50 protein-coding genes and 1 pseudogene (2 of these 51 running past the window's edge) are annotated in these 57671 nt (G+C 71.0%); 12 read left to right on the top strand and 39 right to left on the bottom strand.

Translation table 11 applies throughout. The features are described from left to right. From ACGH48_RS08430 to hrcA, 11 genes are all read right to left on the bottom strand, one after another. Positions 1-354 carry the start of an ABC transporter ATP-binding protein gene (locus ACGH48_RS08430; protein ID WP_123312894.1) on the bottom strand. 399 nt of this gene lie to the left of the window's left edge, so only the first 354 of its 753 coding nucleotides appear in the window; its start codon is at positions 352-354; its stop codon lies off the left edge, out of view. 111 nt (positions 355-465) lie between these two features. Next, positions 466-1155, bottom strand: a complete 690-nt coding sequence (locus ACGH48_RS08425; RefSeq protein WP_396290996.1) for a response regulator — start codon at positions 1153-1155, stop codon at positions 466-468. After that, complete coding sequence (locus ACGH48_RS08420; protein WP_396290995.1) at positions 1152-2414, bottom strand: sensor histidine kinase; 1263 nt, start codon at positions 2412-2414, stop codon at positions 1152-1154. Before ACGH48_RS08420 ends, ACGH48_RS08425 begins: the two co-directional genes overlap by 4 nt. Positions 2415-2481: 67 nt before the next feature. After that, positions 2482-3426 (bottom strand): GTPase Era, encoded by a 945-nt coding sequence (era, locus tag ACGH48_RS08415; RefSeq protein ID WP_396290994.1) that lies wholly within the window; start codon positions 3424-3426, stop codon positions 2482-2484. Then, entirely contained in the window at positions 3423-4742 is a 1320-nt protein-coding gene (locus ACGH48_RS08410; RefSeq protein WP_340196977.1) for a hemolysin family protein, read from the bottom strand. The genes era and ACGH48_RS08410 overlap by 4 nt, the downstream gene beginning before the upstream one ends. A gap of 3 nt (positions 4743-4745) precedes the next feature. Continuing rightward, entirely contained in the window at positions 4746-5207 is a 462-nt protein-coding gene (ybeY, locus tag ACGH48_RS08405; RefSeq protein WP_123312898.1) for an rRNA maturation RNase YbeY, read from the bottom strand. Next, positions 5204-6265, bottom strand: a complete 1062-nt coding sequence (locus tag ACGH48_RS08400; protein WP_228510585.1) for a PhoH family protein — start codon at positions 6263-6265, stop codon at positions 5204-5206. Before ACGH48_RS08400 ends, ybeY begins: the two co-directional genes overlap by 4 nt. Positions 6266-6335: 70 nt before the next feature. Next, positions 6336-6689, bottom strand: coding sequence for a histidine triad nucleotide-binding protein (locus ACGH48_RS08395; protein WP_396290993.1), 354 nt, complete (start codon positions 6687-6689; stop codon positions 6336-6338). Positions 6690-6729: 40 nt separating this feature from the next. After that, a complete protein-coding gene (locus ACGH48_RS08390; protein WP_396290992.1) occupies positions 6730-7467 on the bottom strand; it encodes a 16S rRNA (uracil(1498)-N(3))-methyltransferase in 738 nt (245 codons plus the stop codon). Then, positions 7467-8579, bottom strand: coding sequence for a molecular chaperone DnaJ (gene dnaJ, locus ACGH48_RS08385; protein WP_123312902.1), 1113 nt, complete (start codon positions 8577-8579; stop codon positions 7467-7469). The genes ACGH48_RS08390 and dnaJ overlap by 1 nt, the downstream gene beginning before the upstream one ends. A 49-nt stretch (positions 8580-8628) precedes the next feature. Then, positions 8629-9651, bottom strand: coding sequence for a heat-inducible transcriptional repressor HrcA (hrcA, locus tag ACGH48_RS08380; protein WP_123312903.1), 1023 nt, complete (start codon positions 9649-9651; stop codon positions 8629-8631). A gap of 88 nt (positions 9652-9739) precedes the next feature. Between hrcA and ACGH48_RS08375 the strand changes: the two genes are divergently transcribed. Then, positions 9740-10147, top strand: a complete 408-nt coding sequence (locus tag ACGH48_RS08375; protein ID WP_396290991.1) for a DUF4870 domain-containing protein — start codon at positions 9740-9742, stop codon at positions 10145-10147. 27 nt (positions 10148-10174) lie between these two features. On the opposite strand, the gene hemW is transcribed toward ACGH48_RS08375, so the two are convergent. Continuing rightward, on the bottom strand, positions 10175-11416 hold the full coding sequence (gene hemW / locus ACGH48_RS08370; protein ID WP_340196981.1) for a radical SAM family heme chaperone HemW: 1242 nt from the start codon (positions 11414-11416) through the stop codon (positions 10175-10177). Between the two features lie 29 nt (positions 11417-11445). On the opposite strand from hemW, the gene ACGH48_RS08365 reads away from it, so the two are divergent. Continuing rightward, the gene (locus ACGH48_RS08365) at positions 11446-12138 is read left to right on the top strand and encodes an HAD family hydrolase (protein WP_396290990.1); all 693 of its coding nucleotides are present in this window, start codon (positions 11446-11448) and stop codon (positions 12136-12138) included. 92 nt (positions 12139-12230) lie between these two features. Here ACGH48_RS08365 and ACGH48_RS08360 read toward each other — a convergent pair whose 3' ends face one another. After that, positions 12231-12878, bottom strand: coding sequence for a DUF1990 family protein (locus tag ACGH48_RS08360; RefSeq protein WP_123312906.1), 648 nt, complete (start codon positions 12876-12878; stop codon positions 12231-12233). Between the two features lie 113 nt (positions 12879-12991). Here ACGH48_RS08360 and ACGH48_RS08355 point away from each other — a divergent pair, with 113 nt between their 5' ends. Continuing rightward, entirely contained in the window at positions 12992-13483 is a 492-nt protein-coding gene (locus ACGH48_RS08355; protein WP_396290989.1) for a hypothetical protein, read from the top strand. Between the two features lie 26 nt (positions 13484-13509). On the opposite strand, the gene lepA is transcribed toward ACGH48_RS08355, so the two are convergent. Further along, complete coding sequence (gene lepA, locus ACGH48_RS08350) at positions 13510-15357, bottom strand: translation elongation factor 4 (protein WP_396290988.1); 1848 nt, start codon at positions 15355-15357, stop codon at positions 13510-13512. Positions 15358-15647: 290 nt separating this feature from the next. Continuing rightward, positions 15648-16814, bottom strand: a complete 1167-nt coding sequence (locus ACGH48_RS08345; protein WP_396290987.1) for a pyridoxal phosphate-dependent aminotransferase — start codon at positions 16812-16814, stop codon at positions 15648-15650. A 200-nt stretch (positions 16815-17014) separates the two neighbouring features. On the opposite strand from ACGH48_RS08345, the gene rpsT reads away from it, so the two are divergent. Next, positions 17015-17275, top strand: coding sequence for a 30S ribosomal protein S20 (rpsT, locus tag ACGH48_RS08340; RefSeq protein ID WP_123312910.1), 261 nt, complete (start codon positions 17015-17017; stop codon positions 17273-17275). Positions 17276-17488: 213 nt separating this feature from the next. Here rpsT and holA read toward each other — a convergent pair whose 3' ends face one another. The 13 genes and pseudogenes from holA to ACGH48_RS08275 all read right to left on the bottom strand — a co-directional run bounded on the left by holA (position 17489) and on the right by ACGH48_RS08275 (position 34592). Continuing rightward, complete coding sequence (gene holA, locus ACGH48_RS08335) at positions 17489-18508, bottom strand: DNA polymerase III subunit delta (protein WP_123312911.1); 1020 nt, start codon at positions 18506-18508, stop codon at positions 17489-17491. 346 nt (positions 18509-18854) lie between these two features. Then, positions 18855-20204, bottom strand: a pseudogene (locus ACGH48_RS08330) (ComEC/Rec2 family competence protein); the annotation flags it as partial. Between the two features lie 720 nt (positions 20205-20924). Then, complete coding sequence (locus tag ACGH48_RS08325) at positions 20925-21719, bottom strand: helix-hairpin-helix domain-containing protein (protein ID WP_396290986.1); 795 nt, start codon at positions 21717-21719, stop codon at positions 20925-20927. Positions 21720-21848: 129 nt separating this feature from the next. Next, on the bottom strand, positions 21849-24389 hold the full coding sequence (gene leuS / locus ACGH48_RS08320) for a leucine--tRNA ligase (protein WP_396290985.1): 2541 nt from the start codon (positions 24387-24389) through the stop codon (positions 21849-21851). A 50-nt stretch (positions 24390-24439) separates the two neighbouring features. Next, complete coding sequence (gene cydC / locus ACGH48_RS08315) at positions 24440-26182, bottom strand: thiol reductant ABC exporter subunit CydC (protein ID WP_396290984.1); 1743 nt, start codon at positions 26180-26182, stop codon at positions 24440-24442. Further along, positions 26179-27867 (bottom strand): thiol reductant ABC exporter subunit CydD, encoded by a 1689-nt coding sequence (gene cydD, locus ACGH48_RS08310; RefSeq protein WP_396290983.1) that lies wholly within the window; start codon positions 27865-27867, stop codon positions 26179-26181. Before cydD ends, cydC begins: the two co-directional genes overlap by 4 nt. A 10-nt stretch (positions 27868-27877) precedes the next feature. After that, entirely contained in the window at positions 27878-28882 is a 1005-nt protein-coding gene (gene cydB / locus ACGH48_RS08305; RefSeq protein ID WP_340196989.1) for a cytochrome d ubiquinol oxidase subunit II, read from the bottom strand. Between the two features lies 1 nt (position 28883). Then, the gene (locus ACGH48_RS08300) at positions 28884-30296 is read right to left on the bottom strand and encodes a cytochrome ubiquinol oxidase subunit I (protein WP_123312916.1); all 1413 of its coding nucleotides are present in this window, start codon (positions 30294-30296) and stop codon (positions 28884-28886) included. Between the two features lie 274 nt (positions 30297-30570). Continuing rightward, positions 30571-31491, bottom strand: a complete 921-nt coding sequence (locus ACGH48_RS08295) for an ABC transporter substrate-binding protein (RefSeq protein WP_340196991.1) — start codon at positions 31489-31491, stop codon at positions 30571-30573. After that, positions 31488-32216, bottom strand: a complete 729-nt coding sequence (locus ACGH48_RS08290) for an ABC transporter permease (RefSeq protein ID WP_123313146.1) — start codon at positions 32214-32216, stop codon at positions 31488-31490. The genes ACGH48_RS08295 and ACGH48_RS08290 overlap by 4 nt, the downstream gene beginning before the upstream one ends. Then, the gene (locus ACGH48_RS08285; RefSeq protein WP_396290982.1) at positions 32213-32929 is read right to left on the bottom strand and encodes an ABC transporter permease; all 717 of its coding nucleotides are present in this window, start codon (positions 32927-32929) and stop codon (positions 32213-32215) included. Before ACGH48_RS08285 ends, ACGH48_RS08290 begins: the two co-directional genes overlap by 4 nt. Beyond that, complete coding sequence (locus ACGH48_RS08280) at positions 32926-33849, bottom strand: ABC transporter ATP-binding protein (protein ID WP_396290981.1); 924 nt, start codon at positions 33847-33849, stop codon at positions 32926-32928. The genes ACGH48_RS08285 and ACGH48_RS08280 overlap by 4 nt, the downstream gene beginning before the upstream one ends. Before the next feature lie 212 nt (positions 33850-34061). Continuing rightward, positions 34062-34592: a TetR/AcrR family transcriptional regulator gene (locus ACGH48_RS08275; protein WP_396290980.1), complete on the bottom strand. Its 531-nt coding sequence runs from the start codon at positions 34590-34592 to the stop codon at positions 34062-34064. 256 nt (positions 34593-34848) lie between these two features. On the opposite strand from ACGH48_RS08275, the gene ACGH48_RS08270 reads away from it, so the two are divergent. Beyond that, the gene (locus tag ACGH48_RS08270; protein ID WP_111085765.1) at positions 34849-35913 is read left to right on the top strand and encodes an App1 family protein; all 1065 of its coding nucleotides are present in this window, start codon (positions 34849-34851) and stop codon (positions 35911-35913) included. 97 nt (positions 35914-36010) lie between these two features. Then, positions 36011-37948, top strand: a complete 1938-nt coding sequence (locus ACGH48_RS08265) for a glycoside hydrolase family 15 protein (protein ID WP_396290979.1) — start codon at positions 36011-36013, stop codon at positions 37946-37948. Between the two features lie 102 nt (positions 37949-38050). On the opposite strand, the gene ACGH48_RS08260 is transcribed toward ACGH48_RS08265, so the two are convergent. The 6 genes from ACGH48_RS08260 to ACGH48_RS08235 form a co-directional block, all read right to left on the bottom strand. Further along, positions 38051-39424 (bottom strand): glucose-6-phosphate dehydrogenase, encoded by a 1374-nt coding sequence (locus ACGH48_RS08260; RefSeq protein ID WP_123312921.1) that lies wholly within the window; start codon positions 39422-39424, stop codon positions 38051-38053. A 207-nt stretch (positions 39425-39631) separates the two neighbouring features. Next, on the bottom strand, positions 39632-40048 hold the full coding sequence (locus ACGH48_RS08255; protein ID WP_123312922.1) for a cytochrome c oxidase subunit 4: 417 nt from the start codon (positions 40046-40048) through the stop codon (positions 39632-39634). A 4-nt stretch (positions 40049-40052) separates the two neighbouring features. After that, positions 40053-41789 carry a cytochrome c oxidase subunit I gene (ctaD, locus tag ACGH48_RS08250; RefSeq protein ID WP_173168381.1) on the bottom strand — a complete coding sequence of 579 codons (1737 nt, stop codon included), beginning with the start codon at positions 41787-41789 and terminating at the stop codon, positions 40053-40055. Positions 41790-41800: 11 nt separating this feature from the next. Continuing rightward, positions 41801-42703, bottom strand: coding sequence for a cytochrome c oxidase subunit II (coxB, locus tag ACGH48_RS08245; RefSeq protein WP_111085770.1), 903 nt, complete (start codon positions 42701-42703; stop codon positions 41801-41803). Between the two features lie 267 nt (positions 42704-42970). Then, positions 42971-43342 carry an iron-sulfur cluster assembly accessory protein gene (locus ACGH48_RS08240; protein WP_123312923.1) on the bottom strand — a complete coding sequence of 124 codons (372 nt, stop codon included), beginning with the start codon at positions 43340-43342 and terminating at the stop codon, positions 42971-42973. 58 nt (positions 43343-43400) lie between these two features. Beyond that, a complete protein-coding gene (locus tag ACGH48_RS08235; protein WP_396290978.1) occupies positions 43401-44846 on the bottom strand; it encodes a dipeptidase in 1446 nt (481 codons plus the stop codon). A gap of 53 nt (positions 44847-44899) precedes the next feature. Here ACGH48_RS08235 and ACGH48_RS08230 point away from each other — a divergent pair, with 53 nt between their 5' ends. Next, positions 44900-45475: a DUF3043 domain-containing protein gene (locus ACGH48_RS08230; RefSeq protein ID WP_123312925.1), complete on the top strand. Its 576-nt coding sequence runs from the start codon at positions 44900-44902 to the stop codon at positions 45473-45475. Between the two features lie 476 nt (positions 45476-45951). On the opposite strand, the gene ACGH48_RS08225 is transcribed toward ACGH48_RS08230, so the two are convergent. From ACGH48_RS08225 to hisD, 3 genes are read right to left on the bottom strand one after another with little or no spacing between them, the layout of a single operon-like run. Further along, complete coding sequence (locus ACGH48_RS08225) at positions 45952-47019, bottom strand: quinone-dependent dihydroorotate dehydrogenase (protein ID WP_396291111.1); 1068 nt, start codon at positions 47017-47019, stop codon at positions 45952-45954. Between the two features lie 5 nt (positions 47020-47024). Further along, positions 47025-47546, bottom strand: coding sequence for a transcriptional regulator NrdR (nrdR, locus tag ACGH48_RS08220; RefSeq protein WP_396290977.1), 522 nt, complete (start codon positions 47544-47546; stop codon positions 47025-47027). Positions 47547-47559: 13 nt separating this feature from the next. After that, complete coding sequence (hisD, locus tag ACGH48_RS08215; protein ID WP_396290976.1) at positions 47560-48867, bottom strand: histidinol dehydrogenase; 1308 nt, start codon at positions 48865-48867, stop codon at positions 47560-47562. Between the two features lie 52 nt (positions 48868-48919). Here hisD and ACGH48_RS08210 point away from each other — a divergent pair, with 52 nt between their 5' ends. The 4 genes from ACGH48_RS08210 (at position 48920) to ACGH48_RS08195 (ending at position 54650) form a co-directional block, all read left to right on the top strand. Then, positions 48920-50296 (top strand): hypothetical protein, encoded by a 1377-nt coding sequence (locus tag ACGH48_RS08210; protein ID WP_396290975.1) that lies wholly within the window; start codon positions 48920-48922, stop codon positions 50294-50296. After that, positions 50293-51744, top strand: coding sequence for a glycosyltransferase family 2 protein (locus ACGH48_RS08205; RefSeq protein WP_396290974.1), 1452 nt, complete (start codon positions 50293-50295; stop codon positions 51742-51744). The genes ACGH48_RS08210 and ACGH48_RS08205 overlap by 4 nt, the downstream gene beginning before the upstream one ends. Next, positions 51744-54392 carry a glycosyltransferase gene (locus ACGH48_RS08200; RefSeq protein WP_396290973.1) on the top strand — a complete coding sequence of 883 codons (2649 nt, stop codon included), beginning with the start codon at positions 51744-51746 and terminating at the stop codon, positions 54390-54392. Before ACGH48_RS08205 ends, ACGH48_RS08200 begins: the two co-directional genes overlap by 1 nt. 99 nt (positions 54393-54491) lie before the next feature. Further along, positions 54492-54650, top strand: coding sequence for a hypothetical protein (locus tag ACGH48_RS08195; RefSeq protein ID WP_396290972.1), 159 nt, complete (start codon positions 54492-54494; stop codon positions 54648-54650). A gap of 9 nt (positions 54651-54659) precedes the next feature. On the opposite strand, the gene ACGH48_RS08190 is transcribed toward ACGH48_RS08195, so the two are convergent. Beyond that, entirely contained in the window at positions 54660-55391 is a 732-nt protein-coding gene (locus tag ACGH48_RS08190) for an SGNH/GDSL hydrolase family protein (RefSeq protein WP_396290971.1), read from the bottom strand. Further along, the gene (locus ACGH48_RS08185; RefSeq protein ID WP_396290970.1) at positions 55391-57409 is read right to left on the bottom strand and encodes an acyltransferase family protein; all 2019 of its coding nucleotides are present in this window, start codon (positions 57407-57409) and stop codon (positions 55391-55393) included. The genes ACGH48_RS08190 and ACGH48_RS08185 overlap by 1 nt, the downstream gene beginning before the upstream one ends. Positions 57410-57648: 239 nt before the next feature. On the opposite strand from ACGH48_RS08185, the gene ACGH48_RS08180 reads away from it, so the two are divergent. Next, positions 57649-57671, top strand: partial view of a hypothetical protein gene (locus ACGH48_RS08180; protein WP_396290969.1) — the start only. 1522 nt of this gene lie beyond the right edge of the window; only the first 23 of its 1545 coding nucleotides appear in the window; the start codon lies at positions 57649-57651; the stop codon falls past the right edge of the window.

The following is a 57671-nucleotide window of genomic DNA, read 5'->3' as shown; positions in this document are numbered from 1 at the left end:
GCCGAGCAGGAACGGCAGCCGGATGTTCTCGCTCACGTCGAGCGTCGGCACCAGGTTGAACGACTGGAACACGAACCCGAGCCGACGTCGACGGAGCTCGGTCAGGTCCTTGTCGCCGAGCCCGGTGATGTCGACGCCGTCGATCTGGATGCGGCCGGCGGACACCGCGTCGAGCCCGGCGGCGACGTGCATGAGCGTCGACTTGCCGGACCCGGACGGCCCCATCACGGCGGTGAACTCCCCCGCGCCGATGTCGACGCTGACGTCGTCGAGTGCCGTCACCCGGCGCGCGGCGTCGCCGTAGTGCTTGGACACGTGGTCGAGTCGGATGATCGGAGCGTGGCTGGTGGTCATGCACCAACGATGACGGCCGGGAGGCCCGCCCCGCGTCCGTCGGGCGGCTCCTGTGGATGCACCGCTCGGCTCGACTTCCTGTGGACGGGTCATCCGATCGGATGACGTCCGTCAGTCGGCCTTGCCCACCAGTCCGTGCTCGTGCGCGAAGACGACGAGGCGCACGCGGTCGCGGAGTCCGAGCTTCGTCAGGACCCGCGAGATGTGGGTCTTCACGGTCGCCTCGCTGACGTACTCGTGCTGTGCGATCTCACTGTTGCTGAAGCCGCGGGCCGCCAGGTCGAAGATCTCGCGCTCACGCGGTGTCAGGTCGTCGAACGTCGCCGGCACGGTCGCGGCCTGCTCGACCGAGTCGTCGTACCGACGCAGGAGCTCGCGCGTCGCCGAGGCCGCGAAGACCGCGGTGCCGGCGTGCACGGTCCGCACGGCGGCGAGCAGGAACTCCGGGTCGGCGTCCTTCAGCACGAAGCCGCTCGCGCCGGCGCGGATGGCCTTCGCCGCGGCCTCGTCGAAGTCGAACGTGGTCAGGACGAGCACCTTGGCGCCGTCGGTCCCGGCCTGCTCGACGATGTGCGAGGTCGCCGTGATGCCGTCCATCACGGGCATGCGGACGTCCATCAGGACGACGTCCGGGCGGGCGCGGCGGACGAGTTCGACACCCTCGGCGCCGTCGCCCGCCTCGCCGACGAACTGCAGGTCGGGCTGGGAGTCGATGAGCATCCGGATGCCCGTGCGGAAGAGTGCCTGGTCGTCGACGAGGGCGACGCGGATCCGGCCGTCGGCCGGCGGGGTGGTGGTCATCGGGCGGTGCGCTCCTGCTCGGTCGGGCTGGCGGTCGGGCCGGCGGTCGGGGTGACACGTCCGCGGGGCATCTGTCCGCTGGCGGGGACCGCGGGCATCCGGACCGAGACCTCGAAGTCCGGACCGCGAACCCCTGCGGTCATCGTGCCGCCGGTCATGGTCGCACGCTCGCGCATCCCGACGAGGCCGTGGCCGGTGCCGGGACCCCGCGTGCCGTCGTCCGCGCGGCGGTTCACGACCGCGATCTCGACGGTGTCCGGGCGGTAGGTCAGCGATGCGTGCACCGGGGTCCCCGGTTCACCGTGCTTGTACGCGTTCGTCAGGCTCTCCTGGACGATCCGGTACACCGCGAGCTGCGTCGTGGTGGGGAGACCGGCAGGGTCGCCCTCGCGCTCGACCCGGACGTCGAGGCCGACCTGCCGCATCTCGCCGATGAGCCGGTCGATGTCGTCGATCTCGGGTGTCGGGACGGTCCCCTGCTCGTGCCGCAGCGCGCCCAGGAGCTCGCGGACGTCGCCGAGCGCGCGGCGGGCGGTCGTCGAGATGGTGCCGAGCGCCTGGTCGGCGACGGCGGGGTCGGCCTTCAGCGCGTAGCGGGCGCCGTCCGCCTGGGCGATGACGACCGCGAGCGAGTGCGCGACGATGTCGTGCATGTCGCGGGCGATCCGCACACGTTCCTGTTCGACGGCGACGGCGCGGTCGGCGCGGGCGGCGTCGCGCTCGGCGAGCAGCTGGGCCTCGCGGCTCATGCTCGCCGACCGACGGGTGCGCAGGACGAGGCCCGCCAACCACGGCAGCAGCAGGAGGAGCAGGACGACGGCGAAGTACGAGACCGTGACCTGCAGCGACTCCTGGAACGGGGTCGAGGCGGTCTCGATCGTCAGGCGGTTCCGGTAGTCGTCGACGCCGATGTAGAGCGCCGCGGTGACGGACCCGACGATGGCCGAGACGAGTCCCGCCAGCCGGACCCGTCGGCTGCCGTAGGCACTCGTCGTGTAGAGCACCGCCGCGATGAACACGTTCGACAGGTCGGGCATCTGGCCCGTCACCATCTCGAAGACCGCGAACACCCACGCGACCGCCAGGGCGAGTCCTGGTGACAGCCGTCGGAGCGCCAGCGCGGCGGTCATGCCGACGACGGTGACGACCGCGAGCGGGGTGTCCATCCCCCGGGCCGAGGTGATCAGCACGAGCGAGCCGAGCACCACGGCGATGACGACGTCGGTGATGACCTGCGCGCGCAGCATGGGACGGAACACGCGTCCACGGTACGGCGCTCGGGTCACCGGCGCGTCCCTCGCGTGGATGACACCCGGCGCCGGGAGCTCAGAACCCGAGGCGCCCGAGCTGCTTCGGGTCACGCTGCCACTCCTTGGCGACCTTCACGCGGATGTTGAGGTACACGTGCCGACCGCCGAGCAGTGACTCGATCTCGACGCGGGCACGGGAGCCGACGTCCTTCAGGCGCTCGCCCTTGTGGCCGATGACGATCGCCTTCTGGCTGTCGCGCTCGACGAACAGGTTCGCGAAGATGCGCAGGGGGCCGTCGGCGTCGTCGTCCTCGTCGGGCTCGACGATGTCCTCGATCACGACGGCGAGCGAGTGCGGCAGTTCGTCGCGGACGCCCTCGAGCGCGGCTTCGCGGATGAGTTCGCTGATGCGTTCCTCGTCCGTCTCCTCGGTCACGGCGGACGAGTCGTAGAGCTGGGGCGACTCCGGCAGCAGCGAGGTGATCTCGCCGAGGAGGTCCTCGAGCTGCAGCCCCTTCGTGCCCGACGTCGGGATGATCGAGTCCCAGTCACGGAGCCTCGAGACGGCCAGCAGCTGCTCCCCGACCTTGTCCTTCGAGGCGCGGTCGATCTTCGTGACGATCGCGACCTTCTTCGCCCGCGGGTACTGGTCGAGGGTGTCGTTGATGAAGCGGTCGCCCGGGCCGATCGGCTCGTTGGCGGGGACGCAGAACCCGATGACGTCGACGTCGCCGAGCGTGGACTGCACGAGGTCGTTGAGCCGCTCGCCGAGCAGGGTGCGCGGACGGTGCACGCCCGGGGTGTCGACGATGATGACCTGGCCGTCGGGACGGTGCACGATGCCGCGGATCGCACGGCGGGTGGTCTGCGGCTTCGACGAGGTGATCGCGACCTTCTGGCCCACCAGCGCGTTCGTCAGCGTCGACTTGCCGACGTTCGGGCGCCCGACGAACGAGACGAAGCCCGCACGGTACGGCGTGCCCGAGGCGGTGGGGGTGGAGTCGGAGTCGGAGTCGGTCATGCGTGCGTGGTTCCCGTCGTGGTGGTGGCGTCGTCGAAGGCGTCCTCGACACCCGCGAGGGCATCGGTGCGCTCGGCGAGCACGGTGATGAGGTGGCGGCGCTTGCCCTCGACCCGGTCGGCCGTCAGGACGACGCCGGACACCGTGACGGTGTCGCCGGAGATCGCCAGGTGGCCGAGCTCCTTCGTGAGCAGGCCGCCCGCGGTGTCGACGTCGTCGTCGTCGAGCTCGATACCGAACAGGTCGCCGAGCTCGTCGACGGGCAGTCGGGCGGAGATCCGCCAGACGCCGGGTTCGACCTCGACCCGGTCGACCACGGCGCGGTCGTACTCGTCGGAGATGTCCCCGACGAGTTCTTCGATGAGGTCCTCCATCGTGACGAGACCGGCGACGCCGCCGTACTCGTCGACGACCAGGACCAGGTGGTTCTTCGCGACCTGCATGTGCCGCAGGGTGTCGTCGGCGGCCTTCGACTCCGGCACGAACTCGGCCGGACGCAGCAGGCGCGTGACCCGCTCGCTGCCCGACCCCGGACGCTCGTACAGCGCCCGCGACACGTCGCGCAGGTACAGCACACCGAGCACGTCGTCGCTGTCCTTGCCGGTGACGGGCATGCGGGACACCCCGGCGGCCAGGAACTGCTCCATGCCGGCGGCGAGCGTGTCCGAGCCGTCGACGGTGAGCATGTCGGTGCGCGGCACCATCACCTCGCGCACGAGGGTGTCGCTGAACTCGAAGACCGAGTGGATGAGCTCGCGGTCCTCGTCCTCGAGCACGTTGCTCTCGGTGGCCTCGTCGACGAGCGACAGCAGCTGCTCTTCGCTCGACACCGTCGAGGCACTCCGGCCACGGCCCGGGGTCACGCGGTCACCGATGCGGACGAGCAGACCGGCGAGCGGACCGAGCACGATCCGGACGGCACGGACCAGCCCGCCGGTGGACGCCAGCAGTCGCTCGGCGTGCGCCCGTCCGACGCTGCGCGGACTCGACCCGACGAGGACGAACGACACGGCCGTCATGATCGCGGCCGAGACGATGAGCGCCACCCACCAGCTGTCGAACGCCCGCACCAGGGCGATCGTGACGAGCACGGCCGCGGCGGTCTCGGCGAGGACCCGGAAGAAGTTGAGCGCGTTGACGTGCGCACCGACGTCGTCCGCGATCGCCTCGAGCGCACGACGCCGCTTGTTGCCGCGGGCGATCTCGTCGAGGTCGGCACGGGACACCACGGAGAGCGCGGCGTCGCTCGCGGCGAGGAGTCCGCCGAGCACGACGAGCCCCAGCGCCACCGCGAGCAGCCCGACGACGACGAGCATCGGCTACCGACCCCGGCGCTGGGCCGCGAAGGCCGTCAGGATCTCGCCCTGCAGCCCGAACATCTCGGCCTTCTCGTCCGGCTCGGCGTGGTCGAACCCGAGCAGGTGCAGGATGCCGTGGCAGGTGAGCAGCAGCATCTCGTCGGTGCTCGAGTGCCCGGCGGTCTTCGCCTGTTCCTCGGCCACCTGCGGGCAGAGCACGATGTCGCCGAGCAGTCCGGCGGGCGTGGGGTCGTCCTCGGTACCCGGTCGGAGTTCGTCCATCGGGAAGCTCAGGACGTCGGTCGGGCCGGGCTCGTCCATCCACCGCACGTGCAGCTGCTCCATCGCGCCCTCGTCGACCAGGACGATGGCGAGTTCGGCGTCCGCGTGCACGTGCATCGCATCGAGGGCGAACGCGGCGAGGCGCTGGATCGCGGCCTCGTCCACCTCGACCCCGGACTCGTTGTTGAGCTCGATGCTCACCGGTTGCCTCCTCGGGCGTCGTTCTGGGGGTACGGGGGTCGCTGACGGTCCTGCGGCGGCCGCCCCCGGCGCTCGGCACGGTTGGCGCCGTCGGGGTTGCCGACCGGCGCGGTGCCACGGCCACCGGGACGGTGACCGGCCTGCTCGGCGAGGCGTTCCTCGTCGTAGACGGTGTAGGCGTCGACGATGCGGCCGACGAGCGTGTGCCGCACGACGTCCTCGCTGCCGAGCCGGGCGAAGTGGATGTCCTCGACCGTCTCGAGGATGCGCGTCACGAGCCGGAGCCCGGACACGTTGCCCGGCAGGTCGACCTGGGTGATGTCACCCGTGACGACCATCTTCGAGCCGAACCCGAGACGGGTCAGGAACATCTTCATCTGCTCGGGGGTCGTGTTCTGCGCCTCGTCGAGGACGACGAACGAGTCGTTGAGCGTCCGGCCGCGCATGTACGCGAGCGGCGCGACCTCGACCGTGCCCGCAGCGAGCAGCTTCGGGACCAGCTCGGGGTCCATCATCTCGTTCAGGGCGTCGTAGAGCGGCCGCAGGTACGGGTCGATCTTGTCGGTGAGCGTGCCCGGCAGGAACCCGAGCCGCTCGCCGGCCTCGACCGCTGGACGGGTCAGGATGATGCGGGTGACCTCGCGCCGCTGCAGGGCCTGCACGGCCTTCGCCATCGCCAGGTAGGTCTTGCCGGTGCCGGCGGGACCGATCCCGAACGTGATGGTGTGTTCGTCGATGGCGTCGACGTACGCGCGCTGCCCGTCGGTCTTCGGCCGGACGGACTTGCCGCGGCTCGACACGATCGGCGTGCCGAAGGTGTCGGACGGCTTGCGGTCGTCGTCGAGGATGCGCGCCGACATCGGGATGTCCGAGGGGCCGATGTCCTGCCCGCGCTTGACCATGCCGACGAGTTCGTCGACGAGCGCCTTCGCCCGCGCGACCTCGCGCTCGGGTCCGGTGAGCGTGACCTCGTTGCCGCGGACGACGACCTTGACGCCCGGGTACTGCCGTTCGACGGTCTTCAGGAGCCGGTCCTGGGGACCGAGCAGCTGGACCATGGCGATGCCGTCGACCTGGAGGGCGACGGAGACGACCTGGTCGTCGTCGGTGGTGGGCTGTGCTGGTTCGTTAGCCGGCAAGGGTGCCTTCCTGCAGTTCACCTGCGAGTACGTGCGCGTGCACGTGGAACACGGTCTGACCGGCGGCTTCGCCGGTGTTGAAGACGAGACGGAACTGGCCGCCGGCGCGCTCGTCGGCGATGCGCTGCGCGGTGGCGACCAGGTGGGCGAGGAGGTCGGGGTCACCGGCCGCGAGTTGGGCGACGTTCGCGTACTGCTCGGTCTTGGGGATGACCAGCACGTGGACGGGTGCCTTCGGGGCGATGTCCTCGATCGCGATCACACGGTCGTCCTCGGCGACGACGGTCGCCGGGATCTCGCGCGCGATGATCTTGCTGAAGACGCTGGGCGTGCTGGTGCTCATGACTCCATCGTAGAACGCGGGACCGACCTCGGGCCTTCCCTCACCAGCGACCGAGTCCGGCCTGCAGGATCGCGAGTGCCGCGGGACCGGCGGTCGAGGTCCGCAGGACGCTGTCGCCGAGCCGTACCCTGATCGCTCCCGCGGCCTCGAGCCGGTCGAGCTCGGAGCCGTCGATGCCGCCCTCCGGCCCCACCACGAGTGCGATCTCGTGGAGGTCCGCCGGCGGTTCCCAGGTCGCGAGCCGCACGGTCGCGGTGGGGTCGAGCACGAGCACCGCGGCACCGGCACCGAGCGCGGGGACGAGCTGCGCCGTCGTGACGAGCGGCCCGACCTCGGGCACCCGTGACCGGATCGCCTGCTTCGCGGCCTCGTGTGCGATGGCCGTCCAGCGCGATCGGCCCTTCTCGACCTTCGGGCCCTCCCACCGGGAGACGCTGCGCGCGGCCGACCACGGCACGATCCGGTCCACGCCGATCTCCGTCGACGCCTGCACCGCCATCTCGTCGCGGCCGCCCTTGGCCAGGGCCTGCACGAGCGTCAGCGACGGGACCGGCAGCGGATCGACGGACAGCGACGCGACGGACAACACCAGCGAATCGCGGTCGACGGAGTCCACCGCACCGGACACGACGGTCCCCCGTCCGTCCGAGAGCCGCAGCGTCTCACCGACCCGCACGCGCGACACGGTCACGGCGTGCCGCCCCTCTGCCCCGTCGAGCGTCACGGAGCCACCGACGGCGACCCCGTCGAGCGACTCCACGACGTAGAGCGATGCCATCAGAAGTTGAAGAAGCGGTCGCGGAGCTTGCCGAACATGCCCTGCTGGAACCGGGCGAGCTGCGGCGCCGAGGCCTTGTGCGACTTCGCGAGCTGCTCGACCAGCTGCCGCTCCTTGTGCGACAGCTTCGTCGGGGTGACGACCTGCACGCCGACCCGGAGGTCGCCGCGGCCGCTCCCGCGCAGCTTCGTGATGCCGCGGTCCTTGATGACCAGGACGTCGGCGCTCTGCACCCCGGGACGGATCTCGAGCTCGACGGGCCCGTCGAGTCCGTCGATCGTCGTGGTGGTGCCGAGCACGGCATCGGTCATCGCGACCTCGAGCGTGGCCAGCAGGTCGTCGCCGTCGCGGCTGAAGACGTCGTCGTGCCGCACCCGGATCTCCAGGTACAGGTCGCCGGAGGGGCCGCCGGCGGGGCCGACCTCGCCCTGGCCGGGCATCTGCAGGCGCAGACCCGAGTCGACGCCGGCCGGGACGTCGACCGGAACCGTGCGACGTGCACGGACGCGGCCCTGACCCTGGCAGGTCGGGCAGGGACTCGGGATGACGGTGCCGTAGCCGCGGCAGGTGCCGCACGGGGCGCTCGTCACGACGTTGCCCAGGAGCGAGCGGACCTGGCGCTGGATGCTGCCGGAGCCGCCGCAGATGTCGCAGGTGCGCGGGCTCGTGCCGGGTGCGCAGCACGACCCGTGACAGGTCTCGCACAGGACGGCGGTGTCGACCTCGACGTCCTTGTGCGTCCCGAAGACGACCTCGTCGAGGTCGACGTCGATGCGGAGCAGGGCGTCCTGCCCCCGCTCGGCACGGCTGCGGGGACCGCTGCCCCGACCACCGCCGCCACCGCCGCCGAAGAAGGCGTCGAAGATGTCGCTGAACCCGCCGGCGCCGCCACCGAAGGGGCTGTCGGCCTGTGGCCCGGCGTCGTACCGGCGCCGCTGCTCGGGGTCGCTCAGGACGTCGTACGCGTGCGTGACGTCCTTGAACCGCTCGGCGGCCTCGGGGGCCGGGTTCACGTCCGGGTGGAGCTCACGCGCCAGGCGGCGGTAGGCCTTCTTGATGTCGGCATCGGAGGCGTCTCGCTGGACGCCGAGGACGTCGTAGTGGTCTGCCACGTATCCCTCAGTCGGTTGTGTTCGGTCGGTCGGTCGGTGTTGCAGTCGATCAGTGTTCGCCCAGGAGCTTGGACAGGTACCGTGCGACGGCCCGGACGGCCGCCATGTTCGTGCCGTAGTCCATCCGGGTCGGTCCGAGGACGCCCAGGCGTGCCACCTCGCCGCCACCGGCGAGGTACCCGCCGGCGACGATGCTCGTCGCGTCGAGCCCGTACTCGGCGTTCTCGACGCCGATGCTGGCCGCCACCGCGATGTCGTCCACCTGCATCTCCCCGAACAACCGGAGCAGGGTGACTTGTTCCTCGATCGCTTCGAGCACCGGGAAGAGGCCGCCGGAGAAGTCCTGCTCGCTCTTCGCCAGGTTCGCGGCGCCGGCCATCAGCAGGCGGTCCTGTCGGTTCGCCGCGACCTGCTCGATGAGGGTCGCCACGACGACCCCGCCGAGCGTCTGGGCCTCGGGGCGGAGCTGTTGCGGCACCGCACGGAGCGCGGTGGGCACGTCCTGCAGCAGGAGCCCCACGGCCGCACCGTTCAGCACGGTGCGGAGTTCGGTCAGCAGCGGCTCGTCGAGCGCGACGTCGGTCTCGACGACGCGCTGCTCGACCCGGGCGGTGTCGGTGATGAGCACCACCATCAGCCGGGCATCGCCGAGTCGCACGAGTTCGACGTGCTGCACCCGGGCGCGCACCATCGACGGGTACTGCACGAGGGCGACCTGGTTCGTGAGCTGACTGAGCAGGCGCACGGTGCGGCCGAGGACCTCGTCGAGGTCGTTCGGGGCGCCGAGGAAGGTCTCGATGGCGTGCCGCTGGGCGCTCGTCAGCGGCCGGGCCGCGGCCAGGTGGTCGACGAAGAGGCGGTAGCCCTTGTCGGTCGGCACGCGACCGGACGAGGTGTGCGGGGCGACGATGAGCTGCTCGTCCTCGAGCAGGGCCATGTCGTTGCGGATCGTGGCGGCACTGACACCGAAGGCGTGCCGCTCGACGATCGTCTTCGAGCCGACCGGTTCGCGGGACGCCACGTAGTCGCGCACGATCGCCTTCAGGACCTCGAGGCTGCGTTCACTGACCACGAGCGCTCCTTCCTGGTCGATCTGGCACTCGGACGTGTCGACTGCTGATCCTACGCCCGCGTGACTGCACCCCCGATACGCTTCCGGCATGACCTACGGACAGCAGCCCGGTGGCCCGCAGAACCCGAACGGGCCCCAGTACCCGAGCGGGTACACGCCGCCGCAGCCGATGAGCCCGGAGGACCAGCGCCTCTGGGCAACGCTCACGCACATCGGCGGGATCTTCTTCACCGTCGTCGCGCCGCTCGTGGCGTACCTGGTCCTCCGCGATCGCGGCGGCTTCATCCGCGAGCACACCCGGGTCGCCCTGAACTTCCACATCACGATGGCGATCGCGTACTTCGTCGGTTCGCTCACATCAGTGTTCGGCGTTGGGTTCCTGATCATCCTCGCCGCTGCGATCGTTTCGCTGATCTTCGGCATCATGGCGGCCGTCGCGGCGAACCAGGGCCAGTTCTACCGCTACCCCCTGTCGATCGAGTTCATCAAGCAGTAGGGCCGGCAGGCGACCGGCGGACGCCGGTCAGTCGAGCAGTTCCCGCACGACCGCGTCGGCGAGCAGGCGACCCTGCAGGGTCAGGTCGATCCGTCCCCGCACCGCGGCCGACCCGTCCACGAGACCCCGTGCGATGAGTCCCGCGACCCGGCCACGGGCCTCCTGGCGGATCTCGCTCGTCGCGAGCTCCCCGCGGACGCGGGCGGCGAGGAGCAGCCGCTCGACGTACCGGGTCTCGTCGTCGATGGTCTCGCGGCCGGCGGCCGGCGACTCGCCGGACAGCACCCGGTTCGCGTACGCGGCCGGGTGCTTGACGTTCCACCAGCGCGTGCCGGCGACGGCGGAGTGCGCGCCGGGGCCGACGCCCCACCAGTCGTGGCCCTTCCAGTAGGACAGGTTGTGCCGACTCGCGTGCGCGTCACCGCGCGCCCAGTTCGACACCTCGTACCAGGAGTAGCCGGCGTCACCGAGCACCTGGTCGGCGAGCTCGTACATGTCGGCGGCCAGGTCGTCGTCGGGGGCGGGGAGCTCGCCGCGGGCGACCATGCGGCCCATCGCGGTGCCGTCCTCGACGATGAGCGAGTACGCCGACACGTGGTCGGGCTCGCAGGCGATCGCGGCGTCGAGCGAGGTCCGCCAGTCGGCGAGCGACTCCCCCGGCGTCGAGTAGATGAGGTCGAGCGAGACGTCGAGGCCCTGCTGCTTCGCGAGGTCGACGACGACGGGCACGCGCAGCGGGTCGTGGGTGCGGTCCAGCGTCGCGAGCACGTGCGGCACCGCGGACTGCATGCCGTAGCTGATCCGGTTGAAGCCGCCCTCGCGCAGGGTCTGCAACGACGACGCGTCGACCGAGTCCGGGTTCGCCTCGGTCGTCACCTCGGCGCCGGGCAGGATCCCCCACGTGTCGTCGATGGCCCGCAGGATCATCGCCAGGTCGGACGCCGGCAACATGGTCGGGGTCCCGCCGCCGAAGAAGACCGTCGACACCGGCCGACGCGGCACGCCGGAGCGGTCGAGCACGGTCGCGGCCCACTCGATCTCCCGCACGGCGTGCCCGGCGTAGTCGTCGCGACGGACGCCGCGGAGCTCGGACGCCGTGTAGGTGTTGAAGTCGCAGTACCCGCAGCGCACGCGGCAGAACGGCACGTGCACGTACACGCCGAAGGGGACGTCGCCGGCAGCGGGAGCACCGTCGGACCCCGCCGCCGCCCACGGCGTGATCAGGCCGTCCGCGGGGGCTGGATCGGCGATCGGGAGAGCACTCGGCATGGGCTCCATTCTCCGCCATGATGGGAGTCATGGAGCACCATCCCGTCCCCACCACGGTCCTGTGGGACATCGACGGCACCCTCGTGGTGAACGCGTCGTCCCCGGGCAACCTCTACCACCTCGCGCTCGAGCGGGCGGTCGGCCGCGACCTCACCCTGCGCGTCGGGCACCAGCACGGTCGGACGGACGCCGGGCTCATCGCCGAGCACGTCCGTGCCCACGCGTTCGACGACACCATCATCCCGACGGTGAGCGGCCACCTGCGCGACCTCACCGCCGAGCGGCACGCCTCGGGCGACCACCGCTCACCCGTCCCCGGCGCCACCGCGCTGCTCAACCGCTTCGCGGAGATCGGGTGGCGGAACGGCCTGCTCACCGGCAACTCGGAGTACCGCGCCCGCGTCAAGCTGGCCGGCGCCGGGTTCGACGATGGCCTGTTCGACTGGGACCACTCCTACTTCGGCGACACCGAGGTCGAGCGAGCCGACGTCACCACCCGTGCGGCGGCGGAACTCGCCGGCACCCGGGCCGTGATCGTCGGCGACACCCCGCGTGACGGCGAGGCCGCGGACGCCGCCGGCATCCCCTTCTTGGCGGTCGCCACCGGGGTGTTCGACGTCGAGGCCCTGCGGGCGACGAACGCGGTCACGGTCGCGCGGGACTGCCGGGTCGACGCCGGCCTGATCGAGGACGCCATCGCGGCGCTGCCGCCGTTGCGCTGACCACGCGCGCAAGCGCGCCGCCGGGCACGCGCACGAACGGGCACGCACACGCCCAGGCGCGCACGCCCGCGCCCGCGCCCGCGCACGGGCCGCTAGTCGCCCCGCAACGCCGCCAGGTACTGCTCCGCCATCACCTTCTGCTGCCGACGCAGCAGCGGCGCGACGAACTGCCACTTCCGGCTCGACGGCTGCGAGAACTGCCGGATCTGCAACCACACGGAGCCGTCGGGCGTGCGTTCGACGACGAACGATTCCTCGCCGGACAGCGGGTGCCCCTCGAGCGTGCCGTACGCGAAGCCCTTGCGGTCGTGCTCGTCGATGATCGACACCACCCGGACGGGCGCCTGCACGGTCCGCCCGAAGGCGTGCATCGTGAGGGTCGCCGAGGTGCCCGCGGTCACCAGCGGAGTGCCGTCCGGCGCGAACTTCTCGACTCGTGGGGTGCCGATCGAGGCCGGCGCGATCGGGACGCCGTCGTCGTCGAAGGTCACCGGGTTGTACCGGACCTCGTCGTCGTCGGGCTGTTCCTCGACACGCACGCGGATCCCGCTGCGCTCCTGGATCTGCCACGTCAGGGCCTGCGTCACCGCGGTCTCGAACCGCTGGTCGCCGTGCCCGATCCGCGCACGCGACTCACTGGGGGTGAACCCCTCGGGCGGGTACGTCATGAGGTCCGACGCCTGGGTCGCCCCCACCGCGCCGTAGGTCAGGGCGGTCCGGTAGCTCCCGCGGATGCTCATGCCGCCAGCCTACTTGGGCCTGCCCCGTCGGATCGAACCGAGTGGTCGTCCGGTTCACGTGCACCCCGAACTGGAGGCCCGACCCGCGGCCGCCACGCCCCTATCGTTGCAGCGTGCCCCGCTTCACCCCCGCGCCCTGGCGGTCCGTCGACCGTCGGACCGCGACCCTCGCCGCGCTCACGTTCGTCGCCTTCGGCGCCGCCGCGCTCGCGCGTGTCCTGGTCGACGCGACGACCACCGGCATCGGCTCGTCCGCACGCTACGTCGCGGTGCCACCGGCACAGTGGGACGCCTTCGACACCGCGAACGCGATCGCGGCGGTCGGTGCGTGCTGCGCCGGAGCGGGGGTCCTGCTGTTCGGGGCCACCCTCGTGTCCGCGGTCCGGCGGCACCGGGCCACGCGGATGCCGCAGTGGATCGGCGCCGTGACGGTCGCCCTGGCCCTCGGGGCCGTGGTGTCCGGCGTCGCGGCGACACAGCAGACCGACTTCGGTGCGGCCGCCGGGCTGGTCATCCTGCGGACCGCACTGGCGGGACTGGCCGCTGCGAGCCTCCCGGCCCTCTGCCTGGCCGTGCTGCGGGCGCGGGCCGCACGGGCCCGCTGACCCGTCGCTCCTTCTTCTTCTCGGCGCTACTTCTTCTTTTCCTCGACGTCGCCGGACAGCGCGGCGATGAAGGCCTCCTGCGGGACCTCGACCCGACCGATGGTCTTCATGCGCTTCTTGCCCTCCTTCTGCTTCTCGAGGAGCTTGCGCTTGCGGGTGATGTCACCGCCGTAGCACTTCGCCAGGACGTCCTTGCGCATCGCACGGATGCTCTCGCGGGCGATGATGCGGGCACCGATGGCGGCCTGGATCGGCACCTCGAACTGCTGGCGCGGGATGAGCTTGCGCAGCCGCTCGGTCATCAGGGTGCCGTAGGCGTACGCCTTGTCGCGGTGCACGATCGCGCTGAACGCGTCGACCTGGTCGCCCTGCAGCAGGATGTCGACCTTGACGAGGTCGGCCGCCTGGTCGCCGATGGGCTCGTAGTCGAGCGAGGCGTAGCCCTGCGTCTTGCTCTTCAGCTGGTCGAAGAAGTCGAACACGATCTCGCCGAGGGGCATCTCGTAGCGGATCTCGACGCGGTCCTCGCCGAGGTACTCCATGCCGAGCAGGGAGCCGCGGCGCGACTGGCACAGCTCCATGATCGCGCCGACGTAGTCCTTCGGGGCGAGGATCGCTGCGCGGACCATGGGTTCGCGGACCTCGACGATGCGGCCGCCGGGGAACTCGGACGGGTTCGTGACCTCGGTCACGGAGTTGTCCTCGTTCGTGACCTCGTAGATCACGCTGGGCGCGGTCGTGATGAGGTCGAGGCCGAACTCGCGCGACAGGCGCTCGGTGATGATCTCGAGGTGGAGCAGGCCGAGGAACCCGCAGCGGAAGCCGAAGCCGAGCGCCACCGACGTCTCGGGTTCGTACACCAGGGCCGCGTCGGACAGCTTGAGCTTGTCGAGCGCGTCACGCAGGTCCGGGTAGTCCGACCCGTCGATCGGGTACAGGCCCGAGAACACCATCGGCTTCGGGTCCGTGTAACCGGGCAGGGCGTCGGTCGCGGGCTTCTGCGCGCTCGTGACCGTGTCGCCGACCTTGGACTGGCGGACGTCCTTGACGCCGGTGATGAGGTACCCGACCTCGCCGACGGAGAGCCCCTTCGTCGGGATCGGCTCGGGACTCGACACCCCGATCTCGAGGATCTCGTGCGTCGACTTCGTCGACATCATCTGGACCTTCTCGCGCGGCTTGATGGAGCCGTCGATCATCCGGATGTACGTCACGACGCCGCGGTAGCTGTCGTAGACCGAGTCGAAGATCATCGCGCGGGGCGCGGCCTCGACGTCGCCGACGGGGGCCGGCACGCGGCGGACCACCAGGTCGAGGAGCTCGGGCACGCCGACACCGGTCTTGCCGGAGACGCGCAGGACGTCCTCCGGCTTGCCGCCGATGAGCTGCGCGAGCTCGGCTGCGTACTTCTCGGGTTCCGCTGCCGGCAGGTCGATCTTGTTGAGCACCGGGATGATCTCGAGGTCGTTCTCGAGCGCCAGGTACAGGTTGGCCAGCGTCTGTGCCTCGATGCCCTGGGCGGCGTCGACGAGCAGGATCGCGCCCTCGCACGCCGCCAGGGAACGGGAGACCTCGTACGAGAAGTCGACGTGCCCGGGGGTGTCGATCATGTTGAGCGCGAACGTGTCACCGTCGAGTTCCCACGGCATGCGGACGGCCTGCGACTTGATCGTGATGCCGCGCTCGCGCTCGATGTCCATGCGGTCGAGGTACTGCGCGCGCATCGCGCGCTCCTCGACGACGCCGGTCATCTGCAGCATGCGGTCGGCCAGCGTGGACTTGCCGTGGTCGATGTGCGCGATGATGCAGAAGTTGCGGATCGCGCCGGCCGGGGTCGCGGCGGGCTCGAGCGGAGCGGATGCTTGTGGGCTCACGGTTCCTCAGGTGGGTCGGACGGTCGCAACAGTCTCCCACGCTTCACCCGCCCTGGCGGCACGGCGCGCGTCCGCGACGCACGGTGCGCGTTTGGTGCGCGTCCGGTGGGCCGTCGAGCCGGTGTGCTGGCCTCGCACGGTGCGAGGTCGGCGGGTCCGTGCGCTGGTGACCGCCCCGTGACCGGATGCTGCGCGGCACGAGGCGAGCATCCTCGCACCAGGTGGAGGACTGCGCACCGTGCGCTGCCGTGCCGACCGGCACCGGGCCTCCCGTCCGCACGATCCGAGCGTCAGACGCCTGCGTGCGCCGGAGCCGGCAGCGCGCCGAGACCACGGCGGAGGTCGTCCGGTGTGGCCGCGAGGCAGACACGGATCCAGCCCTCGCCGGAGCGGCCGAAGGCGCTGCCCGGCGCGACCGCGACGGCCTCGCGCTGCAGCAGGCCGAGCGCCCACGCCGCGACGTCGCCGTCCGAGGCGTGCGACACGTCGATCCACAGGTAGAACGCGCCACGCGGGTCGAGGTACCGGATGCCGGCGGCGTCCAGCACCTGCTTCGCGACCTCGAGGTTCGCGCGGTAGTGCTCGCGGGCGTCGCGCACCGCGGAGTGGTCCCCCACGATCGCCGCCAGTGCCGCGTACTGGTCCGGTTCGGCGACGCAGCTGATCATCGCCTCCTGCGTCGTGCGCATCGTCGGCCCGAGGCCCTTCGGGGTGACGAGGTACCCGACACGGACACCCGTCATGGCGTACGTCTTGCTGAGCGAGAACGCGGAGAAGACCCGGTCGTCCTCGTCGAGCGCGGCAAGGCTCACGTGGCGGGTGCCGTAGGTGAAGTACTCGTAGACCTCGTCGCTGATGACCCACAGGTCGTGGCGCTTCGCGACGGCCAGGAGCGCGCGGAGGGTGTCCTCACCGAACACCGCGCCGAGCGGGTTCGACGGGGAGTTCACCACGAGCACGCGGGTCCGCTCGGTGATGCTCGCCTCGAGCGCCTCGAGGTCGGGTTCGAACCCGTGCTGCGGCTCGAGCCGGTACGGCACCGGCGTGGCCCCGAGGATGTGCGCGTTCATCGTGAAGGTCGTGTAGCCCGGGTCCGGCACCAGGACCTCGTCGCCGGGGCTCAGCGTCAGCGTCATCGCCTGGAACAGCGCCTGGGTCGCGCCGATCGTCATCCAGATCTGTTCGAGGTCGGCCTCGATGCGGTTCTCGCGGCGGAGCTTGTCGCGGACCGCCTCGCGCAGGGGTGCGATGCCGCCGTTCGGCGTGTAGTCCGTGCGGTCCTCGGTCCACGCGCGACGGGCGGCGTCGCCGATGTGCGGTGCCACCGGGACGTCCGGTTCGCCGATCACGAGCATCGTGACCGCGGTCCCGGCGGACTGCAGCAGCGCTGCCTGCTCGAAGACCCTCCGGATGCCGGAGGCGGGCACGGTGTCGATCCGAGGTGCGAGGGATGGCATGTCCGTCACCGTATCCGGTGCATGTTGCCGCGAGATCACGCCGATCCGGCGGTGTTTCGTGCTTTGGTGGCGGGCCGTTCGCCTGGTAATGTTGGTGGCTGGCTTGCGCGTTCCCCGCCCACGGGTGGAACGCGATGCGACCGAGGGCCCCTCTACCCCGCGGTCGCGCCCACCCGTACGAGACGAAGCAGGAGCTACACATGGCGAACATCAAGTCGCAGATCAAGCGCATCAAGACCAACCTCAAGGCCACCGAGCGCAACAAGGCCTACAAGTCGGAGCTCAAGACGTTCATCCGTCACACCAACGAGGCCGTTGCCGCTGGCGACAAGGACAAGGCCGTTGCCGCCCTGGCCACCGCGTCGAAGAAGCTCGACAAGGCCGTGAGCAAGGGTGTCATCCACCGCAACCAGGCCGCGAACCGCAAGTCGGCCATCGCGAAGAAGGTTGCGTCGCTCTGATCTCCTGAGCGCTGCACGAAGGCCCCGCACCGTTCGGTGCGGGGCCTTCGTCGTGTGCGGGGCGTGGGACGTCGGGGTGGCGGCGGCGGCGGGCCGCACGCTTCGTGAGCAGAAATGGTCGGGTCGCAGGTCGGCACTCGACCATTTCTGCTCACCAAGTGCGCGGGTGTGGGCGCGCGACGACCGCTCGACGGCCGGGAGGCGCGGGTCGCCTCAGCGCGCCTCGCCGCGTCGGGCGATGGTGCGGACCATGACCTCGAGCGCGTAGTGCGCGTCGCGCGAGCCGCCCTTCACCGCGGTGTCCGCCTCGGCGATGCTCGTGATCGCGTTCGCGAGTCCGGCTTCGGACCACCCGGCGACGTCACGCTGCGCGCGCTGCACCTGCCACGGCGCCATGCCGAGCGCCGACGCCGCCTGACCGCTCGGCCCGCGGAACGCGCTGACCTTCGCCATCGTGCGGATCTTGCTCGCGAACGCCGCGACGATCGGCACGGGGGCTTCGCCGGTGGCCAGTGCGTGCCGCAGCTCGACGATCGCCGGGGCGGAGCGTCCGGCCAGGGCGATGTCGGCCACCTTGAACGCGTTCGTCTCGACGCGACCGCCGTAGTACTTGTCGACGACCTTGTCGGTGATCTCCTGCGCCTCGTCCGCCAGGAGCTGCCGGCACGCGGCGGCGAGCTCGGCCAGGTCGTCGGCGAAGGCCACCACGAGGGTGCGGACCGCCGAGGGCGCGATCTTGCGTCGGGCGGCGCGGAACTCGGCGTTCACGAAGTCGATGCGGTCGGTCTCGCGCTTGAGTTCGTCGCACAGGACCTCGACGCCACCACCGACCCCGCTGCGGATCGTGTCGAGGAGCTTCTTGCCGCGCACGCCGCCGCCGTGCCGGAGCACCAGGGTGACGTCGTCGGCTGGAGCCTGCAGGTACGAGATGGTCTCGGTGATGAAGGCGTCGGTGCACTTCTCGACGTTGGTGACCCGCACGAGTCGCGGCTCGCCGAACAGCGAGGGGCTCGCGAGCGTCGCGAGCAGGCCGGGGGCGTACTGGTCGGCTTCGAGGTCGTGCACCTCGAGCGCCGGGTCCTCGCCCACGAGCAGGTCCTTGAGCACGCTGCTGGCCCGGTCCGCCAGGAACGCCTCTGGTCCGGTCACGAGCACGACGGGAGCCGGTCGGATCCCCGACCAGGGCACCTGGTCGATCTTCGCTGCGGCGCGCGCGGGCTTCTTGGCGGGCATGCGGTCCTTCCGGTGGTGCCGCCCCGGACGGTGCCGGTGCGACGAGTGCTCCGACGATCCTACGGGCGGCCGCCGACGGCGTGCGCTCCGTCCACACCCGCAGGTCGTCCGCGCCCGTCCGACCGACCACGACGGTGCCGAGTTCGTCGGTCCGGTACGCCGCGGTCCCCGCCGACGCGAGCATCGACAGCGCCGAACGTGTCGGGTGGCCGTACGTGTTGTCCGCGCCGACGCCGACGAGTCCGACACGGGCCGCGAACTGTCGGTACAGCAGCGGGTCCTGGTCCGCCGAACCGTGGTGCGAGACCTTCACGACGTCGAGCGGGCCGGCGGGCAGCCCACCACCGGAACGGAGTCGACGCTGCGCGGTCTCGCCCAGGTCGCCGAGGAACACCCCCGACAGGCACGTGGAGCAGCCGTCGCCCGGCGGTGGTTCGGTCACGAGCACGATGCTGGCGTCGTTGCCGGCGTCCGGGTCGCCCGCACGCGGCCACACGACGCGCCAGCTGATCGGCCCGAGCACACCGGACACCCGGTCGTCGGCCCGCCGGACGTCGACGCCACCGCGCTGCAGGTCCCGCACGACGCGGGTGTCCGATGCGCGACCGACGGGACCGACCAGTGCCGTGTCGACCATGCCCGCGACCTCGTCCACCGCACCGACGTGGTCGCGGTCGAAGTGGGTGAGGACGAGCAGGTCGATCCGGCTGATCCGCAGCAGCTCGAGGCAGGCGCGCAGGCGCTCCGGGTCGTCCCCGGTGTCGATCAACGCCGTGCGGGCGCCGCCGCGGACCAGTACGGCGTCCCCCTGTCCGACGTCGCACGCAGCGACCGCCCAGTCCCGCGGAACGGTGCCGCGCACGACCAGCACCGGGACCGCGACGGCGGCGACCCCGACCACGACGACCACGCCCGCGACGAGCAGCAGGCGGTTCCTGACCGTCGGTGCGCTCAGCACGGCGACCGCGAGGCACGCGCTGACGAGCACCGCGCCGCCCACGCCGACCGTGCCGCCCGGCCACGGAGCCGACGCGTACGGCAGTCCTGCGGCGCCGTGGGCGATGCCACCGACCGCCGATGCGGGCACCCAGGCGACGGCTGCGAGTACCGACCCGCCCCACGGCCAGACGGGTGCGAGCAGACACGCACCGAGGCCGACGACGGTGACGATCGGTGCCAGGGGCTCGGCCAGCAGGTTCGCCGGCACCGCGTAGGTCGGCAGCGCCGCCGACAGCGGAATCGTCACGGGCCAGCACGCGACCTGCGCCGCCACCGGCACCGCCAGTGACACGGCGATCGGGGTCCACAGCCGTCGGGCGAACAGCGTCGTGAGCGGTGGTCCGAGCACCACGATGCCGGTCGTGGCGAGCACGGACAGCGCGAACCCGAACGAGCGCGCGAACCACGGGTCGACCACGAGCATGCCGATCGCGGCCAGTGCGACGAGCGGCACACCGCGCACGGGGCGGCCGGACAGGTGCACGACCAGCACGACGACCGCCATCACCGTGGCCCGGACGATCGACGGGTCGGGCCGGACGAGCACCACGAAGGCGAGCAGGACGGCGACGGCCGACGCCGCCCGGACGCCACGGGGAGCACCGCAGAGCCGCCCGACCACCACCACCAGGCCGACCACCACGGCGCAGTTCGACCCGGACACCGCGGTCAGGTGGGTCAGCGCCGACGTCTCCATGGCCGCTTCCGTATCCGGGTCGAGGCCGGAGCGGTCACCGATCGCCAGGCCGCGCAGGAGCGCGGCCCCCGGCTCCGGCAGGCCGGCCGTCGCGCGGACGAAGGCCTGGCGAGCGGCGTCGGTCGCTCTGAGCAGTCCACCGGGAGGCTCAGTGGTCGGCGCACCCCGGACGAAGAGCACGAACGCGGTCGCGGCACCGGGGGCGTCGGGTTCGAGGGTCCCGGTGCCGGTCACCCGCGTGCCCGCGGCCAGCACCCTGTCGTGGTCGTCACCCGCCGGGACGAGCCGGACCGGTGCCCGGAGCGCGCCCAGGCTGTCGGCGCGCTCGAGCGTCGCGACCACGGATCGGTCACCCGGGCCCAGGTCGCGCGACAGGACCGCGTCGAACGGGACGGCCCCCGAGCCGGAGGTGAGAGCCCGGAGCGGCTCCGGTGCACGGCGGGTCTCCCCCACGGTGACCGAGACCGCCAGCAGCGCGGTCAGCCCTGCTGCGAGGAGCACCGGGCCGGCGCAGGCCGACGCCATCCGCCGACGACGGCCGGCCACGAACGCGCTCCCTCCGGCCAGCACGGCGGCCACGGCGGCGACGACGGGAGCCGCTCCCGGTCCCCCGACGAGCACGGCCGTGACGATCCAGGCCGTCGCGACGGGTGCCGCCACCCGCAGGTCCGCCGCGCTGGGCCGCAGCTGCACGGGTACGGGCATCGTGACCGGCACCGCTCACACCCGCACACGGTCGCGGAGCTCGGCGAACCGGACGTCGCCGATGCCGCTGACGTCGAGCAGGTCCTCGACCGCGGTGAACCGACCGTGTTCGTCGCGCCAGGCCAGGATCCGGCCGGCCAACCCCGGACCGATGCCGGGCAGGGTCTCGAGCGCAGCCTGGTCGGCACTGTTCAGGTCGACGACGGCGGCACCGCCGGCTCCCGCCGCACCCGCGCCGTCGTCCGCGCTCTCGCCGCCCCCGGTCGCTGCGGCCGCGCGACCGTCCACCGGATCGAGCGCCGACGGGACCTCGTCCTCCCCCACCCGCGGCACGTACACCCGCTCCCCGTCGGTCAGCACCCGTGCCAGGTTCAACCGGGCGAGGTCGGCGTCCGCCGTCGCCCCGCCGGCCCGCTCGATCGCGTCGGTGACCCGGCTCGACGGCGGCAGGCGCACCACACCGTCGCGCTCGACCGCCCCGAGCACGTGCACCACGACACGCGCCGTGCCCGTGGTGGCCGTCCCCTCACCGGCTGCCGGGCCTGCGGCCGACGCACCGGCGTCCGGCGCACCGGCGGTCGGCGACACGGTCGGAGCCCCGTTGACCACGACCCCGCCCGCACCGGCACCGCCGCGCCCCGACAGCGACCCGCCCAGGACCACCACGAGCGCGACCGCCACGACGACCCCGGCCAGCACCACCGCGGCCCGCGGCGACAGCGCCAGACGTGACCACGGCACGCGTCCCGACGACGGCGCGCCGTGCGGTGACCGGGGCTCCGGCGACGAGGGCGACGAGGGCGACGACATGCCCCGAACGCTACGGAGCCCGGCCGATCGGCCGGGCTCCGTAGTGCTGGTCTGTGGACAGGCGCGCCGGCCGCCCACCCTGTGGACGACAAGACGCCCGCCCTGTGGACGGCCGTCGACGCCCTCCGACTACCCCTTGATCGCGATGTTCACGAGCTTCGGCGCCCGCACGATGACCTTCACAATCTCGCGGTCACCGATGTACCGCTGCACGTTCGCCGAGTTCCGCGCGAGCGCTTCGAGCTCCGACGGCTCGATCGACTTCGACACCTCGAACGAGTCGCGCACCTTGCCGTTGACCTGCACGACGGCCGTCAGGGTCTCCTGCACGAGCAGCGTCGGGTCGGCCTTCCGCCAGCCGTGCAGCGCGACGGTGGCCTCGTACCCGAGCTGCTCCCACATCTCCTCGCCGGTGTACGGCGCGAACACGGCGAGGCCGAGCGTGACGGTCTCGACGGCTTCGCGCACGGCGGGGTCGGCGGCACCGGGGCCGCTGTCGATCGCCTTGCGGGTCACGTTCACCAGGTCCATGAGCCGCGCGATCACGACGTTGAACTTGAACGACTCCATCAGGCCGGGGGCATCGGCCAGGAACCGGTGCGTCACCTGGCGCAGGGCGCGGTCACCCTCGGCCCAGACGACGTCCGGAGTCGACGTGACGTCGGTCGCCAGGCGGTAGGCGCGAGCCAGGAAGCGCGCCGAGGCGGACGGGGAGACGTCCTCCCAGTTGATGTCGTCCTCCGGCGGCCCGGCGAAGCCCATCACCAGACGGATCGCGTCGACGCCGTTCGCGTCGAGCTCGTCCCCGAGGGAGACGCCACCCTTGGACTTCGACATCTTCGAGCCGCCGGACAGCACCATGCCCTGGTTGAGCAGCGCCGAGAACGGCTCGGTGAAGTCGAGGTACCCGAGGTCGAACAGCACCTTGGTGACGAAGCGTGCGTACAGCAGGTGCAGGATCGCGTGCTCGATCCCGCCGATGTACTGGTCGACCGGCGCCCACTTGCGGGCGATCGCGGGGTCGAACGCCTGGGTGTCGTCGTTCGCCGCCAGGAAGCGCAGGAAGTACCACGACGAGTCGACGAAGGTGTCCATCGTGTCGGTGTCACGGAGCGCGGGCGTGCCGTCGACCGGGTTCGGCACGTTGACCCAGTCGGTCGCGCCGCCGAGCGGCGAGGTGCCCTTCGGCTTGAGGTCGAGCCCCTCGGTGTCGGGCAGTCGCACCGGCAGCTGGTCGAGCGGGACGGGGTGCTCGCTGCCGTCGGCACCGTGGATGATCGGGATCGGCGTGCCCCAGAAGCGCTGGCGCGAGATGAGCCAGTCGCGCAGGCGGTAGGTCTTGGCGGCGCGACCGGTCCCGCGCTCCTCGAGCAGCGAGATCGCGGCGGTGATCGCGTGCTGCTTCGACATGCCGTCGAGCGGCCCGGAGTTGATCATCCGGCCCTGCCCCGTCAGGGCTTCGCCCGTCGTGGCCGGGTTGCGGTCGGGCAGCTCGGTGTCCTCGGTGATCACCGGGATCGCACCGGTCACGGCGGCGTTGGTGTCGACGACGACCTTCACCGGCAGGTCGAACGTTCGCGCGAAGTCGAGGTCACGCTGGTCGTGCGCCGGCACGGCCATCACGGCGCCGTGGCCGTAGTCGGCGAGCACGTAGTCGGCGGCCCAGATCGGCAGGCGCTCACCCGTGAGCGGGTGGATCGCGAAGCGGCCGAGCGGCACACCGGTCTTCGGGCGGTCGGCGTTCTGCCGGTCGATCTCCGAGGTCTTCTGGGTGGCGACGAGGTACGAATCGAACGCAGCCCGGACGTCGTCCGGAGCAGACGAGACGAGCTCGGCCGCCAGATCGGAGTCCGGCGCGACGACCAGGAACGTCACGCCGTGGATGGTGTCGGGTCGCGTCGTGAAGACCGTGACGGGCTCGTCCCGGCCCTCGATGACGAAGTCGACGTCGGCACCGACCGAGCGACCGATCCAGTTCCGCTGCTGCGCGATGACCTTGGCGGGCCACCGTCCCTCGAGTTGGTTGAGGTCGTCGAGCAGGCGGTCGGCGTACTCGGTGATCTTGAAGTACCACTGCGTGAGCTTCTTCTTGACGACGACGGCACCGGAGCGGTCCGAGGTGCCGTCCGGCAGGACCTGCTCGTTCGCGAGCACGGTCTGGTCCACCGGGTCCCAGTTGACCCAGCTGTCCTTGCGGTACGCCAGGCCCTTCTCGTACATCTTCAGGAACAGCCACTGGTTCCACTTGTAGTACTCGGGGTCCGAGGTGTGGATCTCGGTGCTCCAGTCGAACGACGGCGCGTAGCGCTTGAAGGACGCCTTCTGCTGCGCGATGTTCGCGTAGGTCCAGTCCTTCGGGTCCACCCCGCGCTTGATCGCGGCGTTCTCGGCGGGCAGGCCGAACGAGTCCCAGCCGATGGGGTGCAGCACGTTGAAGCCCTGCTGGCGCCAGTAGCGCGCCACGAAGTCGCCGAGCGCCCAGTTCTCGGCGTGCCCCATGTGGAGGTCGCCGGACGGGTACGGGAACATCTCGAGGATGTACTTGCGCGGACGGGTGTCGTCGAGGTCGGTGGTGAAGAGCCCGAGCTCTTCCCAGCGGGGCTGCCACTTGTCCTGGATACGACGGAAGTCGTAGGCGTTCGGGTCCTCGGCGTGCTGCTCGGTGGTCACGGTCGTCAACGATACAAGCCGGGAGGCCCGTCCCGCGTCCGCCCGTCGGCTCACCCGGCGAGCAGGCGCCCGTCCCGCATCCGCAGGGTGCGGTCGACCAGGTCCGTGCTGACCGGCACGTGCGACACGATCACGATCGTGCGGCCCGCTGCGCGGGCCGTCCTCACGAGGTCGCGCAGGACGGCGTCGCCGAGGTCCGGGTCGATGTCCGCCGTGGGTTCGTCGAGCACCAGCACCGGGAACGCGTGCAGGAGCGCGCGGGCCAGGGCGAGGCGGTGCGCCTGGCCGCCGGACACCAGACCGCCGCGCTCCCCCACCGACGCGTCGAGCCCGCCGCGACGCCCGACCCACTCGCCGAGGCCGACGCGGTCGAGCACCGCGAGCAGCTCGTCGTCGGTGGCGGTCTCGCGGGCGAACAGCAGGTTCTGCCGCACGGACTGGTCGAAGACGAACGGGTCCTGCTCGATGAGCCCGATGCGGGCACGGACGGCGTCGGGGTGCATGTCCTTCGCCGAGATCCCGTCGAGCGTGTACGAGCCCCGGTGGTCGACGAACCGGACGAGCGCGTCGACGAGGGTGGACTTCCCCGCGCCGCTCGGCCCCTCGAGCACGACGACCTCGCCGGGCCGCAGGTCGAGCGAGACCCCGTCGACCGCGGGTGCCGTGGCTCCTGGCCACTGCACGGTCAGGTCGCGCAGCGCCACGGTGACCGGTCCGGACACCGCCAGTTCGGCGGGGTCGGCGTCCTGCTCGGGTTCCGGCACGATGCCCTCGGGTACTTCGGCCGGGACGACCTGCTCGACCCGCTCGGCGGCGGCACGCACCCGGCGGAGCGTGAGGACGGCGAGCGGTACGCCCCCGATGACCTCGAACAGGGCGAGCGGCACGAACACCGTCAGCGCCCAGAGCGGGCCGTCGAGCGCCCCGGTCACCACGGCGGGTGCACCGACGGCCAGGATCCCGATGACCGCCGCGCCGCCGAGCAGCCCGACCAGGGCGCCGACGAGCGATTCGACCGTGCCGCGACGACGCACCGCTCGGGTGACGCCGGCGTCGAGACGGGCGATGTGCGCCAGGCGCTCGTCGAGGGTGCCGTAGGCGGCGAAGACGTCGAGCGTCCGGACGGTGTCGAGCACGAGGTCGGCGACCCGGCCGCGGTCCGCCGCGGTCTCGCGATCGGAGCGCTCGGCGATCGAGCGCGTCACGACCGACCCGAGCAGCGCCGCGACCGCCAGGGCCAGCACGAGCACGACGGCGGCCGGCACCGACACGAACGCCACGGCGACGACGGACAGCACGGCGACGACCCCGGCGGACACCAGCGGTCCGACGACGCGGATGGGCAGGTCCTGCAGCCGGTCCGTGTCGGTGACCAGTCGGGTCATCAGGTCGCCGCGGCCGGTGCTCCCCAGCCCCGCCGGCGCGACCGAGGCGAGCCGCCGGTACATCTCGGTCCGCACCACCGCGAGCTGCCGGAAGGACGCGTCGTGCCCGGCGAGCCGGTCGACGTAGCGCAGCGCCGCCCGGCCGAGGGCGAACGCCCGCACGCCGACCATCACGAGGGTCAGGTACAGGATCGGCGGGTGCTCGGCGGCACGGGTGATGAGGTAGCCGCTCGCGGCGAGGAGCGCCACGGCGCAGACCGCGCTGAGCGCGCCGGCGGCGACGGCCTTCGCCCATCCCGACCCGTGCGGCAACGCGAGGCGCAGGACGGAGCCCCCACGGGCCTCCCGGGACAGCGCCCGCTGCCGGGACAGCGCCCGCTGCCGGGACGACCCCCGCTGCCGGCTCATGCGCGCGCCCCCGTCCGGACGGTGACCGAGCCGCCGGTGCCGATGTCGACGCGGACGTCGGCCGCGGCGACGACCGCCGGTCGGTGGCTGGCGACCACGACGACGGCTCCGTCGGCTGCGAGGCCGCGGATCGCGGCGACGACACGGGCCTCGGCCTCGGCGTCGAGCGCCGACGTGGGCTCGTCGAGCAGCACCAACGGCGTGCCGACGCGGCGGGCGCGGTACAGCGCGCGCGCGACGGCGACGCGCTGCGCCTGCCCGCCGGACAGGCCGCTGCCCCCGGCGCCGATCGGGAGGCCCGGGTCGACCTCCAGCCCGGCGTCGCGCAACGCGGTCCGCACGTCCGCGGCATCGGGGGTCGCGCTGAGCGCGACGTTCTCGGCGACGGTCCCGCGCACGAGGCGGGGGCGCTGGTCGGCCCAGGTCGTGCGCTCGGTGGCGGTCGTACCGGCGGTACCGGGCACGACGACGGTGCCGTCGTGCGGCAGGACGCCGCGGAGCGCGGCGATCACGCTCGACTTGCCCGAGCCGCTCGGCCCGGCGAGGACGACGACGGTGCCGGGACCGGCGCGCAGGTCGAGCGGGCCGATCACCACGTCCGGCCGGCGGACGGTCAGTCCGTGCACGGCCAAGGCCGTCGCAGCCGGTGCGGCCGGCGCGGTGTCCGCGCCCGCCGCCCGCGAGCCGACGGCGTCCGGACCGTCGTTCGGCGCGGGGTCCGTGTCGTCGGCGAGGACGTCGAGCACCGCTGCCGACGCCTCGACGCCGTCCTGGGCGGCGTGGAAGTCCGCGCCGACCTGACGGATGGGGGCGAACGCCTCGGGAGCGAGGACCAGGACGAACATCGCCGCCCCGAGCCCGAGCGAGCCGTCGACCAACCGGATGCCGATCGACACCGCGACGAGGGCGACGGACAGGCTCGCGGCGAGCTCGAGGGCGAACCCGCTCACGAAGGACAGCCGGAGCACCCCGAGCGTGCCGCGACGGTACTCGTCCGTGACGGCACCGATGCGGCCGACCTGGCGGCGGGCTCGACCGAAGACCTTGAGCGTGGACAGGCCCTCGACGGCCTCGAGGAAGGCGCCACCGAGCTTCGCGAGGGCATCGGACTGCTTCCGCTGCAACGCCTGGGTCGCGAGCCCGATCAGGATCATGAACACCGGGATGACCGGCAGGGCGAACAGGATGATCAGCCCGCTCGTCAGGTCACCGAGGCCGATCGCGACCAGCAGCAGCGGCGTGGCGATCGCGGTCAGCGCGAGCTGCGGCAGGTAGCGGCCGAAGTAGGCGTCGAGCGCGTCGAGCCCCGGCCCGAGGGTGGTGGCGAACCCCGCGCTCGAGCGGCCCGCCAGCCAGGACGGACCGCGCTCGGCCGCGCGGGCGAGCACCGTCGTGCGCATCTCGCTCTTCACCTTCGCCGCGGCGCGTGCCGCCAGGTCGTCGGTCGCCCACGCAGCCACCGCACGGAGCACGAACGCTCCGCCGAGCAGTGCGAGGGCCTGCCCGAAGGCGTCCGGGACACGGCCGACGTGGACCGCGTCGATGCCGAGCGTCACGGCGGCGGCGATCCCCCACGCGATCGCGATGGTCGCGACCGTGCGGAGGACGCCGGTGCCGGCGGCCGCGACGATGAAGCCGCGCGCCGTCCGCGACAGGCGCAGGAGTCGCGGGTCGAGCGGCTTCACCGTCGCCTGCCTAGTGCGCGGCCTGGGTGACCTGGGCCCGCGAGACACGCTTGCGGAACACCCAGTAGGTCCAGGCCTGGTAGGCGAACACGAGGGGGACGAAGATCAGCGCCACCCAGCTCATCACCGTCAGCGTGTACGAGCCGCTCGAGGCGTTGTACACGTTCAGGCTGTTCGCCGGGTCGTTGGTGGCGGGCATGACGTCCGGGAAGATCGCCGTGAACATGGCGAGCACGATCGCGGCGATGGTGACGGCCATCAGCGTGAACGCACGGCCCTCCTTGCCCCAGGCGTTGCAGAGCACGGCCAGGACCAGCGCGAGCGCCGCGACCACGGAGAGCACGAGCGAGGCCGGGGTCGCCCGCACGAACGCCATCCAGACCAGGAACGCGGCGCCGACGAGGATCGTCAGGATGCCGGCCCGGGTCGCCAGGCGCTTGGCGCGCTCGCGGATCTCGCCCTCGGTCTTCAGCGCGACGAACACGACGCCGTGCGTGAAGAACACCAGCAGCGTGGCCACGCCGGTGAGCAGTGCGAACGGGTTCAGCAGGTCGAACAGCGTGCCCGTGTAGTTGTGCCCGGAGTCCATCGGGATCCCGCGCACCACGTTGCCGAACGCGACGCCCCAGAGGAACGACGGCACGGCGGACCCGACGATGATCATCAGGTCGAAGCGGCGCTTCCACTCGAGGTGCTTGTTCTGGTGCCGGTACTCGAACGAGACGCCGCGCAGGATGAGTGCAGCGAGGATGAGCAGCAGCGCCAGGTAGAAGCCGGAGAACATCGTCGCGTACCACTCGGGGAACGCCGCGAACAGGCAGGCGCCGGCGACGATGACCCAGGTCTCGTTGAGGTCCCAGACCGGGCCGATCGTGTTGATGAGCACCCGACGGTCGGTGTCGTCCTTGCCGAGGAAGGGCAGGGACATGCCGACACCGAAGTCGAAGCCGTCGAGGACGAAGTAGCCGACGAAGAACACGCCGACGATCGCGAACCAGAGAACAGGGAGGTCCATCTCAGTACACCGTCACTTCGTGCTTGACCTCGCCGGTCTCCTCGTCGACCGCTGCCGGTGCGGCAGGGCCCTCTTGCGCGACCTTCTTGATGAGCTTGAACTCGACCACCGCCAGCGAGCCGTAGATCACGGTGAACACGATGAGCGAGATGAGGACCTCGAGCCCGGTCACGTTCGGCGAGACGCCGTCGCTGGTCTTGAGCAACCCGAACACGAGCCACGGCTGGCGGCCCATCTCGGTGAAGATCCAGCCGACGATCATCGCGGCCATCGGGAGCGGGACGGTCCAGGTGGCGACGCGCCAGATCCAGCGCTTCGTCGGGAAGCGGCCCTTGCGGGTCAGCCAGAGGCCGGCGAGCGAGACCATGACCGCGCCGACGCCGAGCGCGATCATCCAGCGGAACGACCAGTAGGTGACCCAGATGATCGGCTTGTAGTCGCCGGGCCCGTACACCTGCGTGTACTGCGCCTGCAGGTCGTTGATGCCCTCGACCGTGCCGTTGAAGGTGTGCGTCGACAGGAACGACAGCAGGTAGGGCACCCGGATCGAGAACAGTTCGTGCACGCCGTCGGGGGTGCCGAGGGTGAAGATCGAGAACGAGGCGTCCTTGCCGGTCGCCGTGTTGTACAGCGCCTCGGCCGCAGCCATCTTCATCGGCTGCGTGTCGACCATCGTCAGGCCGAGCTGATCGCCGGTGAGCACCGTCAGGGCACCCGCAGCGACCATGGTCCACATGCCGAACTTCAGCGCCGGCATCATCGTCTCGAGGTTCTGGTTGCGCGCCAGGTGGTACGCGGCGACCGAGATGATGACCGCCGCGGCGACCATGAAGCACGCGAACAACGTGTGCGGGAACGCCGCCAGGGCGACTTTGTTGCCCAGGACCGCCCAGATGTCGGTCAGCTCGGCACGCCCCTTCGCCTCGTTCATCGAGAACCCGACCGGGTGCTGCATGAACGCGTTCGCGGCGATGATGAAGTACGCCGACATGATCGTGCCCGCGCTGACGCACCAGATGCTCGCCAGGTGCAGCCCCTTCGGCAGACGGTCCCAGCCGAAGATCCACACGCCGATGAACGCCGCTTCGAAGAAGAACGCCAGGATCCCCTCGAGCGCGAGGGGCGCCCCGAAGACATCACCGACGAAGCGCGAGTAGTTCGACCAGTTCATGCCGAACTGGAACTCCTGCACGATGCCCGTCACGACGCCCATCGCGAAGTTGATCAGGAAGATCCGCCCGAAGAACCGGGTCAGCTGCAGGTAGTGCGCTCGACCGGTCCGGTACCAGGCGGTCTGGAACACGGCCACCACGGCGGCCATGCCGATCGTCAACGGGACGAAGAGGAAGTGGTAGATGGTCGTCAGACCGAACTGCCACCGCGACAGGATGAGCGGATCGAGGAGGTCGGTCATGCGGCACTTCCCAGTCGGGTCGCCGCGCGCAGTCGGTGCACGTCAGTGTCTTCCTGTGGAACGGATACATCAGATGTCACAGCCGTTGGGACTCTTCAACGGTACCGCGCCACCACCCACTTCGACAACTTGTAGAAATGTTCCGTGCACGAACGTGCAACGGTAGTGATCAGCACAACCGTGCGGCACGGATGTGCCGATCGGCACCGCCGGGAACGACGACAGGCGCCGGGCAGTTGCCCGACGCCTGTCGTCTAACTCGCAGAGACTGCTGTTACAGCAGGCCCTCGTCCGTCAGGAACTCCTTGGCGATGGTGGACGCCTTCTCCTTGTCCGCCGTGCTCTTGGTGTTGAGCTCGATCAGGGCCTCGGGGGTCAGCTTCTCGTTGACCGAGTCGATCGCGTCCGCGGCCTTGTCGTTCACCTTGTCGGAGACGACGGGGATGACGTTCTGCGGCAGGATGAGGTTCTCCGGGTCCTCGAGCGTGACGAAGTCGTTCGCCTTGATGCTCGGGTCGGCGCTGTAGATGTCGGCGAGCTGGACGGTGCCGTCCTTCAGTGCCTTGACCGTCAGGGCTCCGCCGGAGTCCTCGACCGCCTTGAAGTCGACGTCGACGCCGTAGACCGACTTCAGGCCCTTCGGACCGTACGGACGGGTCTGGAACTCGGAGTTCGCGCCGACCGTGAGCTTCGACTTGACGTCCTTCAGGTCGGCGAGGCTCGTCACGTCGTTGTCCTCGGAGAACTGCTTCGTGACGGTGTAGCTGTCCTGGTCGGTCGCCTCGGCCTCGTCGAGGACCCGGAGGCCCTTCGGCAGCGCCGTCTCGAGGCCGTCGTCGATCTCGTCGGCGGTCTTCGCCTTGGAGTCCTTGTCGAAGTACTGCAGCAGGTTGCCGCTGTACTCGGGCATGACGTCGATCGCGCCCTTCTCGAGCTGCGGGATGTAGACCTCACGCTGCCCGATGTTGAAGTTGCGCTCGACCTCGAAGCCGTTCTTCTCGAGGACCTGTGCGTAGAGCTCGGCGATGATCTCGTTCGAGTAGTACTGCTGCGAGCCGACGACGATCGTCTTGGAGTCGGACGACGCGCTGGAGCCGCTGTCGAGCGGGTCGCTCGACGCGCAGCCGGTCAGGGCGGCGGCGACGCCCAGTGCGAGCGCTGCTGCGACGCCCGCACGGATCTTTGCTGTGATCACGATGGATTTCCTTCCGGGATGGGATTGCGGGCTCGCTCGCGCGATCCCTGGCGCTGCCGGGCCGACGGGTCGGCGGTGCCCTTGGGCACCGACGCTCGCTGCAGCACGGCGAACACGATCTCGAACGCGATCGCGAGTGCGATCACGAGGATGGAGGCGCCGAGCATCTCGGCGTAGTCCTGGGTCTTCAGACCGAGGAAGAAGTAGCCGCCGAGGCCGCCGGCACCGACGTAGGCGGCGAGCGTCGCCGTGGCGACGACCTGCAGCACGGCCGCGCGGAACCCGCCGATCAGCAGGGGCAGGCCGAGCGGGACCTCGACCTTCCACAGGATCTGCCAGCCCGTCATGCCCTGCGCCTTCGCGGCGTCGACCGTCACGGGCTCGACCGACTCGATGCCCGAGTAGGCACCTGCCAGCACCGAGGGGATCGCCAGCACGACGAGCGCCAGGAGCGGCGCCTGCAGTCCGATGCCGAGCAGGAGTCCGAACAGGGAGAGCACGCCGAGCGTCGGCAGTGCTCGGATCCCACCGGACACGGCGATCGAGAAGCCCCGTGCGCGGCGTGTGTGGCCGATGGCGTACCCGATCGGCACCGCGATCACCGAGGCGATCACGACGGCGAGCAGGGTGATCCAGACGTGCTCCCAGAGCCGTCCGGGGATCGCGTTGTAGCCGGAGTAGTTGGTGGGGTCGAAGACCCAGGCGAAGGCCTGTCCGATGATCACGAGGAGACCTCCGCGGTCTGCAGCACGCGGCGGGCCTGTCGGCGCGACACCGAGGCCGTCCGGGTCCACGGCATCACGATGCGGCCGAGCAGCACGAGGAGACCGTCGAGCACGAACGCCAGCACGAGGACCATGACGATGCCGGAGATGATCTCCTCGTAGATGCCGCGGCCGAGTCCGTCCGTGAACAGGGACCCGAGGCTCTGGATGCCGAGGACCGCGCCGACGGTGGTGAGCGAGATGGTGGAGACCGAGACCACCCGCAGCCCGGCGAGGAGCACCGGCCCGGCGAGCGGCAGTTCGACGCGGAAGAACCGCTGCGCCGACGAGTACCCCATTGCGGTCGACGCCGACTTCGTCCCGGAGTCCACCGACGTGAGCCCGTCGACCGTCGACCGGACCATGAGGGCGAGGCCGTACAGCGTCAACCCGATCACCACGTTGACCGGGCTCTGCAGACCGGTGCCGATGATGCCCGGCAGTGCCACGAACAGCGCCAGAGACGGGATCGCGTAGAGGAGTCCGGCGAACGTCACGATGCCGCTGCCGACGCCGGAGGCGAACCGCGATCCGCCGGGGCGCTGGAGCCGGACGACGAGCCAGCCGATGGGGATGGACAGCAGGAAGGCGATGATGATCGGCGGGATGGCGATCGCCAGGTGCGAGACCGTGTCGTCACGGATCGTGTCGAGGTTCGCCAGCACCCACTTCACCGGGTGCCTCCACCCTGCGCCGGAGCACCCGGGGCGTCCTGCGACGCTCCGGCCTGGTTCGAGGTGGGGTCGGCCTGCACCGCGGCGGCGGCGTCGACGACGTTGACCGGTCCGGTGAGGACCCCGGCGGCGCGCCCGTCACCGTCGACGACGATCGGGCCCGTGGGGGTGTGCTCGACGCGCAGCGACCGACGCCCACGACCCACGCCGATGAAGTTCGCGACGAAGTCGTCGGCCGGCTCGGCCAGGATCTCGGACGGCGTGCCCTGCTGGGCGATCTCGCCGCCCTTCTTCAGGATGACGACCTGGTCGCCGAGCTTGAACGCCTCGTCGATGTCGTGCGTGACGAACACGACGGTCTTGCCGAGTTCGCGCTGCAGGCGGATGAGCTCGTCCTGCAGGTCGTTGCGGACCAGCGGGTCGACGGCGCCGAAGGGCTCGTCCATGAGCAGGATGTTCGGGTCGACGGCCAGCCCGCGGGCCACACCGACACGCTGCTGCTGCCCGCCGGACAGCTGCGACGGGTACCGGTCGGCGAACGCCCGGTCGAGTCCCACGGTGTCCATGAGCTCGAGCGCACGACCGCGGGCGTCGGCCTTCGACGCCCCCGTCAGCAGGGGCACGGTCGCGATGTTGTCGACGACCTTGCGGTGCGGCAGCAGACCGGAGTTCTGCATGACGTACCCGATGCTCCGACGGAGCTTGACCGGGTCGACGCCGGAGACGTCGGAGCCGTCGATCTGCACGGAACCCGAGGTGGGGTCGACCATCCGGTTGATCATGCGCAGCAGCGTCGTCTTGCCGCACCCGCTCGAACCGACGAAGACGGTGGTGGTCCGGGACGGGATCACGAGGTCGAAGTCGTCGACCGCGGTGGTGCCGTCCGGGTAGGTCTTGCGAACCGAGCGGAACTCGATCATGGGTGCCCTTCTGTTCGGAGGTAGCCCGACTCCGGATGAGAGTACCCGTGGGTGCCGACATCGGTTCGGTGTGACGAACCGTGACCGCCCCGCGGCGGCGACCGGTGCGGTGAACGGACACCGCGCACGACGCATCCAGCGGGGACGACGACGCCCGCGCCTCCTGTTCGGAAGCGCGGGCGGATCGGATCGCTCGCGGCGTGTCGCGCCGGTCAGCCGGCGGCGACCACCGACTCCATGTGGGCACGGCTCATCGCGCGGTACTCGGCGATGAGCGCTGTGTCGGGGTTCGCACGGTCGCGGTGCGCCCGTGCGAGCACGGCGTGTCCGGACTCGGCCAGCACCACCCAGGCCCGCGCGATGCGCTCGTTGTCGGGCAGACCGAACCGGTCGCGCATGATCTGCCCGACGGCGGCACCGAGCGCCCCCATGCGGTCTTCGGCGTCACCGGTCCCGGTGTCCGCGGTGTCGCCGAAGCGGATCGCGCGGAAGCCCGGCTCGGTGCGGTAGAGCTCCGCCGTCTCGTCGATCAGCGCGTCGCAGGCCTGCTGCCAGGTCTCCGCGCCACTCGCGTCGAGCGCCGCGACGAAGCGCGCCGCGAGGCGCTGCGTGCAGCGGATGGCGAGTGCCTCGACCACGGCGATGCGGTCCGGGAAGTAGCGGTAGACGGTGCCGATGGACGCCCCGGCCCGTTCGGCGACCATCGCGGTCGTGAGTCGTTCGAACCCGATCTCGTCGATCACCGCGGCAGCAGCGTCGAGCAGACCCGCGAGGCGCGCCGAACTGCGGGCTTGGACCGGCTCGTTCCTGAGCAGTGATGATCCCCCCGGCAGAGCGTTCGTTACCTCGGTGACGAGCACGTGTTCTCCTCTTGCGCTCCAGCGCGGTTGGTTGGTGTGACGAGGACGATTTTCGCAGAGACCGGCTGGAACATGGCTGCGACTCACCACAGGCACCCTGGGACGTGGACTTCCGGGTCGTGCATGGGATGATGGGGCGATGCCCGACCCGACGCCCCACGAGCCGTCGTTGGCCGAGCCGCTCCTGCACCGCGCGGCCCGCATCGAGGACGCCGTCCAGGAGTTCCGCGAGCACCGTGCCCGAAGCCGTGGCCTGGTCCCGACCGTCGTCCCCTACACGGGCTACGGCGCCCCCGGATGGGTCCGGATCCTGTGCCGTGTGCTGCTGACCCGCCGCGGTCTCGCCTCCGACGTCTCGTACGCCGGCGTCCGCGGGTGGAAGAGCTTCACGAGCGTCGCGGTCGACCACGCCGAGGTCACCGTCACCGCCGGCGGGGTCTCGCACGTCGTCGAGACCGACCGCGGTGGGGTCGTCGACACCATCGTGCCGATCGACCTCGAACCGGGCTGGCGCACCGTGCGCCTGTCGGCCGGCGGCGGCCGCGACGTCGAGGCCGACGTGTTCGTCGTGCACCCCGACACCCGCTTCGGCCTGCTGTCCGACATCGACGACACGGTGATGGTCACCTCGCTCCCCCGCCCGATGTTGGCCGCCTGGAACTCGTTCGTCCTCACCGAGCACGCCCGTCGCCCGGTGCCGGGCATGTCCGTGCTGTACGAACGCGTGCAGGCGCAGCACCCCGGCTCCCCGACGGTGTACCTGTCCACCGGTGCCTGGAACGTCGCCCCGACGCTGCAGCGCTTCCTGACCCGCAACATGTACCCGTCGGGCACACTCCTGCTCACCGACTGGGGCCCTACGCACGACCGCTTCTTCCGGAGCGGGCAACTGCACAAGCAGCAGAACCTCCGACGTCTGGCGAAGGACTTCCCGGACGTCCAGTGGCTGCTCGTGGGCGACGACGGCCAGCACGACGAGTCGCTGTACGGCGAGTTCGCCCGCGAGCACCCCGAGAACGTCGCGGGCGTCGCGATCCGACAGCTGTCCACGAGCGAGGCGGTCCTCGCCGGTGGACGCTCCCGGGCGCAGGAGCGCTCCCGCGACACCTCGGCGCCGTGGGTCTACGCACCGGACGGCGCCGGACTCTGGTCCGAGCTCGCGCGCGTCGGCCTCGCCGAGGCGGACGCCTCCGACCCGGCCTGAGCGAGGTTTCAGGCACACCGACGGCACGCGGCCGACAGACGGCCGGCGACCCGGCCGCTCATCCCCCGCGCTCGGCCACCGGGTGTTCGATCGGGGCATGAGCACCGACACGGACCCGGACCGGACCGCCGACGCCGAGCGTCCACCAGCGACTCCCTCGACTCCCCTGAACCGCATCGAGGACCACGCCGTCATCGGCGACACCTCGACCGCCGCGCTCGTCGGCCGCGACGGCACGATCGACTGGGCGTGCCTGCCGCGCTTCGACAGCACCGCGACGTTCGCCTCGCTGCTCGGCACCGAGGACCACGGGCACTGGACGCTCCGCCCGACCGACCCCACGGCGACCGCGCATCGGAAGTACCACGGCGACACACTCGTCCTGTCGACGGTCTGGACCACGGCGAACGGGGTCGTGGAGGTGACCGAGTTCATGCCCGTCGGCGCGCACCGGCCGTCCATCGTCCGGCGTGTCCGCGGGCTGAGCGGCACGGTCGAGGTGCAGCAGACCCTGCGGATCCGGTTCGACTACGCCCTCGCCCTGCCGTGGGTGCGCCAGATCGGCGGCGACGAGGACCCGGCACTGCTCGCCACCGCCGGCCCCGGGTCGGTCATCGTGCGTGGCCCACGGTTCCGGGCGTCGGACCACCGGCACACGGCCACCGCGACGATCCACGACGGCGCCGTGCTCGACACCGTCCTCACCTGGTACCCCTCGCACCGCGAGCCCCCGGCGCCCGTCGACGTCGACGCCGAGCTCCACCGCACCGTGGCCTGGTGGACGGACTGGATGGCGACGGCGCGCACCGAGGGTCGCTACGCCGACGCCGCCCGCCGCTCCCTCCTGCTGCTCCGCGCCATGACCCACGGCGAGACCGGCGGCGTGGTGGCCGCCGTGACCACCAGCCTGCCGGAGGACCCGGGCGGCGAACGCAACTGGGACTACCGCTACGTGTGGCTCCGCGACGCCTCGCTCGCCCTCGCCTCGCTCATCGCGCACGGCTACCGCGACGAGGCGGCACACTGGCGCGGCTGGCTGCTCCGTGCCATCGCGGGCGACCCCGCCGACGTGCAGATCATGTACGGCATCGCCGGGGAGCGCGAACTGCCGGAACGCGAGCTCCCGCACCTGCCCGGGTACGCCGGCTCGACGCCCGTCCGGGTCGGCAACGGCGCGTACACGCAGTACCAGGGCGACGTGTTCGGCGAGGTCCTGGCAGCCCTGCACGACGCCCGCGAGCTCGGGGTCGAGGAGAACGCCGACTCCTGGGCCCTGCAGCGGGCCCTGCTCGGCTACGTCGAGGAGCACTGGCAGGAGCCCGACAACGGCATCTGGGAGATGCGCGGCCCGCGCCGGCACTTCACGCACTCGCGCGCGATGATCTGGGCCGCGTTCGACCGTGGGGTCGCGGCGGTCGAGGAGTTCGGTCTCGAAGGGCCCGTCGACCGCTGGCGCACCCTGCGCGACCAGGTGCGGGCCGAGATCGAGGAGCACGGCTGGAACGCCGCCCGTGGCAGCTACCGGCAGCACTACGACACCGACGAGGTCGATGCGAGCCTGCTCGTGCTGCCGCAGATCGGGTACGTCTCCGCCCACGACGCCCGGATGGCGGGCACCGTCGCCGCCATCGAGCAGGACCTGTCGACCGGCTCCGACGGCCTCGTGCTGCGGTACCGGACGTCGTCCGGGTTCGACGGCCTCACCGGCGCGGAGCACCCGTTCCTGGCGTGCTCGTTCTGGCTGGTCGAGCAGTACGCGGCCTCGGGACGGATCGACGACGCCGAACGCCTCATGGACGTGCTCGTCGGGTACGCGAACGACGTCGGGATGCTGTCCGAGGAGGTCGACGTCACCACCGGCCACCACGTCGGCAACACGCCGCAGGTGCTGTCGCACCTGACGCTCGTGTCCGCGTCGGACGCCATCGCCCGGGCGCGGGGCGCCTCGACCGGGCACCGCACGCGGCTGCCCGTGCACGACGGTGGCACCCGCTCGTGGACCGGCGAAGGCGAGCGCGCCGGCGGGCCCGCCTGATGCGGTGGTCCTGACCACGGAACGGACGGGAGGCACGGTGCCAGCTGGCACCGTGCCTCCCGTCCGCCGTTCCGCCCGTTCAGGGCGCGACGGTCACGTCCGTCAGGACGACGACTCCCAGTCCGCCGGGCCGCGCGAACCCGCGCGGTACTCCTCGAGCGGGACCTCGTCGGCCTTCCAGGCCTTGACGACCGGCTCGACGATCTCCCAGCAGCGCTCGGCCACGTCGCCGCGGATCGAGAGCAGCGGGTCGTCGTGGAAGATGCCGTTCAGGACCTCACCGTAGGGGGTCAGCTCGCCGTCGCTGAACGACGACGACAGGGTGACCTGGCCCATCTCGAACGGGTTGCCACCGCCGTTGGCCGACACGGTCAGCTCGATCTCGTCCGGGTTCAGGACGATGCGGAGCGTGTCCGCCTTCGGGCGACCGCTCAGGCCGGAGGGCAGGCGGGTGACCGGCTTGAAGGTGATCAGCACCTCTTTCCGGCTGTTGCCGAGTGCCTTGCCGGACCGCAACGTGAACGGGACGCCCTTCCAGCGGGCGGTGTCGACCTCGACCGAGATCTCGGCGAGCGTCTCGGTGCTCCGCGACTTGTCGACGCCGTCCTCGTCCTGGTACGACGGCAGCTCCTTGCCGTCGATCGTGCCGGCCGTGTAGACGGCGCGACGCGACGCGATCTTCGGGTCGCCGCCCTTGAGCTCGGTCGAACGGAGCACCCGGGCCAGGGACGAGCGGAACTCGACCGAATCGATGTCCGCCGGGGCGTCCATCGTCACGATGCCGAGGATCTGCAGCAGGTGCGACTGGATCATGTCCACCATCGCGCCGGCCTCGTCGTAGTACTGGGCGCGGTTCTCGAGCCCGAGGGTCTCGTCGTAGAAGACGTCGACCTTCTCGATGTTGTCGGCGTTCCAGATCGGCTCGAACAGGCGGTTCGCGAAGCGCAGACCGATGATGTTGAGGACCGTGGTGCGTCCGAGGAAGTGGTCGGTGCGGTGCACGCGCTCTTCGGGGACGAGCTTCAGCACCGTCTCGTTGAGGGCCCTGGCACTCGCGACGTCGGTGCCGAACGGCTTCTCGAAGGCCAGCGTGGTGCCTGCGGGCAGCTCCACGTGCTCGAGCGCCTCGCAGATGTCGGAGGCGATCTGCGGCGGCAGGGCGAAGTACAGGATCGGCTCGGCCTCGGCCGCGTCCAGCAGGGCCTTGAGGTGCTCCGGGTCGGTGGGGTCGCCCTGGATGAACTGGGTCGACGCGAGCGTGGCGTCGACCTCGGGTCCCTTGACGTCCTGCGACGCGAAGGACTTCGTGACGATGTCCTTCCACTGCTCCTCGCTGCGGGCGCTGCGGCCCGTGCCGATGAGCTGGACGGGAACCGCTCGACCGCTCTGCAGGAACGTGCCGAGGCCCGGCAGCAGCAGGCGGGAGGCGAGGTCGCCCGTCGCGCCGAAGATGATGAGGGTGCGCTTGTCGGTCACCTGAGGTGACTCCTTTCGCTGTGGTGGGGAGGTCCGCTCCAGTCAAGCCGCGGGCGGGCCCGTTTGTTCCGGATCGGGGACCGGAGTTCGTGGGGCGCTGCGGCGTGCAGCGCCGGGTCGTGTGCTGTGGTGTGCAGCGCCTGGACGCACTTCGGGCGGCACCGGATGTGGTGCCGCCCGAAGTGTCAGGTGCGTTGCAGCGTCAGGTCAGTGCCCGAAGTTGCCGCGGTAGTACTCGTAGACCCAGCCGACCAGGGTGACCGCCACCAGGGCGAGGCCGATCGGGACGATCCACAGCCCGGCTGCGACGCCGAGGAAGCAGACGGCGACCGCTGCTGCCAGCAGGATCGGCCACCACGACCAGGGGCTGAAGTGCCCGAGCTCGGCGTCGCCGTCCTCGATGTTGGCGTCGGGACGGTCCTCAGGCAGCACGCCACCCTGGGACGCCATGACCTTGCCGAGGTAGAAGGCGATGAACGCCGACATGATGCCGGTCAGGCCGATCGCAACGGTGCCGACCCACTCCGGGCGCCCGTAGTAGAGCAGCGCCCAGATCGTGTACGCGGCGTCCGCGAGGATGAAGAACCCGAAGAGGATCCAGAACAGGTTGGTGTTCGCGCGCATCGGCTTACTTCACCTCGCCCTTCGCGGCGTCGTAGGTCGGGGCATCCGGGGCGTCCTTCGCGGGGCCGACACCGATCGGCACACCTGCCTCGGGGTGGTTCAGGTCGAAGGCCGGGGACTCGGAACGGATCCGCGGGATCGACGTGAAGTTGTGGCGGGGCGGCGGGCAGCTGGTGGCCCACTCGAGCGAGCGGCCGTAGCCCCACGGGTCGTTCACGGCGACCTTCGGTGCGTTCCGTGCCGTCACGTAGACGTTGAAGATGAACGGCAGGAACGAGATCGCGAGGATCATCGATCCGATCGTCGACAGCTGGTTCATCCAGGTGAAACCGTCGTTCGGCAGGTAGGTCGCGTAACGACGCGGCATGCCGATGACGCCCAGCCAGTGCTGGATGAGGAACGTCGTGTGGAACCCGATGAACAGGAGCCAGAAGTGGATCTTGCCGAGGCGCTCGTTGAGCATCTTGCCCGTCCACTTCGGCCACCAGAAGTAGAAGCCGGAGAACATCGCGAAGACGACGGTCCCGAAGACCACGTAGTGGAAGTGCGCGACGACGAAGTACGAGTCGGACACGTGGAAGTCGAGAGGCGGCGACGCCAGGATCACACCGGTGAGGCCACCGAACGTGAACGTGATGAGGAAGCCGACGGCCCACAGCAGCGGGGTCTCGAAGGTCACCGAACCGCGCCACATCGTGCCGACCCAGTTGAAGATCTTCACGCCGGTCGGGACCGCGATGAGCATCGTCATGAGCGAGAACCAGGGCAGCAGGACGCCACCGGTGACGTACATGTGGTGCGCCCAGACCGTGACCGACAGGGCCGCGATCGCGATGGTCGCGTAGACGAGGGTCTTGTACCCGAAGATCGGCTTGCGGCTGAAGACCGGGAAGACCTCGGACACGATGCCGAAGAACGGCAGCGCGATGATGTACACCTCGGGGTGCCCGAAGAACCAGAACAGGTGCTGCCAGAGCAGGGCTCCGCCGTTGGCCGGGTTGAAGATCTGCGCGTCGAACACGCGGTCGAGGCCGAGGCCGAACAGCGCGGTGGCGAGCACCGGGAAGGCCATCAGCACGAGCAGGGCCGTCACGAGGGTGTTCCAGGTGAAGATCGACATGCGGAACATGGTCAGACCCGGGGCACGCATCGTGATGATGGTGGTGATGAAGTTCACCGCGCCGAGGATCGTCGAGAAGCCGGTCATGCCGAGTCCGAAGACCCAGAGTGTGCCGCCGAGCCCTGGTGTGAACGTCGTGTCACTCAGTGGCGCGTAGGCGAACCACCCGAACGAGGCCGCACCCTGCGGGGTGAGGAAGCCACCGACCGCGATGAGCGAGCCGAACAGGTAGAGCCAGAACGCGAAGCCGTTGAGTCGCGGGAAGGCGACGTCGGGAGCACCGATCTGGAGCGGCATGATCGCGTTCGCGAAGCCCGAGAACAGCGGCGTCGCGAACATCAGCAGCATGATCGTGCCGTGCATCGTGAAGAGCTGGTTGTACTGCTCCTTCGTCGCGACCACGTGCAGGCCGGGCTCGAACAGCTGGGCGCGGATGACCAGGGCCATCACACCTGCGAGCAGGAAGAAGACGAACGACGCGATCAGGTACATGTACCCGATGGTCTTGTGGTCGGTGGAGGTGATCCACCGGACGATGATGTTGCCCTTCCGGCCCACCTTCGACGCCTGGAAGTCCGGCGAAGCAGTCTGGGTCGGTTGGCCGACGAAAGACGTTGTCATCTGACGAGCCCCTACTTGTTCTCGCTGGACGCCTCGACCGGCGCCTTGTTGTTCGGTTCGTTCGTGTTGGTGTTGTACTCGTCGCCGAGGAGCCCGACCTTGCCCTGGTCCTTCAGGGTGTCGAGGTAGTCCTGGTACTGCGCCGGCGTGACGACCTTCACCTGGAAGAGCATGAGCGAGTGGTACTCACCGCAGAGCTCCGCGCACTTGCCCTGGTACGTCCCGAGCTTCTCCGGGATGAAGTACTCCCAGTTCGTCTTGCCGGGGAGCATGTCCTTCTTGTACAGGAAGTCGATGATCCAGAAAGAGTGGTCGACGTCGCGCGAGGAGAGCTCGATCGCGACCTTCTTGCCCTGCGGCAGGTAGAGGGTCGGCAGCTGCGACTCGTCGATGGCGCCCTTGGCGTTCTCTTCTTCCTGGGCCTGGATGCCCTGGTAGTAGACGCTGTCCTCGGGGTTGTCCTTGTTGATGTAGTTGAAGTCCCACGCCCAGCGCTTGCCGTACACGTGCACGGTGGCGTCGGGGTCGTCGAACGGCTTCTCGATCGCGGCCTGGTCCTTCGCGGTGAAGGCGAAGAAGCCGAGCACCAGGATGAGCGGCACGATCGTGTAGAAGATCTCGAGCGGCATGTTGTAGCGCATCTGCACGGGCAGGCCGGTCTGGCCCTTCCGGCGGCGGTACACGATGGCGGCCCAGATGATCAGGCCCCAGACGATGAGACCGACGGCGAGGAGCACCACCCAGCTGGTGGTCCACAGGCCGACGATGCGGCTCGTGTGGTTGGTGACGTCCTTCGTCTCCTCCGTGCCGGGGAGCCATCCGTTCATCTGCTGCTGCGTGCAGCCAGCCAGTGCGATGACCAGACCGACGGCCACCGGGACGGCCGCCCAACGTATACGGCGATTCGAACGCACTGTTACCTCTCGCAAAGACGTGAGCTCGGAGCCGAACCCGCCGAGCCGCACGAAGGCGACACTTGGCTGGCTCCCAGCTTGATTGGAACACTCCTAGCTTACTCGCAGCTCGCCACCGCTCGTGCACACCCGACACGCTCATCGCCGCGATCCGCACTCCTGACCGGCCGTTTTCCCCGGTCACGCTGCGACCAGGTGCACCGACGAACGCGAGCGGGGAGCGACCGTGTCGGTCGCTCCCCGCTCGCGTGTCGGATCGGCTGGTGATCAGTGGAAGCTGTCACCGCACGCGCAGCTGCCCTGCGCGTTGGGGTTGTCGATCGTGAAGCCCTGCTTCTGGATGGTGTCCTCGAAGTCGATCGTCGCGCCGTCGAGGTACGGGACGCTCATCTTGTCGACGACGACCTCGACCCCGTCGAACTCGGCGGTGACGTCGCCGTCGAGCAGGCGCTCGTCGAAGTACAGCTGGTAGATCAGGCCCGAGCAGCCCCCGGGCTGGACGGCGAGGCGCAGGCGGAGGTCGTCGCGACCCTCCTGCTCGAGGAGACTCGCCACCTTGCCGGCCGCGGCGTCGCTCAGGAGGACGCCGTGCGAGGCTGCCTCGGTCGCCGGTGCGTCGGTGGTGATGGTGTCGCTCATCGCGCGTCTCCCTCCGGGCGGTGCGGTTCACCGCGCCTGGCGTCGATTGTAAGCACCGTCAGCTGCGCGTCGCGAGCCTGGCGAGCAGGATCGCCTCGGACGCGATGGCCCGGTGCAGGACGCCGAGGTGCTGCGACTCGTTCGGGCTGTGGGCGCGGGTGTCCGGGTCCTCGACCCCGGTGACCAGGATCTGGGCCTCCGGGAACTCCGCGGCGAGGTCCGAGACGAACGGGATCGAGCCGCCGATGCCCTGCTCGACCGCCTCGGCACCCCAGCCCTCCCGCATGGCCGTGCGTGCCTCCTGGACGGCCCAACCGGCCGTGTCGACGAGGAAACCGTCGCCGCTGTCCGGTTCGGTGATCTCCATGCGGGCACCGAAGGGCACGTGTGCCCGCAGGTGCCGCTCGACGGCGGCGTACGCCTCGCGCGCGTCCTGGCCGGGCGCGACCCGGACCGAGACGCGGGCCGAGACGGACGGCAGCAGCGTGTTCGAGGCGTTCGCGACGCTCGGCACGTCCATGCCGGTCACGGTGATCGACGGCTGGAACCACATGCGGGACAGGACCTCGCCGGTGCCGATCGGCCGGACGCCCGCCACCAGGGCCGCGTCGACGGCGAGCTCGTCGTCGGTGCGCGACGGGACGTCGGCCTCGTACGAGGTGAGCCCCTCCACCGCGACGGAACCGGCGTCGTCGTGCAGCGACGAGAGCAGCTTCACCATCGGGATCATCGCGTCCGGAGCCGCTCCCCCGAACATGCCGCTGTGGCTCGCGTGCTCGAGGGTCGTCAGGGTGAGCTTGAACGTGACGTTGCCACGGAGCGAGACCGTGATCGACGGCACGTCCACCGACCAGTTGTCGCTGTCGGCCACCACGATGACGTCGGCGGCCAGGTGCTCCTTCTGCTCGCGCAGGAAGGTGCGGAAGGACCGGGAGCCGAACTCCTCCTCGCCCTCGACGAACAGCACGACGCCGAGGTCGAGGTCGTCACCGAACTGCGCGTGGATCGCCCGCAGCGACGCGATGTGGGTCATCACGCCGGCCTTGTCGTCCGACGCGCCGCGCCCGTACAGACGGTCGCCACGGAGGGTCGGCTCGAACGGCGGAGTCTCCCAGAGTGCGTCGTCGCCCTGCGGCTGAACGTCGTGGTGGGCGTAGAGCATCACGGTCGGCTTGCCGTTCCGGGCCGGGCGGACGGCGAGCACCGCGGGCTGGCCGAGCTCAGCGCCGGAGGTCTCGGCGTCGGCCGTGTCCCCGTCGACGGCCGACCGCACGATCCGCACGTCGTCGGCGCCGAACACGCCGGTTGACCGCGCCAGGTCCGCCACGGCCTCGGCGCTCGCCCGCACGTTCGCCGGGTCGAACGCCGACCACGACACCGACGGCAGACGCACCAGGGCGGACAGATCCGCGATCGTCGTCGGCAGTGCACCCTGCACCTGTTCGCGCAGGGCGTCGAGGAGCGCGGGGTCGGTCGCGGAGCTGGGCTGTGCGGTGTCGGTCATGCCCGGTAATCTAGAGGACGATCCCGCACGCACAACGCCGTTAGGAACGCACCGTGGCGAAGGCAGCCCCCAAGACCAACACGACCGTCAACCCGACCGAGGAAGAACTCCTCGAGCAGGGCAAGGGCCGCCCGACGCCGTCCCGCCGTGAGCGCGAGGCCGCGAACCGCCGTCCCCTCGTCGGCAACACGCCGGTCGACAAGAAGGCCGCCCGCGCGCGTCTCAACTCCGAGCGCGAGCGTGCCCGGGTCGGCATGGCCAACGGCGAGGAGCGCTACCTGCCGGCGAAGGACCGCGGTGAGCAGCGTCGCTTCGTCCGCAACTGGATCGACGCGCGCTGGAACGTCGGCGAGATCATGATGCCCGTGCTCGTGCTGTTCCTGATCGTCGGGTTCGCCGCCTCGCAGACCGCGATCGCGTCGTACTCGCTCCTGCTCGTCTGGGCGTTCGTGGCCCTGTTCGTGCTCGACTGCGTGGTGCTCTGGCTCTCGATGCGCCGCAAGCTCACCACCAAGTTCGGCGAGATGCAGCGCGGCACGTTCCTCTACATCCTGACGCGGGCGTGGCAGCTGCGGTTCCTGCGCCTGCCGAAGCCTCAGGTCAAGCGCGGGCAGTACCCCGCCCTCTGACCCCAGCGCCGCTTTCCGAAGCGCCGTCCGGCCTCGCCGGGCGGCGCTTCGTCGTTCCGGAGCGCGCGGCTCGGGTTGGGGTTCGGGGCCCGGGCCCCGCGACTCGCCGCATGCGTGCCGCCGAGGTTTCACGACCCGCCGCGTGCGTGCCACCGAGGTTCCACAGCGGCCCCGCTGGCGCGCCGAGGTTCCAAAATCTCGGAACCTCGCTGGCCGCATCCGGGCGTGGCGACGCACCGGCGGACGGGAGGCACGGGGCGGGGTCGCACCGTGCCTCCCGTCCCAGGGGTGGTCGGCGAGGTTCCACGACTCGCCGCGTGCGTGTCGTCGAGGTTCCACGAACGGCCGCTGCGGGCCGCGAGATGCCGAGATTTCGGAACCTGGAGGGACGGCGGAGTCGGGACGGCGGAGTAGGGACGGTCGGGCGAGCGGGCGATCGGGCGAGCGGGCGGGCGGGCACGCCCGCGCCACCGCGCTCAGCGGGCGGCGCGGCGCAGCCGCTTGCGGCGCAAGCGGTTGATGCGGGTGGCCCAGCTCGGCCCCTCGTAGAGGAACGCCGTGTAGCCCTGCACCAGGGTGGCCCCGGCGTCGATGCGGTCCTGCACGTCCTGCTCGGTCGTCACACCGCCGACGGCGATGACGCAGAACTCGGCCGGCACCGCGGCACGGACGCGACGCAGCACCTCGAGCGAACGCGCTGCGACGGGCGCGCCGGAGAGTCCCCCGGCACCCATCGCCTCGACGTCGGCAGGATCCGCGGTGAGTCCTGATCGGGAGATCGTCGTGTTGTTGGCGATGATGCCGGACAGGCCGAGCGACACCGCGAGATCGGCGATGGCGTCGACCTGCTCGTCGGTCAGGTCCGGCGCGATCTTCACCAGCACGGGCGTGTCCCCGGCGGCGTCACGGACGGCGGACAGCAGCGGGCGGAGCTGGTCGAGTTCCTGCAGGCCGCGCAGCCCGGGCGTGTTCGGGGAGCTGACGTTGACGGCCAGGTAGTCGGCGAACGGGGCGAGCCGACGCGTCGACTCCAGGTAGTCGTCGATGGCGTCCTCGACGGCGACGACACGGCTCTTGCCGATGTTCACGCCGATGACGGGCCGGCCCGGGTTCCGGCGGGCGCGCTCGAGGCGTCGGGCCGCAGCGCCGGCGCCGTGGTTGTTGAAGCCCATCCGGTTGATGAGCGCGCGGTCCTCGATGAGCCGGAACAGGCGCGGACGCTCGTTGCCCGGCTGGGGCTTCGCGGTGATCGTGCCGACCTCGACGTGCCCGAAGCCGAGCAGGCCGAGGCCGCTGATGCCGCGGGCGTCCTTGTCGAACCCGGCGGCGAGGCCGAAGCGGGACGGGAAGTGGATGCCCATCGTCGTGATGCCGTCGGCCGCCGAGGGCCGGGAGTAGCGCTCGACCAGACCACCCACGAACGGCACGTGCGGCAGGGCCTTGATGACGGCGAACGCCAGGTGGTGGGCCCGCTCGGGGTCCATCTTGGCGAAGACGGACCGGAAGACGACGGCGTACCCGGAGCGGACCAGGCCTTCCGCGATGCCGCTCACGCGCCGGCACCGGCCGACGAACCGGCGGCACCCGCAGCCGAACCCGCAGCACCCGCCGACGCGCCCGCAGCGTGGTGGTCGCGGCGGAGCTGGCCGATGGCGTCCTCGAAGTCCTCGAGCGAGTCGAACGCCTGGTAGACGCTGGCGAACCGCAGGTAGGCGACCTCGTCGAGCTCCCGGAGCGGCGCGAGGATCGCGAGCCCGATGTCGTTGGCGTCGATCTGGCTCGAGCCGGACGACCGCACGGTCTCCTCGACGCGCTGCGCGAGCACGGCCAGGTCGCCGTCGGTGACCGGGCGCCCCTGGCAGGCCTTGCGGACGCCGGAGACGATCTTGTCGCGGCTGAAGGGTTCGGTGACGCCGTTGCGCTTGACGACGTTGAGCGACGCGGTCTCGGTGGTCGAGAAGCGTCGTCCGCAGTTCGGGCACTGTCGACGGCGGCGGATGGAGGTTCCGTCGTCGCTCGTCCGTGAGTCGACGACGCGGGAGTCCGGGTGGCGGCAGAAGGGGCAGAACATGTCGTCGCCCAGGCTATCGGTTCGTGCGCTCCGTCACGGCGGCACCGTGCGCGGGGAGCTGCTCCTCGGTCGACAGGGCGACGATGTGCGCGGCGACCCCGTCGAGCGCCGACGCCGAGTAGCGGATGACCTGCTGCGGCCGCAGGAACGTGGACGCGGACAGGCCGGACCCGAAGCGCGCCTGACCTCCGGTCGGCAGCACGTGGTTCGAGCCGGCCAGGTAGTCCCCCAGGCTGACGGGCGTGCTCGGTCCGACGAACACCGCTCCGGCGGCGTCGATGTCGGCGAGCACCGCGTCGTCGTCGGCGGTCTGGATCTCCAGGTGCTCCGGTCCGTACGCGTTGCTCACGGTCGCGGCGTCGGTGAGCGAGTCCACCAGCACGATCGCGGACTGCGGTCCGTCCAGGGCGGTCTGGAGGCGCGCAGCCGTCCTGAGCACCGCCGTGCGCTCCGGGACGGCGGCTTCCACCGCATCGGCGAACGTCGCCGACGTCGTCACCAGCACACTGCCGGCCTGCTCGTCGTGCTCGGCCTGGCTGATGAGGTCGGCGGCGACGAACCCGGGGTCGGCGGTCTCGTCGGCGATCACGAGGATCTCGGTGGCGCCGGCCTCGGCGTCGATGCCGACGACCCCGCGCACCAGGCGCTTCGCCGCGGCCACGTAGTTGTTGCCCGGACCGGTGACCAGGTCGACGGGCTCGAGGTCGATCGCGGGGACGCCGTACGCCAGCGCGCCGACGGCACCGGCACCGCCCATCGCGTAGACCTCGTCGATGCCGAGCAGCCCGGCCGCGGCCAGGATGGTCGGGTGGACCGCACCTCCGTGGTCGCGCTGCGGCGGGGAAACGAGCGCGATCGAACGCACACCGGCGACCTGCGCGGGGACGACGTTCATGACGACGCTCGACGGGTAGACGGCCTTGCCGCCGGGCACGTAGAGCCCGACGCGGCGCATCGGCTGCCAGCGCTGGTGCACCTCGGCGCCGTCGGCGAGCGTGGTGACGGAGCCGGCGGGGACCTGCGCGGCGCTGGCGGCACGGACACGACGGATGGCTTCGTCGAGCGCTTCCCGCAGTTCGGGGGTCAGCCCGGCGACGGCTGCCGCGATCTCGGCGACCGGCACCCGGACGTTCGCCGGGGCGCCGCCGTCGAAGCGTTCGGCCTGGTCGTGCAGCGCGTCCGCTCCGCGGTGTCGGACGTCCTCGACGAGCTCGCGGGCGGCGTCGACCGCGTGCGAGACGTCGCCCACGGCGCGCGGCATGAGTCGGAGGAGTTCGGCACGGGCGGGCAGGCCACCACGGAGGTCGATTCGCTGCATCATCAGGGGACAAGCCTACCGAGGTGCACCCCCACGCCCAGTAACGTGAGGGTCGATGAACTTCGAGAAGGCACGGCGCCTCGTCAGCGACCTCGTCCGGGTGAACGAGCGGTACGCGCGGGACGGCCACTACCGCAACGACGTCCGCGAGCGGCTGGGGCGGACGGTGTCCCGCGTGGACGTCGGCGTGGCACGGCGCGAGCGCGACCGAGCACCACTCGCCGCCCGTCCGTTCGAGGGGCTGGTCGAGACGAGCCTCGCCCTGGCGGGCATCCGGACCGTGGACCGCGAGCCCGAGGTGGTGCTCGTGGTGGACGAGCTCCGCGAGGGCGCGGCGTTCGCGGGTGTCCAGACGGCGTTGGCCGTCGCGCTCGCCCTCGGTGCGCGACTGAGCCGGTCGGTCCGGGTGGTCATGGTCCGCTGGACGACGCCGGGCAACAGTGCCGCCGCGGCCGAGGCGCTCGTGGCGGACCGGTTCCCGGAGTCCCGGGTCGACGGCCGCCCGGGCGTCCGCGTGGTTCGTCGCGAGGACGTCCTGGACACCGAGTTCGGCCACGACGACGTCTGGATCGCCACGCACTGGAAGACCGCGCACCCGCTCGACGTCGCGGTCACCGCCGGGGTCGTCCCCCATGACCGGGTGGCGTACCTGGTGCAGGACTACGAGCCCGGCTTCAGCCCGTGGTCGACCGAGTACGCCGTGGCCGCCTCGACCTACCGCGCCGGCTTCCGCATGCTCGTCAACTCGGAACCCCTGCGGAAGTATCTCGCCGACGTCGAGGACCTGGACGTGCCGCCGGAGCGCACCTTCGCACCGCACCTGGACGTCGAGCTGCTCGAGCGCGTCGCGGCGGCCCGGCAGCACGAGGACGTGGTCCGGGTGCTGTTCTACGGACGCCCGAGCAAGCACCGCAACCTGTTCCGGCTCGGCGTCGCCGCCCTGCGTGTCGCGGGGCAGGAGCTCGCGGCCGACGGCATCCGGGTGGAGTTCCACTCGGCCGGCGAGCAGCACGGCGACGTCGAGCTCGACGGCGGGCGCGGCGACGTCAAGCTCGTGAGCCACGGCACGATGCCGTGGGACGACTACTTCCGCTTCATCGCCTCGACCAACGTCGTGCTCTCGCTGCAGCACAGTCCGCACCCGAGCCACCCGCCGTTCGACGGCGCGATCTCCGGTGCCCGCGTGGTCACGAACGAGTTCCGCGGCACCCGGGAGCACCTGCACCCCAACCTGGCAGCGGTCCCCGCCGACGCCCGGTCGCTCGGCCTGGCCGTGGCCGACGCCGTCCGCCGCGCCGCGGCCGAGGGCCCCACCGGCTTCGCCCCGCTCGCCGAGCACGCGCTCGGCGGTCCGCTCGACGCGGCCGTCGACGCACTCGCCACCGCGATCGAGCACGACGACCAGAACCACCACGAGGAGTCCACCCGATGACCCGCACCACCCTCGTCGTCGTCCCCGTCTACGGGGACCTCGAGTCCCTGCTGCGCTGCGTGGACGGGCTCGTCGAGCACCTCGACACGTCCGTGCACCGCGTGCTGCTCGTCAACGACTGTGGTCCCGACGCCGACGCGATCGAGCGCGCCCTGCTCGAGCGGATCGACGGCCGCCCCGGGTTCCGGTACGAGCGCAACGACCGCAACCTCGGGTTCGTGGGCACCTGCAACCGCGCCGTCCTCGAACTCGACCGCGGCACCGACGACGCCGGCGAGGCAGTCCTGCTGCTCAACAGCGACGCCGTCCCCACCGCGGGCTTCCTGGACGCCATGCTCGACGTGCTCGACGAGGACCGCACCGGCGTCGTCACGGCGCGCAGCGACAACGCCACGATCGCGAGCATCCCCTACCGCCTGACGAACCGCGGCGCCGCACGCACCGAGGAGCGCACGCGGGCCGTCTGGGGCGCGGTCGCCCCGCTCCTGCCGGTCTCGCAGGTGCTGCCCGTCGCGATGGGCTTCTGCTTCCTCACCCGCCGCGAGCTCATCGCGGAGCACGGGCTGTTCGACGACGCCTTCGCCCCCGGGTACGGCGAGGAGAACGACTACTGCCTGCGCCTCGCCGAGCACGGCTGGACGTCGCGGATCGCCAACCGCGCGCTGGTCCTGCACGCCGGGGGCAAGAGCTTCTCGGGTAACCGCAACGCCCTCCGTGCTGCGCACCAGCGCGAACTCGAGCGCCGCTACCCGTTCCTGCCGGACGCCGTCGCCGCCTACCAGCGACACGGCTCGACGGCGACGGAGCGATTCGCCGACGCCCTGGTGCCCGCGGGTCCCCCGCCCCGCCTCGCCGTCGACCTGCGACACGTCGCGGACGCCGGTGGCCTGGTCGGCGAGATCGACGCGGCCTTCGCGAACGGCTTTGACCTGGAGGCCCGGCTCGCCCCCGGCACGTCGGCCCCCGGCGGGTGGAGGGTCACCCCCGACGCCCCGAACCCGGACGACCTCGTCACCGTCACCGTCCTCGTGGACCCCACGCCCGCCGAGGTCGTCGCCGCCAACCGGCGGTCGCTCGAGCTCGTCGTCGTCCGGTCCGAGCCGACCTCGACGCCGTGGTCGTCACGAGCGCACCGGGCCGGAGCCGACCAGGTCGCCGCCCTGCTGGACCCGCACGTCGTCGCCACGACCCGCGGCGGACTCGTCGCGGCGCGCGAGCAGCTCGACCGTCGCCTGACCGCGCCGCTCGCGTCGCGCTCCGAGGCCCTCGAGGGCCGCTGGGCAGCGCTCCTCCCCCTCGACCTCACCGCCGCCGAGGTCGCGGCGGCGAACGCCTCCGACGAGGTCACCCGGCTCCGCCGCGAACTCGACGACCTGCGCGCGAGCCGCTCATTCCGCACCGGCCAGGCGATCGCCAAGGTCGCCGCACGACTGCCGGGTCGCCGCTGATGGCCGAGGCGAAGGGCCTCGGCCGCGTCGCGCGACGCCTGGCGCGTCCGTTCCGTGGCCCCGAGAAGCCGTTGACCGTCACGGACCGGCTCGACCGTTGGGCCCGGCGGATCGCCGAGTTCGGTGTCCTCGACCGCGCGTACCTCGAAGCGCAGACCGGACGGACGTTCGACAGCGACGCCGACGCCATCGCCTTCTACGTGCACAACGACGGGCAGCGTGGGCTCTCGCTGCACCCGCTCATCGAGCACGAGTGGATGCGCGAGCACCAGCCCGTCCCCGCGATGTCCTGGTACGACGCCCTGCACCAGGAGGGCCCGGAGCTCTTCCAGACCGGACCGCTCTTCGACGCCGGCGTGTACGCCGCCTCGGTGCCGGACGCCGACCGCCCGGCGTCGACGCTCGATGCGCTCCGTGACTTCCTGCGGAACGCGACCGACGCGACCACGCTCCCCGTGCCTCCCGGTCGCCGTGGCCACGCACCCACCTGGGGCGCCGCACGCGACGCAGCCGTCTCCGCTGCCCGCGCCTTCGCCGACGCGCAGCACCGGACCCGGCGTCGCTACCGGGCCACGTGGGACGGACCCGACGTCACCGAGGCACTCGCCCGGTACCCGCGCGGGGTCGCACGGCGTGACGCGGAGCAACCGCTCGTGTCGGTCGTGATGCCGGTGTACCGGCGTGCCGACGTGGTCGGCGCGGCGATCGCCTCGGTGCGCGCGCAGCAGCACGCGAACTGGGAACTCCTCGTCGTCGACGACGGATCCGGCGACGAGACCGCCGACGTCGTGCGGCGCATCGCCGCCGACGAGCCGCGCGTCCGTCTGGTCGAGCGGGAGAACGGCGGGGCCGGAGCCGCGCGCAACACCGGACTCGCGGCCGCCCGCGGCGACTTCGTCGCGTTCCTCGACGCCGACAACACCTGGCGGCCCGAACACCTGTCCGCCGCACTCGCCGGGCTGCTCGAGACGGACGGGCCCGGCGTCCACACCGGCGTCCGGATGATCGGCGCGAACAACGCCGACGACTCCACCGCCCCCGCCGAGACGTACCGCGGCGAGGACGGCACGCTCGACGACCTGCTCGCCGGCAACTTCATCGACCTGAACGCGCTCGTCGTCCGTCGCGACGTCGCCGCCGCCGCCGGGCCGTTCGACGAGACCCTGCGGCGCTGGATCGACTGGGAGTGGCTGCTGCGCATCGGGAAGCGCTCCGGCGTGCCCGCGTACGTGCCCGTCATCGGCGTCGACTACGACAACGTCCGCGACCCCCGACGGCTCTCCTCCGCGCAGCCCGCATCGTGGCAGGAGGTCGCCCTCGCCCGCCACCGCATCGACTGGGACGCCCTCGCCGACGCCGTACCGGCGCGCGACGCCGAGCTGGTCTCCGTCGTCGTGCCGGTGTTCCGCGACTGGACGATGACCCGGCGCGCCGTGGACGCCGTGCTGCACGCCGCCGACCACGAAGGCGACCGGGTCGAGGTCGTCCTGATCGACAACGGGTCCCCCCGCTCGGTGTCCGCCGTGCTCGGAGCCTGGTTCGGCGACGAACCGCGGGTCCTGCTGCAGCGCGAGGACCGGAACCGGAACTTCGGGCTGGGCAGCGACCTCGGCCTGGCCCGGTCCACCGGCGGCACCGTCGTCATGCTCAACAACGACACCGAGGTCACGATCGGATGGCTGCGGCCGCTCGTCGCCGCGCTGGACGACCCGACGGTGCTCGGCGCGCAACCGCTGCTCGTGTACCCGGACGGGGTCGTGCAGGCAGCGGGCACGGTGTTCGGCGGGGACAAGGTGCTGCCCTGGCACTTCCTCGGCGACCACCCGCGGTACGACGCTTCGCGGGCGTTGGCGGGTGCCGGGACCGACGCCGCCCGGCTGGGTGCTGCCGGTGGTCGCCGCTTCTCGGCGATCACTGCTGCTGCCGCTGCGTTCCGGGCCGTCGACCTGATCCGCTGGCACGGGTTCGACCCGGTGTTCGCGAACGGGCTCGAGGACGTCGACCTGTGCCTGCGGGCCCTCGCCGCGTCACCGGACGGCTCGGCCTTCGCCGTCGTGCCGTCCTCGGTCGTCGTGCACCACGAGAGCCGCACCCCCGGTCGTGACGACGCCCGCGTGGACAACCGGCGCGTGTTCGACGAGCGCTGGCGTGGGCGGTACCCGGCGGCGGACGCAGCAGGGCACTACGCGGCCGCCGGACTGCGGTGGCTCGGGGTCGAGCCGGGACTGCCGAAGGGGCACGCCGTGATGGTGCGGTCGTCGCGGCCGATCGTGGCGCGAGACCTTCTCGGGGCTGCTGGGGCTGCCGGTGCTGCGGGCGCTGCCGGCACTGCCGGTCTCCGCATCGCGGTGAAGCACGACGGGACCCGGGTGGCGGACGTCAGCGCGCTCGTGACGGCGCTCGAGACTGCCGGTCACTCCGTGCAGGTCGACCTGCCGACGTCCTGGTACCGGGCGTCGAGCGGACTGGACGACGTCACGGTGCTGGTCGCTGGCGGTTCGGGAACGGGAGTCCCGTCGTTCGTGCCGCAGCCGGGTGCGCGGAACGTCGTGTGGCTCGCGGCGGGACAGGTCGTGGCGGACGGGGACTTCGCCGAGGTGGTTTCGGCGGATGCCGGAGCCGAGCGGGTCGTCCGGGCGCTGGGCTGAGATCGTGAACCCGGCCTCGCGGCCAGCTCACGGTGGTGTCTGACCGTTCTGCCAGCCTGTCCGAGGCGTGAGCACTGGGTCGCAGCGTACCGTCGCGGCATGTCACTCGTCGATCACCTCGGACGCATCACACACCGCTCCGTGGTGCACTGCGCCGAATGCGGAGACCCGATTCCCCGACGTGATGCCTTCGTGGTCGACGGCGAGTCCTTCTGCTGCGTCCTGCACGAGGTCGAGCACGCCGTTCGGAGCATCTGACGCCGTCGGTCAGCCGACGGTGTCGAGGATGTGCCAGCGAAGGTTCCTGCCGAGAGCGCGGTAGCCATCGATCGAACCGGGGTGGACGCCGTCGATGGAGAATCCGGTCTTCCAACCGTTGCCGTCACGCGCGAAGTCCCACGCGTCGAACCAGTCCCACCCCCTGGTCTGCACGTAGGCGCGAAGCTCCCGGTTGTACCGGACTCCACCGCGTGGATTGGGGACGTAGGGAGGGATCGAGGAGACGATCACCTGCCGAGGCTTGATCGTCTTGACGATCTGGTCGTACGCGGATCGTTCCTGCTCGAATGACACTCCGACCCGGACTGCATTGGTTCCCGCGATGATCACCAGGACGTCCACGTCGCTCAGCGGTCGGACGGCAGCTGCCATCTCCTCGGGGGTCGCTCCCGCGTGCGCCCAGCCGCCCGCGTACTCGATCCGACCGCCCTGCGCGTAGGTCATCCAGCTGCCGGAGTCGAGGCCGTTGCCGAGGTACCCCGACGCCCCGGCGCTGAGCGAGTCTCCGACCACCGCAACCCGGATCGGCGCGCCCGTCGGTGCGAGCGTGGGCGTGCTCGTCGGAGCTCCAGCGGACGGCACCGATGAGGCCGTTGTCGAAGCGTCGATCCGCCCGTCCGACCCCTGCGGCGTGGCGGCCAGGACGATGGGAACCGCGATGACCGCCGCAGCGGACAGGACGAGCACAACGAGGCCAGCGACGACGAAACGAACGCGCACTAATCGACGTCCCGCTCGGCGGCCTCCACGAGGAACGGCGCGAGCGTCTTGCTGTAGGTGGCCGTCATGTGGTGGGCGTCACGGTAGACGATGACCCCGCCGATGACGACCGGGCAGGTGTCGTCACGACAGAAGTACTGGTGGAGGTCCACAGCTGCGATCCCCGCCGCGTCGGCCGCCAGGCCGTTGTAATCAGCACCCCCGAGTCCCTGCTGCTCGGGAACCGAGCACGAGTCGAAGGACCGTTGATCGGCCGGGGCATCTGAGACGCAGGAAAGTGCTTCCGTCGTGATCTCCGGGTTGTCCAGGATCGGAACGACCTTGCTCCCGGCCTCCTGAGCAACCCGCCAGGCGCCGTCGATCGCCGGGACGATCGTGCGCTGTCGCGAGTCGGTCGTCTGCAGGTCTCGATGGGCCGTTGTCAGGATCATGTCGTAACCGCCCCCGACCAGAGCGTCTTGGAGCGCCTGGAGGTAGTCCCGGTCACTTCCCGCCGGAACCGAGTCGGGTAGGCGCCAGACACCGCCGTTCCCGACGAACGTGTCCACGTGCCACCCGGCTCGGGCGGCGCGGTCGCGGAGCCCGGGGATGAGCATCGCTGCGTGGGAGTCACCGACCAGCGCGACCTTCTTCGCGTCGGTTGCCTCCGCTCCGAAGGAACAGCGTTGGAGGGTTGCCTGGCCCGCTGGGCGGTAGCAGGAGAAAGCGCCCCCGGTGTCGTCGAACAAGCTCGCCCGGTCCGGTAGCAGCGCAGCGGCCTTGGGGCGATCGTCGCACGTGTTGGTCGACAGCATCGCGGGTGCGCCGAAGCAATCTGAACCGCTCGAGGCCAGCTTGTTGGCTGCTGCCGCACTCCGAGCTTGAATGGTCTGCGTGTACTGAACGGTCCCGAGCGGGACCGCGGCGACGAGCGCCATGGCAAGGCCCGCTGCTCCGAACGTGAGCACGTTGCGGCGGCGCGCGCTCGGCATCGCATTCCGGGTCGTGTCCTCGACGAACCGCTTCGTGAGGGCCGCGAGCAGCACCCCGGCGACGAGGATCACGACCTTGTCGACGAAGCCGAGAGGGCGACCCGTCGCGAACGGGACGATGACGATCAAGGGCCAGTGCCAGAGGTACAAGGAGTACGACAGGTCCCCGAGCACCTGCACAGGCCCGAAGCCCATGAACCCCGTCGGAGTCCAACGGTCGATCCGTTCTTCTCCGGCGGCGGGCGCACCCGCAACGATCACTGCCAAGGTCGCCAGAACCGGGAGCAGCGCGGTGGCGCTCGGGAACGGGGTCTCCCCGGTGAACAGCAACAGGGTCGCGGCGATCCCCGCCCAGCCCAACCACGAGAGCGCTGAGCGCACGCGGACGTCGACACGCAGCACCCCGGGTTGCACCGCTGCCACGAGCCCACCTGCTGCGAACTCCCACACCCGGATGTGCGTCCCGAAGTACGCCAGGCTCGGGTTGGTCGCCGTGGTGTACACCGAGAGGGCGAGCGAGCCCGCGAAGAGCACCGAGAGCACCACCACGACGCCCCGGTGCGCGTGACGGCGTGCAACGAGGACCGTCAGGAGCAGCAGTACCGGCCACACGAGGTAGAACTGCTCTTCAACCCCGAGGGACCAGAAGTGCTGGACGGGCGTGACGGTGTTGTCCGCGGCGAGGTAGTCGACAGCCTGAGAGGCGAGCACCCAGTTCTCGGCGTAGAGCGTGCTGCCCAGGATCGCGTGGGAGAACTGTGTCCAGTACGTCCTCGGCACGACGAGCAGCACTGCCACCGCCGTCGCGAGGAGCACGAGCAACGAGGCCGGCAAGAGGCGTCGGACCCGACGCGCCCAGAACGTGCCCACGGCGATCCGTCCGGTCCGCGCGACCTCGCTGAGCAGGTGCCCGGTGATCAGGAACCCCGAGATGGCGAAGAACACGTCGACGCCGACGAAACCCCCCGGCAGTCGATTCGGCCAGAGGTGGTAGAGGACGACCGAGAGCACTGCCGCAGCGCGGAGGGCCTGGATCTCGATCCTCACAGAACGACGATGCGACACTGCGTGAGAATAGCGCATTGCTCAAGTCCTGATTGCATCGCGGCACGGCGACGCCACTCCCGCTCCCCGACGGCCCGTAGGATCGTCTGGTGTCGAGATACCTCATCGTCGTGCACGACGACTCAGCCACAGCTTCGATCGACGATTGGCTGAGACTCAGGAAGTCCCCCGCGTCCGAACAGTGGTCGACACGCTTGAACGGGACCTTCTCCGTCCGGATCGTGAGCCCGGACGTCGCCTCGGC

Source organism: Curtobacterium pomorum, from assembly GCF_044497295.1.
Classification (GTDB): Bacteria; Actinomycetota; Actinomycetes; order Actinomycetales; family Microbacteriaceae; genus Curtobacterium.
The sequence above is the reverse complement of the archived record's forward strand: the minus strand, read 5'-3'. Positions and strand labels throughout refer to the sequence as shown.

Excerpts from the sequence above, each read along its gene's own strand:
- ACGH48_RS08425 (WP_396290996.1), bottom strand. The coding sequence starts at position 1,155 with ATGACCACCACCCCGCCGGCCGACGGCCGGATCCGCGTCGCCCTCGTC.
- era (WP_396290994.1), bottom strand. The coding sequence starts at position 3,426 with ATGACCGACTCCGACTCCGACTCCACCCCCACCGCCTCGGGCACGCCG.
- ACGH48_RS08410 (WP_340196977.1), bottom strand. The coding sequence starts at position 4,742 with ATGCTCGTCGTCGTCGGGCTGCTCGCGGTGGCGCTGGGGCTCGTCGTG.
- ACGH48_RS08400 (WP_228510585.1), bottom strand. The coding sequence starts at position 6,265 with ATGGTCCAGCTGCTCGGTCCCCAGGACCGGCTCCTGAAGACCGTCGAA.
- ACGH48_RS08395 (WP_396290993.1), bottom strand. The coding sequence starts at position 6,689 with ATGAGCACCAGCACGCCCAGCGTCTTCAGCAAGATCATCGCGCGCGAG.
- ACGH48_RS08390 (WP_396290992.1), bottom strand. The coding sequence starts at position 7,467 with ATGGCATCGCTCTACGTCGTGGAGTCGCTCGACGGGGTCGCCGTCGGT.
- ACGH48_RS08375 (WP_396290991.1), top strand. The coding sequence starts at position 9,740 with ATGACCTACGGACAGCAGCCCGGTGGCCCGCAGAACCCGAACGGGCCC.
- hemW (WP_340196981.1), bottom strand. The coding sequence starts at position 11,416 with ATGCCGAGTGCTCTCCCGATCGCCGATCCAGCCCCCGCGGACGGCCTG.
- ACGH48_RS08365 (WP_396290990.1), top strand. The coding sequence starts at position 11,446 with ATGGAGCACCATCCCGTCCCCACCACGGTCCTGTGGGACATCGACGGC.
- ACGH48_RS08360 (WP_123312906.1), bottom strand. The coding sequence starts at position 12,878 with ATGAGCATCCGCGGGAGCTACCGGACCGCCCTGACCTACGGCGCGGTG.
- ACGH48_RS08345 (WP_396290987.1), bottom strand. The coding sequence starts at position 16,814 with ATGCCATCCCTCGCACCTCGGATCGACACCGTGCCCGCCTCCGGCATC.
- rpsT (WP_123312910.1), top strand. The coding sequence starts at position 17,015 with ATGGCGAACATCAAGTCGCAGATCAAGCGCATCAAGACCAACCTCAAG.
- holA (WP_123312911.1), bottom strand. The coding sequence starts at position 18,508 with ATGCCCGCCAAGAAGCCCGCGCGCGCCGCAGCGAAGATCGACCAGGTG.
- ACGH48_RS08325 (WP_396290986.1), bottom strand. The coding sequence starts at position 21,719 with ATGTCGTCGCCCTCGTCGCCCTCGTCGCCGGAGCCCCGGTCACCGCAC.
- cydC (WP_396290984.1), bottom strand. The coding sequence starts at position 26,182 with ATGAGCCGGCAGCGGGGGTCGTCCCGGCAGCGGGCGCTGTCCCGGCAG.
- cydB (WP_340196989.1), bottom strand. The coding sequence starts at position 28,882 with ATGGACCTCCCTGTTCTCTGGTTCGCGATCGTCGGCGTGTTCTTCGTC.
- ACGH48_RS08300 (WP_123312916.1), bottom strand. The coding sequence starts at position 30,296 with ATGACCGACCTCCTCGATCCGCTCATCCTGTCGCGGTGGCAGTTCGGT.
- ACGH48_RS08280 (WP_396290981.1), bottom strand. The coding sequence starts at position 33,849 with ATGATCGAGTTCCGCTCGGTTCGCAAGACCTACCCGGACGGCACCACC.
- ACGH48_RS08270 (WP_111085765.1), top strand. The coding sequence starts at position 34,849 with ATGCCCGACCCGACGCCCCACGAGCCGTCGTTGGCCGAGCCGCTCCTG.
- ACGH48_RS08265 (WP_396290979.1), top strand. The coding sequence starts at position 36,011 with ATGAGCACCGACACGGACCCGGACCGGACCGCCGACGCCGAGCGTCCA.
- ACGH48_RS08255 (WP_123312922.1), bottom strand. The coding sequence starts at position 40,048 with ATGCGCGCGAACACCAACCTGTTCTGGATCCTCTTCGGGTTCTTCATC.
- ctaD (WP_173168381.1), bottom strand. The coding sequence starts at position 41,789 with ATGACAACGTCTTTCGTCGGCCAACCGACCCAGACTGCTTCGCCGGAC.
- ACGH48_RS08240 (WP_123312923.1), bottom strand. The coding sequence starts at position 43,342 with ATGAGCGACACCATCACCACCGACGCACCGGCGACCGAGGCAGCCTCG.
- ACGH48_RS08235 (WP_396290978.1), bottom strand. The coding sequence starts at position 44,846 with ATGACCGACACCGCACAGCCCAGCTCCGCGACCGACCCCGCGCTCCTC.
- nrdR (WP_396290977.1), bottom strand. The coding sequence starts at position 47,546 with ATGTTCTGCCCCTTCTGCCGCCACCCGGACTCCCGCGTCGTCGACTCA.
- hisD (WP_396290976.1), bottom strand. The coding sequence starts at position 48,867 with ATGATGCAGCGAATCGACCTCCGTGGTGGCCTGCCCGCCCGTGCCGAA.
- ACGH48_RS08210 (WP_396290975.1), top strand. The coding sequence starts at position 48,920 with ATGAACTTCGAGAAGGCACGGCGCCTCGTCAGCGACCTCGTCCGGGTG.
- ACGH48_RS08205 (WP_396290974.1), top strand. The coding sequence starts at position 50,293 with ATGACCCGCACCACCCTCGTCGTCGTCCCCGTCTACGGGGACCTCGAG.
- ACGH48_RS08200 (WP_396290973.1), top strand. The coding sequence starts at position 51,744 with ATGGCCGAGGCGAAGGGCCTCGGCCGCGTCGCGCGACGCCTGGCGCGT.
- ACGH48_RS08195 (WP_396290972.1), top strand. The coding sequence starts at position 54,492 with ATGTCACTCGTCGATCACCTCGGACGCATCACACACCGCTCCGTGGTG.